Origin of the sequence: Streptomyces sp. NPDC005808 (assembly GCF_042871385.1) — a bacterium.
Taxonomy (GTDB): Bacteria; Actinomycetota; Actinomycetes; order Streptomycetales; family Streptomycetaceae; genus Streptomyces.
In genome coordinates this window covers 57,069-114,739 of sequence record NZ_JBIAIK010000006.1, presented here as the reverse complement: position 1 = coordinate 114,739, position 57,671 = coordinate 57,069, and the positions used below count along the sequence as shown (strand labels likewise).

Below are 57,671 nucleotides of genomic sequence, written 5' to 3'. Positions count from 1 at the left end.
GGTCAGCTACGTCAACCACTGGGACACCGCCTGGGACGGCAGCGGAGTCACCGTCTCCTCCGCGTCCCTGCACCTCTTCGACACCTGGGCCGCCACCTGCACCGCCGAGCGCTTCGACGTCGCCCTGGTCACCAAGGCGTGGACACCCGAGGCCGTCACCAGCTACCCGGGCCCGACGTACGGCTCCTCGATCGGCAACGCCACGCCGAGCGTGCCCAACGCCTGCGCCAACTCCGGCGCCGACCGCAGCGTCGGCGACTGGGTGAGCGTCCCCCTGACCACCTCCGCCATCCAGGGCTGGATGAGCGGCACCACCGCCGACCACGGCCTCGCCGTGTACGCCTCGACCGCGGACACCCTGCACTGGAAGCAGTTCGGCTCCTTCAACGACCCCTCGCTCGGCCCGTACATCACCGTCACCTACACGGGCAACACCGCGCCGCAGATGTACGAGCAGTTCCCCGCCGACAACGCGGTCGCGAACACCACCACGCCGGAGCTGACCGCCTGGGCGGGCGGCGCCAACTCCACCAGCGGCAGCAGCAACCAGTACGTCTTCAAGGTCCTCGACGCGAACAACACCCAGGTCGCCACCTCTGGCCTGATCTCCACCGGCGACTGGACCGTCCCGGCGGGCAAACTGGCGTGGGGCAAGTCCTATACGTGGACCGTGCAGGCGTACGACTCCACCACCGCGCTCTATTCGACCGCGGATCCCTACGCGCTCTCCGTCCAGGTGCCGCAGCCCGTGATCACCTCGGGGCTTTCGCAGAACAGCAGTGACCACGGTTTCGACGCGTCCATCGGGAACTACACCACCTCCGACACCGACGCCTCGATCTCCACCGTCGGCCCCTCGCTCGACGTGGAGCGCGACTACAACTCCCGTGACCCGCGCTGGACCGGCGGGTTCGGCTCCGGCTGGTCGAGCATCGTCGACTCCCGCGCCACCGAGCAGTACACGGCGTCCGGCGCGGTGTCCAGCGTCAACGTCACCTACCCGGACGGCTCCCAGGTCGGCTACGGCAAGAACAGCGACGGCACGTTCACACCCGGTAACGGCCGGTTCGCCACGTTCAAGACGGTCACCGGCGGCTACTCGCTCACCGACAAGGACGACACGGCCTACACGTTCACCCAGTCCCTGGGCTCGGGCGGCTACGGACTGACCTCGGTGACGGACGCCAACGGCCGCACCCTCACCCTCACCTGGACCGGCGTCCACATCACGAAGATGACGTCCGCGGTCTCCACGCGCTCCCTCACCCTCAGCTGGTCGACGCCGAGCGGCGCGTCCGCCGCGCATGTCGCGACCGTCGTCACCGACCCCGTCACCGCCGGCGACTCGTCGACCGCGCAGACCTGGACGTACGGCTACACCGGCGACCAACTGACGAAGGTGTGCACGCCGCTGTCGCCCACCAAGTGCACGACGTACGGCTACACGACCGGTTCCCAGTACCAGAACGCCTCTCTCGACCTCGACCCGCACGGCATGTGGCCGCTGTCGGAGGCCGCGGGCGCGACGACCGCCAAGGACGCGGTTCTCGCCAACGAGGGCACCGACAACGCCACCTACGAGAACGTGACGACAGGCCAGAGCGGTGGCCCGCTGATCGGTTCCGCCACCACCGTCGCCGGCTTCAACGGCACCTCCTCCGACATCGCGCTGCCCAAGAACCTCGGCAACGACACCGACTCGGGCGCGCTGTCCCTGTGGTTCAAGACCTCGGCGGGCCCCGGCGTCCTCTACTCCTACGCCTCCCAGCCCATCGGCTCCGGACAGGCCGCCGGCTTCTACACCCCCTCCATCTACGTCGGCACCGACGGCAAGCTGAACGCCGAGTTCTGGTACAGCGGCGGCATCAACCCGATCGTCACGTCCGCGTCGGTCGCCGACGGCAAGTGGCACCACGTGGTCATGTCCGCCGCGGGCAACTCGCAGACGCTGTACGTCGACAACGCCAAGATCGGCTCGCGCACCGGCACCGTCTCCATCCAGAGCGCGGTCGCCTTCGGCAAGAACCAGTCGTTCAACTACCTCGGCACCGGCTTCCTCGGCGGCAACTGGCCCGACGAGCCGCACCAGAGCTCCACCGAGAAGGACGGCTACGCCACCTACTTCAAGGGCTCCATCGCCGACGCGGCCTGGTACGGCCGCCCGCTGGTCGCCGCCGACGTCAACTCCCTCTACCAGTACGGCACTCACGCCACGAGCCTGCTCACCTCGATCACCCGGCCGTCCGGCAAGACGTACGCGGCCATGACGTACGACCCGGCGACCACCACCCTCACCCAGCTCACCGACGAGAACGGCGGCGTCTGGAAGCTCGCCGCGCCCACGGTGACCGGCTCCAGCCAGACCTACCGCGGCGCGGTCCTCGGCGCCGCGCCCTCCGGTTACTTCCGGCTCGGGGAAGCGGCGGGCGCGACCACTGCCGTCGACGAGGTGCGCGGCGGCAACGGCACATACAGCGCGGTCACCCTCGGCGCCACCGGTCCCTTCAGCGACCAGAAGGCCGCGACGTTCAACGGCAGTACGTCGTACGTCGAACTGCCCGCCGCCACCCTGCACGCCACCAGCGACCGAAGCCTCGAACTCTGGTTCAAGACCGCCGCGCAGGGCGTCATCGTCGGCGACCAGTCGGTGCCCGTCTCCGGCGCGAGCGCCGCGTCGGGCACGTACGCCCCGCTGCTGTACGTCGGCACGGACAACAAACTGCACGGCCACTTCTGGTCCGTCAGCGGATCCGGCACCGCCGTCTTCGGCTCCACCGGCACGGTCACCGACAGCGCCTGGCACCAGGTGGCGCTCACCGTGTCCGGCGCCACCCAGACGCTCTACCTGGACGGCATCCAACAGGCCACCTTCTCCGGGACGCCCAACGATCAGTCCGACACACACCTCTACCTGGGCGCCGGTTTCGCGAAGGGCTGGGTGAGTTCGCCCGCCGACGTCAGCCACTTCACCGGCTCCATCGCCGACGTCGCCCTCTACCATTCGGGGCTCTTGGCGCAGGACGTCGCGGCCCATGTGGAGGCGGCGAAGAACTCCACCGGCCTCCTCCCGGTCGAGACCGTCAAGGTGACCTCACCGGCGAACGCCACGCTCACCTACACGTACGACGTCACCAACGGCAACCGGGCGCTGACCGAGACCGACGGCCTCGGCAACAGGACCAGCTTCGGCTACGACACCGCCGGGTTCGAGCACACCGTCACCGACCCCAACGGCTCCATGGCCGTCACCGGCCATGACGTGCGCGGCAACGTCGTCTCCTCGACGGCCTGCCAGGACCAGTCCGCGAACCACTGCTCGACCGAGTACTACACGTACTACCCCGACGACACCACGGCCCAGCTGACCACCACCGACCCGCGCAACGACCAGCTGATGACCGAGCGGGACGGCCGCTCGGCATCCGCGACCGACAGCACGTACCTGACCTCGTACGCCTACGACGCACAGGGCGATCAGACCGGCATCACCGGCCCCGCGGTCGCCGGCTTCCCGAACGGCCGCACCACCACGACCACTTACAGCGACGGCACCAGCACCTACCCGTCCGCCGACGGCGGGGTGGTGCCCAAGGGCCTGCCGGTGAAGACCACCAGCCCCGGCGGCGCGGTCAACTCGGTGTCGTACTTCAAGAACGGTGACGTCGCCTCGACCACCGACGCCGTCGGCCTGGTGACGACGTACGCCTACGACGGTCTGGGCCAGGTGCTCAGCCAGAAGGTCGTCTCCGACACCTACCCGAACGGCCTGACCACCACCTACAAGTACGACCTGAACGGCCAGGTCACCGAGGAGCACGACCCGCAACTCACCGACCGCGTCACCGGTGCCACGCACGCCGCCGTCTCCACGACCCTGTACGACGAGGACGGCAATGTCACCTCGCAGACCGTCTCCGACGCGAGCGGCGGCGACGCCTCACGCACCGAGACGCAGACCTACGACGCCTACGACCGCGTACTGACCGACTCGGACGCCAACGCGGCCGCGGGTGCGAGCAACGGCAACACCACGACGTACACCTACGACACGCAGGGCAACAAGACCAAGGAGGTCACCTCGGCGGGCGACGAGACCCGCTACACCTACGACGACAACGGCAACCTGCTCACCCAGGCCCTGATGTCCACGGGCGACCCGGTCAGTCCGGGCACCGCGACCCTGCTCACGGAGTCCTCGCGCGCCTACGACCCGGCCGGACGCCTCGCGTCCGTGACCGACGCGATGGGCAACACCACGTCCTACACCTACCTCGACGACGGTCTGACCGCCTCGGTGAAGCGGACCAGCGCCGACGGCACCAGCAGCTACGTCCTGGAGTCGGACACCTACGACGCCGCCGGGAACCTGCTCACCTCGACCTCCGACAACGGCGAGACCGTCACGGAGTACAAGGTCGACGCGGCCTCCCGCACCACCTCCACCACGGTCGACCCGACCGGCGTGGACCGCGTCAGCACGGTCGCGTACACCCCGGACGACGAGATCGCCTCCGAGACCGACCACGACGCCACGGGCTACGACCGCACCACCACCAGTACGTACGACGACATGGGCAACGTGCTCAGCGAGACGCTGTACGGGGACGCGTCCGGTCACCCGGCGGGCTGGTGGAAGCTCAACCAGACCTCCGGCACGAACGTCACCGACGCCTCCGGCACCGGCAACACCGCCACCGCCGGACCGGGCGTGACCTGGTCGGACAGTGCCGCGAAGTTCGCCGGCACGACCACCGGCACCGGCAACGTCATCGCCACCAACAGCCCCGCCCTGGACACCACCGCCTCCTACACGGTGTCCGCCTGGGTCAACCTGTCCGACACCTCCACCTACCGCACCTTCGTCGCCCAGGGCGGCACCAGCCGGGCCTCCTTCAACCTGCAGTACTCGAAGGCGGACAACGCGTACCGCTTCCACGTGGCAAGCTCCGACGCCGCCTCCCCGTCCGCGTTCTACGACGCCACGGCCACCGCGGCGCCGACACTGAACACCTGGACGCACCTGGTCGGCGTCTTCGACGCCACCACCGGCTCGATGAAGCTGTACGTCAACGGCGCCCAGGCGGCCTCGGCCACCGACCCCTCGCCGTGGACCGGCACAGGCCCGCTGTCGATCGGCGGCACCGAAAAGGCGGACGGCTCCACGAGCGACGTCGTCGCCGGCTCGGTCGGCGACGTACAGGTCTACCAGCGGGCCCTGAGCGCCGCCGAGGTCACCTCGCTGTACGGCAGGACCCGCACCGGCGGCACGGTCGGCTCCTCCACCGAACAGACCACCAAGTACGCCTACGACAAGCGCGGCCTGCCCACGTCCACGACGGACGCCGAGCAGAACACCACGACGTACGCCTACGACGAGGCCGGCAACCTCGCGGTCTCCACCGCGCCCGCCGTCCAGGCCGAACCCGACGGCACCACCGCGGCGACCGTCCACCCCGTCACCACCAGCGGCTTCAACACCTTCGGCGAGGGCGTCGAGGAAGAGGACCCGAACGGCCTGGTGACGACCACGGCGTACGACGCCGACGGCAACAAGGTCTCCGAGACCCTGCCGTCGTACACCCCGTCGGGCGCTTCCACACCCGAAGCGGGCACCACCGTGTGGACGTACGACAGCGAGGGCAACCAGACCTCCGAGATCAGCCCGGGCGGAAAGACGACCGCCTACCTCTACGACCAGACGGGCAACCTCGCCCAGATCACGGCGCCGGACGGCACGAAGACGCACGCCACGTACGACACGGCCGGCGACCAGCTGTCGGCGACCGACGGCACCGGCGCGCAGACCCAGGCGACGTACGACTTCCTGGGCCGCCAACTGACCTCGACGACGCTGGAGCGCTACCCGTCGACGAAAACGCTGACGACGACCAACTCGTACGCGGTTACGACCGGCAACCCGTACGGCGCGCACACCGCGTCGACCACCTCGCCGGGCGGAGTGACGTCCTCGTACGGCTACAACCGGGCCGGTGACGTCACCTCCGTGACGGACGGCGCGGGCAACACCACCCGCTACGGCTACGACTTCGAGGGCAACACGACGAAGACGACGCTGGCGGACGGCACCTGGACCGAGACCGACTACAACGCCTCGGACGACCCGACGGCCACCCGCGAGTACGACGCGAGCGGTACCAAGCTGTCAGAGACGTCGCAACAGTACGACGGTGTCGGCGACATGACCGCGGCGACCGACGCGAACCAGCACACCACGCGCTGGACGTACGACGCGGCGGGGACGATCACCCAGCAGGTGGAGCCGGTGGACGCCTCGACGTCGATCACCACCACCTTCGGCTACGACGCGGCGGGGAACCGCACCCGCTTCACCGACGGCCGCGGCAACTCCTGGCGCTACACGTACACCCCGTGGGGCCAGCAGGAGAAGGTGATCGAACCGACCACCGCCAAGTACACCTCGGCCGCCGACTCGACGACGACCTTCGCCTACGACGCGGACGGCCAGGTCACCAGGGCCACGCTGCCGGGCGGCGTCACGACGTCGATGACGTACGACGACAACGGACAGCTGACGACGATGTCCGGGTCCGGCGCGGACGCGGCGACGGCGAAGCGCAGTTTCGCCTACGACGCGGACGGCCGGGTCCTGTCCGCGGACACGGACGAGGCGGGGATCGCGGGCGCGGCCGACCACCAGGCCGCCACGCACGACGCGTTCACCTACGACGACCGCGGCGACATCCTCACGGCGTCCGGCTCGGCGGGCTCGTCGAGCTTCACGTACAACAACGACGCGTCGACGCTGTCGCGCACGGACGTGGCGGGGACGACTTCGTACGGCTACGACACGGCGGGCCGCCTGTCGACACTGAACGACGCGGCCACGGGCAACCAACTCACCTACACCTACGACCAGTTGAATGACCCGAAGACGGTCAAGTACGGCTCGACGGGCCAGACCCGCACCTTCACCTACAACAGCTCGCACGAGCTGACGAACGACGTGCTGGTGCAGGGCGCGTCGACCGTGGCGAGCTTCGGATACGGCTACGACGCCGACGGCAACCTGACGTCGAAGACGACGACGGGTGTGTCGGGCGCCTCGGCGAACACCTACACCTACGACTGGTCGGACCGCCTGACCTCGTGGAACAACGGTTCTACGACGACGAGTTACGCCTACGACGCGTCGGGCAACCGCATCCGCAACGGCTCGGACGTGTACACCTACGACGCCCGTGACGAGCTGACCTCGGACGGCAAGTCCGCCTACGACTACTCCGCGCGCGGCACGATGACGCAGGAGTCGGGGACGTCGGGCACGGTGGCGTACAGGACGGACGCCTTCGGCGACCAGGTCGTGGCCGGCACCCAGTCGTACGTCCTGGACGCCCTCGGCCGGAACATCACCGACGCGGACACGTCGGTGCCCTCCTCGCGCACCTTCGCTTACTCGGGCGCGGACAACACGATCGCGTCGGACGGCGACAACACGTACACGTACGACCCGGCGGGCGGTGTGGTCGGCGTCAAGCCGGCGGGTGGCAGCGGGGTCCTGGCCTTGGCGGACCAGCACAGCGATGTGGTGGGCACGTTCACGTCGGGCGCGACCTCGCTGGCGGGTTCGGTGTCGTACGACCCGCTGGGCAAGGTGGTCTCCCCGACGAACACGGTGACGGGCCACCTGGGCTTCCAGTCGGGCTGGACGGAGCCGGGCTCGGGTGATGTGGGCACGGCGTCGCGCTGGTACGACCCGGGCACGGGCCAGTTCCTGAACAAGGACAGTGTGTCGCTCAACGCGATCCCGAACTCGGTGTCGGCGAACCCCTTCTCCTACGTCGACGACAATCCGATGGCCGGCACCGACGAGTCGGGCAACTGCTCCTGGTACGACGCGGTCTGCGGCGCGAAGAAGGCCGTCCACAAGGTCACGCACGTGGCCAAGCACGTGGCTCACAAGGTCTACCACGCGGCCAAGCACGTGGCCCGGAAGGTCGTCCACGCGGTCAAGCACGCGGCCCACAAGGTCGTGCACCACGTGCGAGACGTGTACCACGCGACGGTGCGGGCGACGCGACGCGTCTACCACTACGCGTCACGGCATGTCAGACGCGTCTATCACGCAGCCGTACATGCGGTGCATACCGCCTACCACAAGGCCTCGCATGCGGCCCATCGCGTGGTGCACGCGGTGAAGAAGGCGGCTCACAAGGTCGCCCACGCGGCGAAGAAGGCCGCACACGCGGTGGCCCATGCGACTCTGACCGCCTACCACGCCACGGTCAAGGCGGCGAAGTCGACGGCGACGTTCGTGAAGCACCACGCGGCGGCGATCACCTCGTTCGTGGTGTCGACGGCGGTGTTCGCGGGCTGCGAGGCGCTGACGGCCGGCGTCGGCACCATCGGGTGCGCGGCAGCCGCGGGTGCGGCGGGGTCGCTGGTGGAGCAGGGCTTCAAGTGCGCGGAGAACGGCGGCGGGGACTGCTCCGCGGGCGCGTTCGGCGAGTCCGCAGTCGAGGGCGCCGTCGCCGGTGCGCTCGGCGGGGCGCTCGGCAGCCTGGGCGGCAAGCTGCTGGCGAAGGCGGCGCCCAAGGCGATGAAGGTCGTGGGCGGGCTCTTCGGCAAGGGGGCCACCGAGGCCGAGGAGACGGCGGCCACGGATGCCACGGAGGCGGCGGCTTCGCGAGCGGAATCCGAAGGTGCGGGGACACGCAGTCAGTCGGGCGGCGGCTGCCCGGTACACAGTTTCACGGGTTCGACCCGGGTACTGATGGCCGACGGTACGACGAAGACGATCGACCACGTCCGGGTGGGCGACACGATCGCCAACTCGGTGCCGGGCCAGTCGGGTACGGAGGCGCACAAGGTCACCGCGGTGATCGTGACGCACACGGACCATGACTTCGTGGACCTCACCATCAAGGAGACGGCGACGGCCAAGGAGAGCTCCAAGGTTGGGGTGAAGTCCCTGGCCCGGAAGGTGGCCCGCAAGGCGGCCTTCGGCCTGGCGGCGTCGGCGGCGGTGCTGGGTGCGCTGGCGGCGAGCCACGGGCACCACGGTCAGGAGCCGGCGACGGTTCCGATGGCGGCGGTCAGCAGCGCGATGTCCGCGCAGGACACCAAGGCCGCTGGAACGACCGAGGCCGCACCGACCGGTGACGACGCCAAGAGCGCGCACCTCACGACCACGTTCCACCACCCGTTCTACGACGAGACCCAGTCGGCGTTCGTCGAGGCCAAGGACCTCCACACCGGAGACGTCCTCCAGACCCCGACCGGCACCGCCGAGGTCACCGGCGTCCGCCTCTACCACGCGAACACCACCACCTACGACCTCACTGTTGGCAGCCTTCATACCTACTATGTGGAGGCCGGAGACACCCCCGTCCTCGTCCACAACTGTGGCGAGGGCGATGTAGCGGACAACGCGCGCTTCGAAGTCGATTCCGACGGTGTGGCCACTGACCGGCAGGGGCCCGAGATACCCGAAGAGCGGTACAACCGTCAGCAGCATTACGGTGGTTCGCAGACCAACGGGCCCGCCGGCCAGGCGGCTCGCGCAGCGGGAGAAGGCCAGCGCTGCATCTCGTGTGGTGAGGTGCAGGTCACTGGGACGCGTACGCAGCCGGTACCTGAGCACGATCCGGAACTTGCCATCCACTACTATTTCAAGGGCGGATGGGAAATGACGGATGAAGAACGTCGTGCCTATGCTCAGCAAGGCATCAATGGGACGCAATGTCTTACATGTCAGCGCAAGCAAGGTGCGGTGCTCTCAAGGTATACGCGTTACTTGGCCAGAGCGTTCGGCATGAGAAGGCCGGGGCGAGGGTGACGACTCGAGGTGGCAGAATGCAAGAACGTGAAATCGATGCGCACCTTCGCGGAATGTGGCCCGACCGGCAGCATGAGGATTTTCAATGGACGGCAGGGCCTGTCCAAGAAAGACTTCCGGGGTTTCACGTTCGCCGTATTGCCCCGCTTCGGCCCCGAGAGAGCTGGGTCTATGTATCAATCGGCGGCTATCAGGCGGGTGTGCCTCGACGTGAATTCGTGATTCTCTCCCCAGTGGAGTCCGTGCGGCACGTGGAGAGTCTGGCCATGGTCGCGTATTTCCACTCACTGCCCGGTCACAGAGTGGAAATTGGCTCCATCGTGAACCTTGGTCACCCATGGCTCGAAGGCTCCGAGGCCGATCGTTTCTTGGCGTCGCCTCCCTATTCCCTGGAGCATGAATTCTGGCGGACGGGGGACTCCGGTGAGGATGTGGAATTCACGTGGCTGGTTCCCATCTATTCCGAAGAGTCCGAATATGCTAAGCGTCGAGGTATTGAGGCGTTGGAAGAGAGGCTGGAGAAGCGTGGGGTCAACCTCGTGGATCCGCGCAGAACCTCTGTCGTCGGTCGCTGGTAGGCCAGACGCTGATCAGTTCCCTCGAAGACTCAGCGGCTCCTTCGCCTCGCCGCGCTGGAGGTTTTCCCTCGGTCCGTCATGACGCCACTTGGCTAAGGGCGGTCAAGGCCGTCCTGCCTCGGGGGTCGACGTTGACGGTGTGGTTCAGGGGTGCGGCAAGAGTCATGCGCAGGGTTCCTTTGGAGGGCCTCGCACAGCCCTAAGGCCTGTCCCGTAATGATCGAACGGCTGAGTCGGGCTGCTCTGGCGTGGCCTCCTCGTCTATCCAGCAACAGTGAGGTTGTGGAGGTGGGCGATGCCGAGCATGGCGTGATGGACGCCGTCGCCCTTGAGGCGGCAGTCGCGGAGGATCTTCCAGCCCTTCATGCGGGCGAAGGTGTGCTCCACGCGGGCACGAACCTTGCGGTGGGAGGTGTTGTGTTCCTCCTTCCAGGCTGGGAGTTCGGTCTGGCCGCGTTCACGGCGGTGTGGGATGACCACGCCGGTGCCGCGGTAGCCGCCATCGGCAATCACGGTAGTACGGCCGACGGCGGCCTTCGCGCCGGAGAGCTCCCATGCCTTGCAGTCGTTACGGTTGCCGGGTAGAGGTCTGCCGATCACGACGACGAGTCGGGTTTCGGCGTCAATGACGACTTGGTGGTTGGTGGAGTAGCGGTAGTTCTTCGACTGCTCGGCCACTGTGTGGTCGCGTGTGGGCACCAGGGTTCCGTCCACAATGAGGACAGTGTCCGGACGGAACCGTTGGCGTGGCTGGAACGCGAGAAGGGGTCCGAGGTGGTCGATGATGCGGTCGGCCGCGGACTTCGAGATCCCGAACAGCGGCCCGAGCTGGCGCAACGTCAGGTTGGTACGCCAATATGCCGCGACCAGCAGGACCCGGTCCTCCAGCGGCAGGCTCCAAGGCCGGCCGCGTCGGACGGCATCTGCTCCCTCACGGCGCAGCTTGGTTACTAACTTGCGAAAGTAGCGCGGGCTCAGCCCGGCGAACGGCGTTATCCAAGACGGGTTGGACGCCGTGATCACACCAGCCATGCGGCAGATCATTTCAGTTGCTGATCTCCCTCCGTCCAGTTGAGCATGGGTGCCAACGAAGCAAGGAGGCCGATGGATGGGGCTCATGCTCTGCCCTGCAGACGACGACGTGGCCAGCCCGGACATCTCGTGGTCGCACTACGGGTTCAATCTGTTCAGGGAGTGGCTGGCTCAAATCGAGGGATTCGCTCTTCCCGAGATGGTCGGCTTCGGTGGGAAGCGCGCGTGGAGCAGCATCGCCACCACGCTGGCGCCGCTGCTCAACCATCCAGACGACGACGGCGACCTTGCCCCCGCTCAGTGCGCGGCCGTGCTGCCACGGCTAGAAGCGATCGTCGGCGAGCGGCCACAAGTCGCCGACGATCCCGTCCTCCAACGGCGCATCGATGACACCCGCCAGCTGATCGATGTCTTGAAGTACTGCGTGGATAAGGGCGTCCCGCTCGACTTCTGCTGACTACCGGACCCAGCAGTTTCCCGCCCTGGCCGGCCGGTAGTTACGGGACAACCCTTAGGGTGAGTGGTAGCAGTGGTACTGAGCGCTTTCTTCAACGGGGACTGGCTTTATGGCGAGATCAACGGGAAGCGTTCGGATCTAGGCATATAGCGAATTGAATGGTCCTCGTTTGCGCTATCTAGTGGCTCTGAAGATGGGGCTGAATAGGCCCCACTGGACTTGCTTCCGGTGGGGCCTTTCGTGCCATCTTGGAGCTCGGTTCATGGAGTGCGCAAAGGTATCCACGATTATCGTGAGGCGAGCTAGTTAGATGAACTCTGAACCCTTGGTTAAGGTAATCGGCGCTGCGATTATGTTGCTTGAGGATTCTGGTTCCGACGAAGTCGATGCGGACACGGCGGTTCGGGGGGTTGAAGGTATCGGTTATGAGCTCCTACAGCTGAACGGGAAACGATCGATTGGACTTCCTTGAAATGGTCGATCGAGTTCGTGGTGGAGCTTTTGCGACTGGGCGCGGTCGGCAGGGCGATGCGGCGTTCGGATGCCCGGGTCTTGGTGGGGAGCGTGGTGAGCCCGCCGACGCTGGTGCGCTGGAGGGTGCGGCGGGCGGCGGCGGTGCCGACGTCGAGGTCTTCCCTATGGAGGCCGAGGAGTCTCCCTTGCGGAGTTCCGATGTGGAGGGCGAGTTCGAACAGCGCGTGCAACCAGTGGCCGCGCGTGGCCACGAGGAGTTGTCGGGCTTCGTCGGGAGCCACGCCGGTCTTGGTGCACAATTGCGCGGCACCTAACATTCGGATTTCTCCGGCGGCATCGGACTGGGCCACGAAGGGTGCGCACATGCACGTTGGAAGTTCCGAAATACGAGTCTTCCCGAATGGTGATGGAGGAGTCGGTTTCGAAGGGATTCGCCTCAGTAACGGAATGGCTAGCACGCGTGATGTGGCGACTGCCCGAAGTGCCACCATGAACAATCCAGAGCTTAAGGCCGACCTTATCGGGCAAGGCGCGATCTGCTATGGCCGATATGAATGACCACAACTGGGGAAATTCGCTCAACCGGGCGCCTGAAATGCACTTCCTGATCAAGGCGCTGGAGAAGATCGAGTGACGGCCATCAGCTTCCTTGCGCGTGCGGCAGAGACGGGAACCGTCGCAGGTCTGGGCCTCGGTAGCTCGGCTGAACAGGTCCGCGATGTCCTCGGAGACCAGTGCGTCGCAGACCGCAGGAAGAAGTCTCTCCGTCTGGACTACGGTCTTCTGGAATTCAGCTTGTTCGCTGGATCCTGCGAGGGTATCGCTCTCCAGGTTCATCGGCTAACGGGCCGGCCTGAGCAGGTTATTCCGGATGTCTTGAGGCCCTCCCTTTCTGAGCTCTCGCGAACGGTCTCGTTCGAAGCTCTGCGTAGAGAAATCGAAAGAGATGGCTCCTATTCCCTGGAGGAGTTCCGGAGGCAACCTGGATATCGGTGCTATCGCATCGCGAAATCTCACGTGATTCTCTTCGTCGTTGATGAATTTGCGAGCGAAGGTGAGTCGCTCGCGCCTGGCGACCTGTGGTCGATCATGATCTCTGGGCGCAGTTGACGGCAACGCTGACGGCAACGCGGGCGGACGGGTCAGCGGGGTGCTGCGGCGAGGGGCGCATCGCTATCACCCGGGCTGACGTCCTGGCGGAGTGCGCTGCCGAGGGCGTCGATGGCTTGGCGTTGGAGGCGGAGGCGTACGTGGGCGTAGACGCCGGCGGTGACGCCGATGTGGGCGTGGCCGAGGAGTTCCACGGCGCCTCTCGGGCCCGGTGACACCACCCCCCGGGTCATGCCTTCGACAGGGGGGAACAGTCATGCCGGGCACGGAGGCCAGCGGTCCCGATGCGGAACCGCGAAGAAGATAACGGGGGGCTTGCTGCTGCGGTCCAGGACCGGGTGGTGGCGCTCCAATTGGGCGGGGGACTCGATGAGTTCGGCGCAGTGGTCGGGTGGACGGTTCCTCGTATGCCACTGCGCGGACGCGTGGGGCGGGTACCCCGCTGGGTGACGATCTCTTCGGGCGGGGCGGGAAGCTGCTGTGGTGCGAGCTCGGCGCGGCCGGCCGGGGCGTCGCCGCGTGATCGCCGGACCTGGGCTGCCGTACGTGTGCTGCGGGCACCCGGCCGGCGTGAGCCGCACTACTTTGCCGTGCCTTGAGGGAATCTTGTGGCGATCAAGATCCTGTGTTTTCCATGTGCAGCCGTGGGGTCGGTTACGGTTCGATTCGCCCCGGGCGCCGGGGGTCGCGCGCCTTTCGCCGGTGCGTCGGATGGGCGCCGTCTCAGGGGCTCAATTGTCTTCGGTATGCACGTCCGGCATGCGCGTTCCGCGTGCCGTGACGCGCGCGTGTCATGAATGGGGTGGGGATGTCCGAGCACCGGATGTCGAAGAAGCGTCGCTACATCGCCTGGGCCACGGCAGGCGCAGCCGTCGTCGCCGGAGCCGGGATCGCCGCGCAGACCTCGATGGCCGCCACGACCTGGCCCGCGCAGAAGACGTACACCGGCCGCGCCTTCGACACCTGCGCCGCGCCCTCGCTCAACGCGATGAAGGCCTGGCACGGCGGGCTCTACGGAGCCGCCGCCGTCTACATCGGCGGCAAGAACCGCGGCTGCAGCCAGCCCAACCTCACCGCGTCCTGGGTGAAGTCGGTCAGCACGGTCGGCTGGAAGCTCATCCCGCTGTACGTCGGTGCCCAGCCGTCCTGCCAGACCGGTTCCAGCCCCGAGAAGCTCACCGCCTCCACAGCCGCCTCGCTGGGCACCACCGACGGTGCGGACGCGGTGGCCAAGGCGGCGGCCCTCGGCATGAAGGCCGGCAGCCCGATCTACCTGGACATGGAGTCGTACGACATCACGAACACGGCGTGCAACAACGCGGTGTTGACGTACGTACGCGCCTTCGACAAAGAGCTGCACGCCAAGACGTACCGCACCGGGTACTACGGCTTCAGCAGCTCCAGCGCGAAGGCCATCGCCCAGGCGACCGACCGCACGGACCTGCCGGGCAACCTCTGGTACGCCCTGTGGGACAAGCAGAACACCACGACCACCGACTGGCCGTTCGCCGCCACCCAGTGGACCAACCACAGCCGAGCCCACCAGTACCTCGTCAACAGCAAGGAAACGCGGGGCGGTTACACCATCACCGTGGACCGCGACGCGTGGGACGCGCCGGTCGCCATCACCGGCTGAGCCCGAGCCATCAGTCTGATCGGCCGATGTCTTGAGTGAGGGAGTGGGAGCGGGACATGAGGGTTGAGCGCGTGCCCGTGATCGGGCGGCCGTTCGTCGTCCGGGCAGGGCTGGCGGCGATTCCCGTCGCCAGCCTCGGGCTGTTGTGTCCCGTTCCCTCCCTCGTCATCGCCCTTCGGCGGGGGAGCCGCGCCGACTGGACCGCCTTCGGGGTGTTCTGCGCGGTGCTGGTGGCGTGGCTGATGGAGCTCGCGTTCACGCCCGAGACCACCCACGGGCTGGAGTTCGCGGACGACCTGCTCCTGATCCTGCTGTCGATGGCGGGCGCCGCGGTGCACGCCTGGACGGTCTGGCCCCGGCGTGCGGGACGCGTCGGGCACCCGTAGCCCCGTAGCCCCAGCAACGCCCCGTAGCGCAAGGAAAGTACGAGAACCAAGTGGTCAAGCGGGTCAGACAGGTGCCGCCGGCACGGCGTGCGAAAGCGGCGCGCGATGCCATGCGGGAGTCACGGCTCACAGCGGGCGCGAAGTCCGTCGTCCTGTGGCTGCGGGTGTTGAGCGGTCGGCAGATCGTGCTGGTGACGGGCGCTGTGGTCGTGACGGCGGCCGTCGTCGTCAGCGGGTACGTCCTCTCGCGCGGCGACGGGAAACGGCAGTTGCCCGACACCCAGGCCCGCAACTACCAGGATGTCGACGCCTGTCTGCTGACCGGGCAGACGGGTATCACAGCTGGGACCACCGACGCCGAGGTCTGGCAGGGCATGCAGGACGCCTCCCTCAAGACGCACGCACGCGTCAGTTACGTAGCCGTGGCCGGTGAGCAGTCCACGGCCAACGCGCGGCCGTACCTCAACGGCCTGCTGCAGCGCTCGTGCGACGTGGTGCTGGCAGCCGGAAAGCCCGAGGTGACCGCCGCCGCGCAGACCGCTCCGCAGTACCAGAAGGTCGGCTTCGTACTGGTGGGGGACGGTGGGACAAGCTCGAAGAGCGCCACGAAGGCCACGAACGTCACTGTCGCGCACGCCGGTGGCGGGCTGCGCGCCGAGGTCGCCGGGGCCGTCGAGCGTGAAGTGCGGGAACCGAACGCGCGCGGCTAGCGGACGGACGTCCGGGACGAGAGCCTCCCGGGGGAGCACGGCAGTACCCCAACTCTCGACGAATCGTTGGTCGAATGGCTGGCCGAGAGACGAGCCACTGCCTACCATCGATCACCGCAAGACTTTGTGCACCGCCGCACAATCTCCTCGGGAGGCTTCCTTGCACCGCCGCCGCACCGCGCTCGTCCTGTCCGCCGCGATCGTCGCCGCGGCCCCCCTTCTCACCGCCTGCGGCAGCGAGGCGCATCCCGGTGCCGCGGCCGTCGTCGGCGGGCAGCGGATCACCGTCGCGCAACTGGAGAGCCGTGTGAACGAGGTGCGCACGGCACAGCGCGCCGCCTCCACGGACGAGGCCCAGTACAAGCAGGCCGTCTCCCAGACCAGCAGCCTCACCCGCGACACCCTGCACACCCTGGTCCTCGACCGGGTCCTTGACGAGGCCGCCAAGAGCGCGGGCGTGAGCGTCACCCGCAAGGACACCCAGCAGCTGCGCACGTCCCTGGAGGAGCAGGCGGGCGGCTCGAAGGCGCTGGAGTCGGCCTGGCTGCAGCAGTACGGGGTGGCGCCCAAGCGTCTCGACGACAGCCTCCGCACCGAGATCGAGGCCCAGAAGCTGGCCGCCGCGATCGGCGCCGACATGAACACCACCGAGGGCCAGGCCACCTTCTGGAAGGCGATGTCCGAGGCCTCCAAGAAACTGGACGTCGACCTGAACCCGCGCTACGGCGCCTGGGACGTCCAGAAGAGCAGCCGCGTGGATGTGAAGACTCCGTGGCTGCGGGAGGTCACGGCGGCCCAGACGCCGGAGACGGCGTGACGGACAGCCGCGGGCACCGGGCCGGGGCTGTGGATAAAAGGTTCCGCGTCCGAGCCCGTTGCCGACGTCGCACGGCCGTCCGACCGGGGAACGGGCGGGGTGGCCGCCTGGCCTGTGGATAACCGGCGGGGCGGTCGGCGGCGTGGGTTACGTTCGGGGGGTGAACGCAACCAGCTTCGACGGCGGCCCGGACGCGACCGGCACCGATGCCCCTGTGCCCGGCACCGACACCCCTGTGCCTGACGCCGCTGCCCCCGCCCCCGGCACCCCCGCCCCCGGCCGTATCGTCCTGCTCACCACCAGCCACCGCGTTGCCCCCGGCCTGCTGTCCTGGCCCGCCTGGCAGGCGCTGCGCGGCGCCGATCAGGTGCTGTGCGCGGACGGCGCCCACCCGCAGCTGCCCTACCTCCGCGAGGCGGGCATCACCGTCGACGAGACAGCGCCGAACGCGCAGGAGCTGATCGACGCCTGTGCCGGCGGCCGCACAGTGGTCGTCGTCGCCACCGGTGAGGGCGAGCCCCGGCTGACCGACGGGCTGTCCCGGCTCGCGGGCTCCGGCCGCATACAGATGCCGGACCTGGAGCTGCTCCCCGCCTCGTACGACCTGCCGGGAGCCCGCTTCCTCGACCTCGTCCAGGTCATGGACCGCATCCGCGTCGAATGCCCCTGGTCGTCCCAGCAGACCCACGAGGGCCTGGCGAAGTACGGCATCGAGGAGGCGTACGAACTCGTCGAGGCGATCGAGGAGGGCGACCGGGACGAGCTGCGGGAGGAACTCGGCGACGTCCTGCTCCAGGTCGTCTTCCACGCCAGGATCGCCGAGGAAGGCGGTCCGGAAGACGAGGACGCCCCCTTCTCCATCGACGACGTCGTCGGCGGCATCGTCACGAAGCTGATCCACCGCCACCCGCACGTCTTCGGCGACGAGACCGCCACGACCCCCGAGGAGGTCAAGGAGCACTGGCTGCGCACCAAGGCCGAGGAGAAGCGCCGGACGTCCGTGACGGAGGGCATCCCGCTTGGCCAGCCGGGCCTGGCACTGGCGGCGAAGCTGGCATCCCGGGTGCGTACGGCGGGACTTGAGGTCGAACTCCCCCGGGGCGAGGGCGTCGGCTACGAGCTCCTTGCCATTGCCGCCCGCGCCGAGGCCGAGGGCGTCGACCCGGAGACGGCACTGCGATCGGCGGCACGCGCGTACCGCGACGCGATCCGCGCGACGGAGCGAGCCGGGGAGGTATGAGGCCCACCCGGCACCGGGGTCACGCGCTCGGTGCGCGGCCCGATGGGTTGTGCCAGCTCGGTTGCGGACGGTCGAGCAGCCATTCCGCCGTGCCCAGCGGACGGGTGCGGTCTTCGGCGGTCGGCGCCAGGACGTCGTGGAAGATCCGCTCGGCCGGAGTGCCAAGACCGGGAAGCTCGGCGCCGATCTCCTCGACCAGCCCGGGCGGACCGGCCAGATAGACCTCGTGTCGCTCCCAGCCCGCGCGGTTGCCCAGCGCGGTCAGCAACCGCTCGGTCGCCTCCGCTCTGGGCCGGCCGGGCGCGGGGGTGATGAACGTGACGGAGAGCAGCGGGAGTCGGGCCTGAAGGCGTTCGACGGCGGACCGGTCGTACAGATAGGAGGTGTCCCGGGCGACGAGGAAGAGCCGGGCCTCGTGCGTGGCGTCCAGTTGTTGCAGCAGTGCCTTGACGGGTGCCCACCCCGTACCGGCCGCGATGAAGGTCAGCGGCCGCTCGACGGGCGTTCGCAGGGTCATCCCGCCGCCGGGCGCGCCGAGCCGCAGGATGTCTCCCTCCCGGGTCCGCCGGACCAGAGCGGTGGAGAGCACGCCGCCCTCGACCTGGCTGATGTGCAGGTCGAGGGTGTGGTCGGCGCGGGGCGCGTTGCCCAGCGAGTACGGGCGCCAGATGCCGGGCAGATGCGGGGCGTTGACGCTTACGTACTGGCCGGGGGAGAAGCGCAGCCGTCGGTCGGGCCGCAGGGTCAGCACGGCGAGATCGTCACCGTGCCGGGTGCGGGACACGACTTCGGCGTCCCACCAGGGCGGTTCACCCTGCTGCTGCGATTCCCAGGCGCCCTGGAGCATGACGTTGGCGATCGCCCCGTACGCCTCGGCCCACGCCTTCTCGACGTCCGCGTTCCACGCCGAACCCGCGACGAAGGTGAACGCGGCGATCAGGCTCGCCCCCACGGCGGCGTAGTGGTCCGGCTCCGCCAGATACTTCCGGTGATCCCGCCCCAACTCCCGCAGGTACCCCGGCAGCGCGGGATCCCCCAGCCGCTCCATCACATACGTCAGCGCCGCGAACAGCCGGTCCCGCTGCCGCTCCATGTCCTCCGGAAAGTCCAGCGGAAACAGCCCGCGTACGCCCGGGTTGTGCCGGAACAGATGCGAGTAGAAGTACTTGACCGCGAACTCGGCCCGTCTCTCGACGACCGCGAAGCTGGATCTGAGTATTTCGGGGTCCACTTCGCGACTGTAGGGACTTGTCGAGCCGCGAAGTCAAACAGCAGGTGATTTACGGACAGCTCGGGGTGAAGAGGGCGAGGGGTGGAGAAAGGCCCGCTGAGTACCGCTGGTAGGCGGCCGGCACCGGTTCAACACCGGTCGGCGACTGGCCGGACAAGGCATCCCCGTCTCCCCGGATACCGTCAGGGAGTGACCGAGCACCTCAGCCCCGCAGGCCCCGCACCCGAACTCTTCACCTGGGAGTTCGCCACCGACCCCTATCCGGCGTACGCCTGGCTTCGTGAGCACGCGCCCGTGCACAGGACCCGGCTGCCCAGCGGGGTGGAGGCCTGGCTGGTCACCCGGTACGTCGATGCCAAGCAGGCGCTCGCGGACGGACGGCTCAGCAAGAATCCGGTGCATCACGTCGAACCCGCCCACGCGAAAGGGAAGACGGGCATCCCGGGTGAACGCAAGGCCGAGTTGATGACGCATCTGCTGAACATCGACCCGCCGGACCACACCCGGCTGCGCCGGTTCGTCAGCAAGGCGTTCACGCCCCGCCGGGTGGCCGAGTTCGCGCCCCGTGTGCAGGAGCTCGCCGATCAGCTCATCGACCAGTTCGTGGAGAAGGGGTCCGCCGACCTGATCCACGAGTTCGCCTTCCCGCTCCCCATCTACGCCATCTGCGACTTGCTCGGCGTCCCCCGTGAGGACCAGGACGACTTCCGGGACTGGGCGGGGATGATGATCCGGCACGGCGGAGGGCCGAGGGGCGGTGTCGCGCGGTCCGTGAAGAAGATGCGCGGGTATCTGGCCGAGCTGATCCACCGCAAGCGCGAGGCGCTGCCCGAACACCCCGCCCCCGGGGAGGACCTCATCTCCGCCCTCATCCGCGCCTCCGACGACGGCGAGCACCTCACGGAGAACGAGGTGGCAGCAATGGGGTTTATCCTACTATTTGCCGGTTTTGAAACTACCGTGAATTTGATCGGTAATGGCATGTACGCGCTCCTTACCCACCCCGAGCAGCGGCAGCGGCTGCAGAAGTCGCTTGCCGCCGGGGAGAGCGGACTGCTGGAGACCGGCGTCGAGGAACTTCTGCGCTACGACGGCCCTGTGGAGCTGGCCACTTGGCGGTACGCGACCGAGGCCGTGCGGCTCGGCGGGCAGGACATCGCTCCCGGCGACCCCGTCCTCGTCGTACTGGCGGCTGCGGACCGTGACCCCGGGCGTTTCGAGCAGCCGGACACGCTCGACCTCTCCCGCCGTGACAACCAGCACCTCGGCTATGGGCACGGCATCCACTACTGCCTCGGTGCGCCCCTCGCCCGGCTGGAGGGCCAGACCGCGCTCGCCACCCTTCTCACCCGCCTCCCCGACCTCCAACTCGCAGGGGATTCCGCCGATTTGCGCTGGCGCGGCGGGCTCATTATGCGTGGATTGCGCACGCTTCCAGTGGAGTTCACGGCTCCGCTCCAGTTGTCCGCCGGGCGGGCTTGAGGGACTTCGGGGTTCGCGAAAAGCTGACGATCAATCAACATTGTGATCTTCACGTGATCTACGCTGCATCGACTTGTGACAAGCGTTCGAGTGCGGATACGTTCAACGAACAGCGCGGATCATGCGTCGCAGACGTCGGCTGACGTCGCCGCATGTCGCTGTAGTCACCTGCTGTCACATGAAAGGGCTTCCGCATGCTCACCGGGAACGGCCGTCATCGTCGCCCCCGTCAGGCCCCGGCTCTCATTGTCGCGGCAGGAGTGACCGGATCGGCCATCGCGATCCCGTTGCTCGGTGCCACGAGTGCGAGCGCGGCCGACACCACCACCTGGGACCGCGTCGCGGAGTGCGAGACGGGTGAGTCCTGGAGCGAGAACACCGGCGACGGGTACTACGGCGGCCTGCATGTGACCCAGTGGGACTGGGAGAACTACGGCGGTCTTGAGTACGCCCCGAGCGCCGACCAGGCCAGCCGCTCGCAGCAGATAGCCGTCGCCGAGAAGATCCTGGACGGCCGGGGACTCGTCGCCTGGCCCACCTGCGGACCCCTCTCCGGGCTCAGCAAAAACTCCGCCTCGGTGGAGGTCGACACGGGCGTGGCGGGCGACTCGTCGTCCGGCGCGTCCGGTTCCGCGGACCCGTCCGCATCGTCCACCCCCTCTCCGACCGCCTCGCCCTCCACGGACGCGACCGAGGGCACCGGAAGCTCCACCAAGTCCGACACTCCGGACGCGGAGGCGAGTGCGGCAGCGAGCCCGGACACGAGCGCGGACACGAGCACGGACTCAAGTGCCACGAACGGTGATGAATCGGATAAGTCCACTCCGGCCGACGAGTCTTCGAGTGCGCCCGAAGATGAGGCGACCGGCGCCGGGCGTCACCGCGGTGACACCGCCGCCGAGGGCGCGACCGACGGCCGTACGGATGATGCCGCTTCGGGACGGCATGCCTCACGTGACTCCGACGCGGCTCGCGCTGTCGTCGACGGCTCGTACGTCGTTCAGGCCGGCGACAGTCTCTCGGCCATCGCCGACGCCCTTGGTCTCGACGGCGGATGGACCGAGCTGTACGCCGAGAACAAGGAAACGGTCGGCGCTGACGCGAACCTCATCCTGCCCGGTCAGAGCCTTGCAGTTGGTGCTGAATAGGGCGAAAAGCGGCGGGAGTTCACGTCATGTTTCGCCATGGAATGTCCACTTTGGCGAGAATGAGAGATGGATCTCAGACCCCCTGATCGTCTTTGATATTCCGCCGATCGCCTGTCTACGGTCGTGACCGCTCGCCACCGCGGGCCCCGACGGTCGCAACGCCGAATCCTGCCAACGGCCGTACGGGAACAGTCGTCGCGTCAAGCGCCGTAGGCAGGAGCGGGGGACCCAAGGTAAGCGCCGCGCCCGGTAGTTGACCGGGAGTGGCTTGGGGTGAAGCCGTGCACCGAAGCGTGCGCGACCGGGCACTCACCCGCCCGAACCCGACAGCTCACCTCGTAGGCGTCGGTGAGGGGATCACTTCATGCTGCGTTCGTGCAAGGGCAAGCACCGTCGCCCGACCGTTTCCAATCGGGTCACCCGTCTCGCCACGCTCGCCGGGGTGACCGGAGTCGCCGTTGCCGCCCCGCTGATGGCGGCCGGCACCGCCTCCGCCGCCACCACCTCCGAGTGGGACACCGTCGCCCAGTGCGAGTCCGGTGGCAACTGGTCCATCAACACCGGCAACGGGTACTACGGCGGCCTGCAGTTCTCCGCCTCCACCTGGTCCGCGTACGGCGGCGGCTCGTACGCCTCCACCGCCGACCAGGCCTCCAAGTCCCAGCAGATAGCCGTTGCCGAGAAGGTTCTGGCCGCGCAGGGCAAGGGTGCCTGGCCGAACTGCGGCACGGGCCTGTCGAACGCCGCGAACGACGCGGGCAGCACCACGCCTGCGCAGCCGAGCTCGCAGAGCACGCCGAGCTCGCAGAGCACGCCGAGCTCGGGGACCGACGAGCAGCGCGCCTCGCGTTCCACGGAGCGTGAGACCGCCAAGAAGGAGACCGTCGAGACCCCGACCGGTAAGACGGTCGAGAAGGGCGACGGCGAGTACAAGGTGAAGAAGGACGACACCCTCAGCGAGATCGCCGAGGCGAAGAACGTCAAGGGCGGCTGGCAGAAGCTGTTCGAGCTGAACAAGGACATCGTCGACGACGCGGACTTCATCTACCCGGGTCAGCAGCTCCACCTGAGCTGACGGCCGGGGTCGCCGGCCGACGGCGGTCGGCCGGCGACTTACAGCCGGTTCGTGCTTGAACCGCAGCTCGCCGGCTTACGGCTGGTTCGTGCTTGAACCGCAGCTCGCCGGCTTACAGCCGGTTCGCAGTTGAACCACAGCTCGCTCCTATACGTGGTCTCCATACTGAAGGCCTCGTGTGGGTCACCCCCGTCCCCCACGGGCTCCCCGCTCCGGTGCGTGTTCCCCCGTACGCACCGGGGCGGGGCTTTCTGCGTTTCCGGCAGCAGTCCCTCTCTCGCCGCCCCTCTTTCGTCACCTTTTTGTTCCGTTCGGGAACAATATTTACTCTCAGTTCTGCCCAAGAGGGGGTAGACCGGCTGGCCGATCCCTCGGAGCCGGTTAGGCTCATCCCGCGGGGCTGCCAGTCCCGCGTACCCGCGTCACATCCCAGAAGGAGATGCTCGTGCCGTCCATCGACGTCGTCGTAGCCCGGGAAATCCTCGACTCGCGAGGCAACCCCACCGTCGAGGTCGAGGTCGGCCTCGATGACGGCAGCACCGGTCGTGCCGCCGTCCCGTCCGGTGCCTCCACCGGCGCCTTCGAAGCCATCGAGCTGCGCGACGGTGACCCCAACCGCTACGGCGGCAAGGGTGTCGAGAAGGCCGTCCTCGCCGTCATCGAGCAGATCGGCCCGGAGCTCGTCGGCTACGACGCCACCGAGCAGCGCCTGATCGACCAGGCGATGTTCGACCTGGACGCCACCGACAACAAGGGCTCGCTCGGCGCCAACGCCATCCTCGGCGTCTCCCTCGCCGTCGCCCACGCCGCCTCCGAGGCCAGCGACCTGCCCCTCTTCCGGTACCTGGGCGGCCCGAACGCGCACCTGCTGCCCGTTCCGATGATGAACATCCTGAACGGCGGGTCGCACGCCGACTCGAACGTCGACATCCAGGAGTTCATGATCGCCCCGATCGGCGCGGAGTCCTTCTCCGAGGCGCTGCGCTGGGGCGCCGAGGTCTACCACACCCTCAAGAAGGTGCTGAAGACCAAGGGCCTGTCCACCGGCCTCGGCGACGAGGGCGGCTTCGCCCCGAACCTGGAGTCCAACCGCGCCGCGCTCGACCTCATCATCGAGGCCATCAAGCAGGCCGGTTACGTCCCCGGCGAGCAGATCGGGCTCGCGCTCGACGTCGCCGCGTCGGAGTTCTACAAGGACGGCAAGTACGAGTTCGAGGGCAAGTCCCGCTCGGCCGCCGAGATGACCGAGTACTACGAGGAGCTCGTCTCCGCGTACCCGCTGGTCTCCATCGAGGACCCGCTGTACGAGGACGACTGGGCCGGCTGGAAGGTCATCACCGACAAGCTGGGCGACAAGGTCCAGATCGTCGGCGACGACCTCTTCGTCACCAACCCGGAGCGCCTGGCCCGCGGCATCGAGGAGGGCTCCGCGAACGCCCTGCTCGTCAAGGTCAACCAGATCGGCTCGCTGACCGAGACGCTGGACGCCGTCGAGATGGCGCAGCGCAACGGCTTCAAGTGCATGATGTCCCACCGCTCCGGCGAGACCGAGGACGTCACCATCGCCGACCTCGCCGTCGCGGTGAACTGCGGTCAGATCAAGACCGGCGCCCCGGCCCGCTCGGACCGCGTCGCCAAGTACAACCAGCTGCTGCGCATCGAGGAGATCCTCGACGACGCCGCCGTGTACGCCGGCCGCAGCGCGTTCCCCCGTTTCAAGGGCTGAGCCCGGGCTTCGTAGGAAGCGTCGTACGTACGTCCCCGTACTCGGTCCCGTACCGTGTGCGGGGACGTACGCACGTGCAGGCAGGGACGGATCGGGGAGGCGGGACTCATGGCCGTGAAGGACCGGGACCGGTTCTCCACCGCGACCAGGCTGAAGCTGCTCGGCGAGCAGACGGCGGCCCGGGTCTACCGCTCCCAGACCAAACGGCAGGCCCGCCGCTCCCGCCTCACCGGCCGGGCGGCCCTGCTCGCCCTGGTCCTCTGCTCCCTCGTGGTGGCCCTCGCGTACCCGATAAGGCAGTACGTGTCCCAGCGCGCCGAGATGTCCGACCTGGTGCGGGAGCGGGAGCAGGCCCGCGCGCGGGTCGAACAACTGCGTGACCTCAAGGCGCGCTGGCAGGACGACGCGTACGCGGAGCAGCAGATCCGGGATCGGCTGCACTATGTGATGCCGGGGGAGACCGGCTACATCGTGATCGATCCGGAGGCCGCGAAGCAGTCCCGCGTCGACCAGGGGGCGGCCGACCGTCCCTGGTACGCGAACGTGTGGGACGGCGTGGACAGGGCCGACGCCGCCGACCGGTGAACGAACCGATCGATCGACCGACTGAGCCGGCGGACGGACCGGGGCGACCGATCGACTGAGTGGATCGGCAGACCGCCAGACCGCCAGACCGCCAGACCGCCAGACCGCCAGACCGCGAGACCGCCAGACCCGTTTGACCGACTGACCAGAAAGACATGTGACTCACGGCATGGAAACGCCACCGCCGCCCACCCCGCGCACCGAGCCGACCGACGCGGACGTCGAGGCCTTCAAGCAGCAGCTGGGGCGACCGCCGCGCGGGTTGCGCGCGATCGCGCACCGCTGTCCCTGCGGGCAGCCGGACGTGGTGGAGACGGCGCCCCGCCTTCCCGACGGGACGCCGTTCCCGACGACGTACTACCTCACGTGCCCGCGTGCCGCCTCCGCGATCGGCACGCTGGAGGCCAACGGGGTCATGAAGGAGATGACGGACCGGCTGGCGAGCGATCCCGAGCTGGCCGCCGCGTATCGCGCCGCTCACGAGGACTACATCGCCCGGCGTGACTCCATCGAGGTCCTTGAGGGCTTCCCCAGCGCGGGCGGCATGCCGGACCGGGTGAAGTGCCTCCATGTGCTGGTGGGCCACTCCCTGGCGGCGGGCCCTGGCGTGAACCCGCTGGGCGACGAGGCCATCGCGATGCTGCCGGAGTGGTGGCGCAAGGGGGCCTGTGTGGTTCCGTCACCCGAGACCGCGCACCAGCCCGGCGCCCACCCCTCCCGCGCCGAAGAGGAGGCCGCCAAGTGACCCGTGTCGCCGCCGTCGACTGCGGTACGAACTCCATCCGCCTGCTGGTCGCCGACGCGGACCCGGCGACGGGGGAACTCGTCGACCTGGACCGGCGTATGACGATCGTCCGGCTCGGCCAGGGCGTCGACCGGACCGGGCGGCTCGCCCCCGAGGCGCTGGAGCGCACCTTCGCCGCCTGCCGCGAGTATGCGGCGGCCATCAAGGAGCACGGCGCCCAGCGGGTGCGGTTCGTGGCGACCTCGGCCACCCGTGACGCCGAGAACCGGGACGAGTTCGTGCGCGGGGTGCTCGACATCCTGGGCGTCGAGCCCGAGGTCGTCACCGGTGGCCAGGAGGCGGAGTTCTCCTTCACCGGCGCGACCAAGGAGCTGACCGGGCGGGACGACCTCCCCAAGCCCTACCTGGTCGTGGACATCGGCGGCGGGTCCACCGAGCTCGTCGTGGGAGACGAGCAGGTGCAGGCCGCGTCCTCCGTGGACATCGGCTGTGTACGGATGACCGAGCGCCACCTCGTGCACGACGGCAAGGTCAGTGACCCGCCGACACCCACCGAGGTCGAGGCGATCCGTGCCGACATCGAGGCGGCCCTGGATCTGGCCGAGCGGACGGTGCCGCTCCGCGAGGCGCGCACGCTGGTCGGGCTGGCGGGCTCGGTCACCACGGTCTCGGCGATCGCGCAGAACCTTCCCGCGTACGACTCAGCCGCCATTCACCACTCCCGGGTCTCCTACGACCGGGTCCGCGAGATCACCGAGTCCCTGCTGGCCTCGACGCACGCCGAGCGCGCCGCGATCCCCTCGATGCATCCGGGCCGCGTCGACGTCATCGCCGCCGGTGCCCTCGTACTGCTCGCGATCATGGAGCGGATCGGCGCGGCGGAGGTCGTGGTCAGCGAGCACGACATCCTGGACGGCATTGCGTGGAAAGCGGCAGAAGAGCTCGAGTAGCACTTCACCTGCGATGCCCGACGGGTCGCCCGGGTCGCCCGGGTCGCCTGGGTCGCCCGGGTCGCCTGGGTCGCCGGGTCGCCCGGGTCGGCGCGGAGCCGTCGGGTGGCCTCTCCTGAGCAGGTCGAACAACGTATGAGCGCACTTGAGGGGTCTGGAAAACGCGTCCGCGACACGCCGCCGGAAAAGTTCGTGAAGTTCTTCACAAGGAAAAGGGCCCTGTTGGACGAGGATTTCGATCCGTCGGCCCCTCCGGGCGGCTCACCCGGCGGGGGAGGGTGCTCACGGGAGCGTCCGGGGCGTGTTTCGGGCGTGTGAAACGGGGGTCGCTCCGGCCCGTTCGCCGGACCCTCACGGAGGCGGAGCGGCAGCTCACGCGGTGTTGACAACGGTCCGAACCGCACGCGGGTTCCCTCGTGGCAACATGACCTCGGTCACGTGGGCCGCGCAGTGTAGCAGAGGGTCCGACCATGCTTGTGAAGGGGCTCACGAGCGACCCCCCTGGGGCAGGTGGATACTCGATGGCATGAGCACCACGGAGCGTCCCAGGATCCTCGTAGTAGGCGGTGGGTACGTAGGCCTGTACGCAGCTCGGCGCATTCTCAAGAAGATGCGCTACGGAGAGGCGACCGTCACGGTCGTCGACCCCCGGTCGTACATGACCTACCAGCCCTTCCTCCCCGAAGCCGCCGCCGGCAGCATCTCCCCGCGGCATGTCGTCGTCCCGTTGCGACGCGTGCTCCCCAAGGCGGAGGTCCTCACCGGTCGGGTCACCACCATCGATCAGGACCGCAAGGTCGCGACGGTCGCCCCCCTCGTGGGTGAGGCGTACGAGCTGCCCTTCGACTACCTCGTCATCGCGATGGGCGCGGTCTCGCGTACCTTCCCGATCCCCGGCCTCGCCGAGCAGGGCATCGGTATGAAGGGCATCGAGGAGGCCATCGGCCTGCGCAACCACGTCCTTGAGCAGCTCGACAAGGCTGACTCGACCACGGACGAGGACGTCCGCCGCAAGGCGCTCACCTTCGTCTTCGTCGGCGGTGGCTTCGCGGGTGCGGAGACCATCGGCGAGGTCGAGGACATGGCCCGCGACGCGGCGAAGTACTACACCAGCGTGTCCCGTGAGGACATGCGCTTCATCCTCGTCGACGCGGCGGACAAGATCCTTCCCGAGGTGGGCCCCAAGCTCGGCCTGTACGGCAAGGAGCACCTGGAGAGCCGTGGTGTGGAGGTCTACCTCTCCACTTCCATGGACTCCTGCGTCGACGGTCACGTCGTGCTCAAGAACGGCCTCGAGGTCGACTCCAGCACCCTCGTCTGGACGGCCGGCGTCAAGCCGAACCCCGTCCTGGCCCGTTTCGGTCTGCCGCTCGGCCCGCGCGGTCACGTGGACACCCAGACCACCCTTCAGGTGCAGGGCACGGACTACATCTGGGCCGCGGGCGACAACGCCCAGGTGCCGGACGTCGCCGCCCGCAACGCCGGTGTCGAGAACGCCTGGTGCCCGCCGAACGCGCAGCACGCGCTGCGGCAGGCGAAGGTGCTCGGCGACAACGTGATCTCCGGTATGCGGGGCTTCCCGCAGAAGGAGTACGCGCACGCGAACAAGGGCGCGGTGGCAGGCCTCGGCCTCCACAAGGGCGTCGCGATGATCGTCATGGGCAAGGTGAAGATCAAGGTCAAGGGCCGTCTCGCCTGGTACATGCACCGCGGCTACCACGGTCTCGCCATGCCGACGTGGAACCGCAAGATCCGCGTCTTCGCCGACTGGACGCTCGCGATGTTCCTCAAGCGTGAGGTCGTCTCGCTCGGTGCCATGGAGACTCCTCGCGAGGAGTTCTACGAGGCCGCCAAGCCGGCGCCCGCCCGTGCGGCCGCGGTGGCGCCCGCCAAGGCCGAGGAGCAGGCCAAGACCGAGCAGAAGGCCAAGGCCTCCTGACTTCAGGCTGGTCTGCTGATCTCGGACAGGCTTCCTGATCTCGGACAGGCCTCCTGACTTCTTCAGGCCGGCCTTCTGACCTCAGGCCTTCTGTCACCGAACGCCCCGAAGGGGCCTCCCGCCATCCGTGGTGCGGGAGGCCCCTTCGGCGTTTCCGCGCCTGCCGTAACGGCGATAAAAGCACCGCCCCTTCGACGTCGAAAGCATGGCCCATGCACCCATTTTGCGAAGCCGTGACGTGGAAGGGGGACTGCGCGAAGAGCATGTTGGTGTTTACGTGGTTGTTGGAGCGTTCGGGAGTGTCGTCACGGAGGTGTGCGCCATGCAGGACGCCGCGCTGCGGCTGAAGAGCCTTGTCGAACAGTTGCTGGGAGCCCCGCTACCGCTGCGCATCCGCGCCTGGGACGGCTCGGAAGCAGGGCCGCCCGCCGCACCCGTACTCGTCGTACGGAATCGACGGGCTGTGCGCCGGCTGCTGTGGAAGCCGGGGGAACTGGGCCTCGCGAGGGCGTGGGTCGCCGGGGACCTCGGCGTGGAGGGTGATCTCTACACCGCCCTCGGCCTGATGTCCGGGCTCCTGTGGGAGCGGGGAGAGGACGCGAGGGGGGCCGGGGAGGCCCTGCGGGATCCCGAGGTGCGTGCCGCCCTGCGCGGACTGGTGAAGCTGGCCGGGCCGCTGCCGCCCGCCCCGCCCGGGGAGGAGGTGCGCAGACGCCGTCATCTGCACACCAAGCGCAGCGACCGACGGGCCATCAGCCACCACTACGACGTGGGGAACGACTTCTACGAGATCGTCCTCGGCCCGTCGATGGTCTACTCGTGCGCCTACTGGGAGTCCGGGGAAGCCACCCTTGAGGATGCCCAGCGCGACAAGCTCGACCTCATCGCCCGCAAGCTGGACCTGAAGGCGGGGCAGCGGCTCCTCGACGTCGGCTGCGGCTGGGGTTCCATGGCCATTCACGCCGCCCGTGAGTACGGCGTCAGCGTGGTCGGCGTGACCCTGTCGCAGGAGCAGGCCGCGTACGCCCGTAAGCGGGTCGCTGGCGAGGGGCTGACCGACCGGGTGGAGATCCGGGTGCAGGACTACCGGGATGTCCCGGACGGGCCGTTCGACGCCATCTCCTCGATCGGCATGGCCGAACACGTGGGCGCGGAGCGGTACTTGGAGTACGCCGAGGTGCTGCACCAGCTGCTGAGGCCCGGCGGGCGGCTGCTCAACCACCAGATCGCGCGCCCACCGCGCCGGGACGAATCGGCGTACTCCGTCGACGAGTTCATCGACGCGTACGTCTTCCCGGACGGCGAACTCGCCCCTGTCGGGACGACGGTGACCCAGTTGGAGCGGGCGGGCTTCGAGGTCCGCGACATCGAGTCGATCCGCGAGCACTACGCCCTCACCCTGCGCCGCTGGGTCGCCAACCTGGAAGCGCAGTGGGGGCGCGCCGTGCGGCTCACCAGCCCCGGCCGGGCCCGCGTCTGGCGGCTGTACATGGCCGCCTCCGCACTGGCCTTCGAGCGCAACCGCATCGGCGTCAACCAGGTACTGGCGGTCAGGACACCACAGGCTTCGGGGGCATCCGGGATGCCGTTGCGGTCGCGCACCTGGAACTGATCCCGTACGAGAATGCCGGGTCTCCGTACAGGCACGCCGGGTCCCGTACAGCGCGCCGGGTCCCGTCCAGGAGAGGCTGATCCCGTAAGAGAAAGGGGCCCCGTCCGGTTGCCGGACGGGGCCCCAACTCGCGTACCGCTATTCGGACTTGATGGCCGACAGCATGTTCAGTCGAGCCGCGCGCCGGGCCGGCCACAGTGCGGCCAGTACACCGACCGTCGCCGCGAGGAGCAGGAAGAGGCCCATCCTGCCCCAGGGCAGGACCAGTTCGTACGTCGCCATGCTGCTGCCGAGGAGTTCACCGGCGGCCCAGCCGAAGAACACGCCCAGGCCGATGCCCAGGACGCCGCCGAAGAGCGAGATGACCAGGGACTCCAGCCGGACCATCTGCTTGATGCCCTTGCGGTCGAGGCCGATCGCGCGGAGCATCCCGATCTCCTGCGAGCGCTCGAAGACCGACATGGCCAGGGTGTTGATGACGCCGAGGACGGCGACGATGACCGCCATCGCGAGCAGGCCGTAGAGCATGTACAGCATCAGGGTGAAGATGCTCGCGATGCCGTCGGAGATGTCCTGCTTGTCCTGGACCTGGATGGCCGGGTTGTCGCCGAGGGCCTTCTCGATCCTGTCCTTGGTGGCGTCCGACGCGCCGCTCGCCGTCTTCAGCATGACCTGCATGTCGAAGGCGTCCGTGGTGTGCGGGGTGAGCGTCGAGTTGTCGAGCATGATGCCCGAGATCATCTCGTTGCCCTGGTAGACGCCGGCCACCGTCAACTGCTGCTTCTTGCCGTCCTCGTAGGAGACGGTGAACTTCGAGCCGGCCTTCCAGCCGTGCGACTCGGCGGTGCGGTCGTCGACCACGACCTGCGTGCCGCCGACCGTGAAAGAGCCCTCGTCCAGGGTGAGTTCGGTGAGCTTGGCGATGGACGCGCCGTTCACGCCCGTCAGGTACTCGGTCTCCTGGTCGATGCGCGAGGGCGAGTTGCGCAGCGCGCTGGTGTCCGTGACCCCGTCGAGGCCGGCGAGCGTCTTCTCGACGTCCGGCGAGAGGGACCGGCCGTTCGCCATCGAGACGACGTAGTCCGCCTTGATCGCGGAGCTGGCCATCTTGTCGATCGACTTCTGCAGGCTGCCCGCCATCACCGTCATGCCGGTGATCAGGGTCAGGCCGATCATCAGCGCCGAGGCGGTCGCGGCGGTGCGGCGCGGGTTGCGCACCGAGTTCTGGCGGGCGAGCTTGCCGGAGACCCCGAAGATGCGGAGAACCGGGGCTGCGGCCGCGATCAGCGGGCGGGACAGCAGCGGCGTGAGGATGAAGACGCCGAGGATGAGCAGGACCGCGCCGAGACCCATCGGGGCCTGGCCGTCCGAGCCGCTCATGGTCGTCGCGAACAGGACGACGGCGACGCCCGCCCCCGCGAAGAGGGCGCCGATCGTGTTCCGCAGGACCAGGGACTTGGTGGTCGCCTGCGCGTGCACGCTGCTCATCGCGGCCACCGGCGGGATCTTCGCCGCGCGGCGGCCCGGCAGCCAGGCGGCGAGCATCGTGATGAGGATGCCGACGACCAGGGCCGTGCCGACGGTGCCGGGCGAGATCACCAGCGGCCCGTCCGGTACGGGTGCGCCGAGCGTGCCGACCAGCGAGCGCATCCCGGCGCCGATGCCGATGCCCGCGACCAGACCCGAGACCGCGGCGACCGCGCCGACGAAGAACGCCTCGACGAGCACGGACCGGGTGACCTGCCTGCGCGAGGCGCCGACGGCGCGCAGCAGCGCGAGTTCCTTGGTGCGCTGGGCGACCAGCATGGTGAAGGTGTTGGCGATGATGAACGTACCGACGAACAGCGCGATGCCGGCGAAGACCAGCAGGCCCGTCTTCAGACCGCTCATCGATGAGGAGATCCGCTCCGCCTGGTCGGCGGCGGCCTTCTCACCCGTCGTGGTGGAGGCGATGGCCTTCGGTATCACCTTGTCGAGCTGGTTCTGCAGGGCGGTCTGGCTGGTGCCGGCCGCGGCCTTCACATCGATCTCGTCGTAGGTGCCGACCGAGTCGAAGAGTTTCTGCGCGGTGGCCGTGTCGAAGAGGGCCAGGCTGCCGCCGGCCGCGACATTGCCGTCGTCGGTGGTGAAGATGCCGGTGACGGTGGGCGTGAGGACGGGCCCGTCGACGGACAGCCGTACGGTGTCGCCGACCTTGTACCCGGTCCGCTTCGCTGTCTCGGAGTCGATCGCGACCTCGTTCGGGCCGCGCGGGGCGCTGCCGCCGGTCAGCGGATACCGGGGGTCCTTGTCCTCCCAGTAGTTCCCGCCGCGGGACTGGAAGCCGCTGCCGACGAGCTTGCCGTCCTTGTCGGCGATGGCGGTGAAGCCGTTGACGACGCCGACGGCGGAGGCGGCACCGGGGACGTCGGCGGCCTTGTCGAGCAGCGGCTGCGTGAGCTTCTGCTCCTTGCCGACCGTGTCGCCGGTGTCGTCCTGGTGCTCCGGTTCGATGACGACGTCGATCTGGTCGAAGCCCTTGGCCGAGCTCTTCTGGTACGCGTCCGAAATGGTGTTGGTGAAGACCAGGGTGCCGGACACGAACGCCACGCCGAGCATCACGGCGAGCACGGTCATCAGGAGCCTGGCCTTGTGCGCGAGTACGTTGCGCAAGGCGGTACGGAACATGGGGTTGTCTCAGTCCAGGGAGGTAGGAGGTCTTCGGGACGGCGCGACGGGTGCCCGGCGCCTTGCCTTGGGGCGGTGCGACGAGTGCTGGGCCTTGTCTCGGGGACGGCAACGACGGTCGCTCGGCCCTGTTTTGGGGGACGGCGCGGCGAGTGCTCGGCCCGACGGCTGGGGGAGCGTCAGCTCGTGCGGCCCTTCGCGTCGAACTGCTTCATCCGGTCGAGGACGGCGTCCGCGGTCGGCTTGAGCACCTCGTCGACGATCCGGCCGTCGGCCAGGAAGATGACGCGGTCGGCGTACGCGGCGGCCACCGGGTCGTGGGTGACCATGACGACGGTCTGCCCCAACTCCCGTACCGAGTTGCGCAGGAAGCCCAGTACCTCCGCTCCCGCGCGGGAGTCGAGGTTTCCGGTCGGCTCGTCGCCGAAGATGATGTCGGGCCGGGAGGCGAGCGCGCGGGCGACGGCGACGCGCTGCTGCTGGCCGCCGGAGAGCTGGGAGGGCCGGTGGCTCAGGCGGTCGGCGAGGCCGATCATCTCGATGACCGTGTTCAGCCACTCCTTGTCGGGCTTGCGGCCCGCTATGTCCATCGGGAGGGTGATGTTCTCCAGGGCGGTCAGGGTCGGCAGCAGGTTGAACGCCTGGAAGATGAAGCCGATCTTGTCCCGGCGCAACTTGGTGAGCTGCTTGTCCTTGAGGGAACCGAGCTCCGTCTCGCCGATGCGCACGGAGCCGGAGGAGAACGAGTCCAGTCCGGCCACGCAGTGCATCAGCGTGGACTTGCCGGACCCGGAGGGACCCATGATCGCGGTGAACTCGGCCTGCCGGAAGTCGACGGTGACCCGGTCGAGGGCGACCACCTGGGTCTCGCCCTGTCCGTAGACCTTGGAGAGTTCCGTGGCACGGGCGGCCACCGAGGTGGCCGGGTCGGCAGTGCGAGTGGCGGTCACGGGAGTGGTGGTCACGGGAGGGTGCTCCTGTCGGGACGACGACGACGATTTCCGGGGACGTGTGTCCATCGTCGCGGCCGTTTCGGGCCGTGTAGTCAGCCGCTGTTCCGGTTCCGGGGGGCGACTTCGGTCGGACCGGGCGCGCTTGTGTCATCCCTGGGGATGAGGGCGCCCCTGAGAGCGCAGGTGACGGATGCCGGGCGGGCCGCATGTTCGGACGGTGAAATTACGTCATTCCGTATGCACAGCCGAAAGTCGCCCGAAAGGCTATCTGGCATGTGCGGATGGTCCGTACCGGGTCCTGATGGACCCTCAGACATCAATAAAATAAGACAACATCGGTACGCCCGACCGAAGTTCGGGGGGTGAGCCCCGATAGGCTCGGACCTTCGACGCGGAGCCCATGGCCTGCCCGGATGGTGGAATGCAGACACGGCGAGCTTAAACCTCGCTGCCCCTCGCGGGCGTACCGGTTCAAGTCCGGTTCCGGGCACTTCCCGCACTGTGGCGTCACAGGCGCGGGTCTCTACGGGCGCGGAGCCCCCCGTAGAGCCTTTGATCGAATCTGTTGACATAGGACGTACGCAGCCGGAGACTCAGTGGCAGCGGATGGTGAAGTAAATTTCACTGAACGAACTAAGCGAACTGAACGAACTGAACGAACTCGAGTGATCTGAGGAACGCGAAGGGGCGTGCCGATGCGTACCACCGTCGGGGTCATCGGGGCCGGGCCGGCCGGGCTGTTGCTGGCGCGGCTGCTGCACAACGCGGGGATCGAGTCCGTGGTCCTGGAGAGCCGGGACCGGGCCTATGTGGAGCATCGACAGCGCGCCGGGATCCTGGAGCAGGGGACCGTCGACGTGTTGCGGGCCGCCGGGGCCGGGGAGCGGATGGACCGCGAAGGGCTGCGCCACGACGGGATCGAGTTGCGGTTCCAGGGCAAGCGGCATCGCGTCGACTTCCCCGGGCTCACCGGGGGGAGCTCCGTGATGGTGTACGCGCAGACCGAGGTCTGCAAGGACCTCATCGCCCTGCAGCTGAAAGAGGGCGGGCCGCTGCTGTTCGAGGCCGAGGCGCTGGCGGTGGAGGGGGCCGAAGGAGATCGGCCGCGGATCCGGTTCACACAGGAGGGGCGCGAAGATGTGCTCGAGTGTGACTACGTGGTGGGGTGTGACGGGTTCTGGGGGATCGCGCGGAACGCCGTGCCCGCCGATCTATCCCGCGTCTTCGAGCGGACGTACCCCTTCGGCTGGCTCGGGATCCTCGCCGATGTGCCGCCCTCGCACGACGAGCTCGTCTACGCCCGCCACGACCGCGGCTTCGCCCTGTTGAGCATGCGCTCGCCCACCGTCTCCCGCCTCTACCTCCAGGTGCCCGAGGGCACGGACGCCGAGGCCTGGGGCGACGAGGAGATCTGGGACGAACTGGAGCGGCGGTTCGAGACCGAGGACGGCTGGGAGCTCCGGCGAGGGCCCATCACCTCCAAGTCCGTCACCCCGATGCGCAGCTACGTCCACGAGCCGATGCGGCACGGGCGGCTCTTCCTCGCCGGTGACGCCGCGCACATCGTGCCGCCCACCGGCGCCAAGGGACTCAACCTCGCGGTCGGCGACGTCGTCACATTCGCCCGCGCCCTGGTCCAGCTTCGGGACACCGGATCGGCCGAACTGCTCGACACCTATTCGGCGAGCTGCCTGCGCCGGGTCTGGCAGGCCGAGCGGTTCTCGTACGACATGACGACCATGCTGCACCGTGCCCCCGACGCGACCCCCTTCGAGGACCGACTCCAGCTCGCCCGCCTCGAGCGGGTCGCCGGCTCGCGGGCGGCCGAGACCGACCTCGCGGAGGGGTACACCGGGTTTCCACTGGACTGACCCCGACCGTTCCGACCGTTCCCTCTGATCATCGGCTGGTCTCGGCTGTGTCCCAGGTCGGTCATGGATTGGGTGCTCCGTCGCAGGGAATGAGGCCGGCACGTAGCGTGTTTGGCGTCACGACAAGGGAAAGATCCTCCCCAAGCACTAGGCGCTTTCCTTTGCCCACCTATTACTCTTGAGCCAACGCCACGCACCGTGGCCATGGAGGAGTGAAATGAGGAGCAGCAACCCGGTCTTCTCGCGACGGGGGTTCAGCCGCGACAACGGCTACGCGGGGTTCAACGCGGCGCCGCAGGCCGGGGGACCCGCTGTCGGCACGCAGGCCAACCCGTACGCCCAGCAGGGCGGCGGCAACCCTTACGCGCAGAACCCTTACGCGCAGCAGGACCTGCAGCACGGCGCTCCGCCGCAGGCTCCGGTCACCACCGGCCGTATGACGATGGACGACGTCGTCATGCGCTCGGGCATGACGCTCGGCACCGTCGCAGTCGGCGCCATCCTGGCCTGGGCGGTTCTGCCGGTCACCAGCAGCAGCTTCGGGCTGGCCATCGGCTCCGCCCTCATCGCCTTCGTGCTGGCGATGGTGCAGTCCTTCAAGCGCACCGCCTCACCCGCGCTGATCCTCGGTTACGCCGCCTTCGAGGGCGTCTTCCTCGGGGTCATCAGCGAGATGTACAACAGCCAGTGGTCGGGCGCGCCCTTCCAGGCGGTGCTCGGCACCATGGCGGTGTCGGGCGCGACCCTGCTGATCTACAAGGCGGGCTGGATCCGCGTGACCGCGCGGTACGCGCGCATCGGCATGGCCATCGCCATCGCCTTCATCCTGGTCATGGCGGTCAACCTGCTGCTGGTCGCCTTCGGCGTCGCCGAGGACGGCGGACTGCGCAGCATGGGCCCGCTGGGCGCGATCGTCGGCATCCTCGCGATCGTCCTGGGCGCGTTCTTCCTGACCCTCGACTTCAAGCAGATCGAGGACGGCATCGCGTACGGCGCGCCCCGCGAGGAATCCTGGCTGGCCGCGTTCGGCCTGACCATGTCCATCGTGTGGATCTACGTCGAGATGCTGCGGCTGGTCGCCATCTTCAGCGGTAACGACTAGTCGGGCACCGGCGACAGCAGCCGGTGGTGACTGACTGACTGAAGGGCCCGCGAACCCACTGGTTCGCGGGCCCTTTTGTCATGCGGATGCCTGTCGTCTCGGTGGTGCGCGCTCAGAGCAGTTTGCGCGCGGCCCTCCTCAGGTCGTACTCGTGAATGATCGCTTTGGCATGGCCGTACGCGAGGTCGTGCTCGGCGCGGAGCCAGCTGACCTTCTCCTCGAAGCGGAAGAGCGCGGGGCCTTCGTCGACGGTGCGCAGCCAGTCGGAGATCTCACGACCGGTGCAATGGGGGATGCGGGCGAGCAGGTTGCGATGGGTCTCCTGGGAGAACACTTGGGACATCGGCGCCTCCGGACGCAATGGGGATGTAAGCCGGTCCTTCACGCCACCGTGCCTGAGGGTTGGGTTGTTGGCAACAGTCCTGCTGCGGCGCGTACGCTCGCCGCGTGCTTGATACGACGCCTTTGACCCGTGCCGTGGATCACTTCGCCGACCGGCTGCGGGCGGCCCCACAGAGCCGGCTGCAGCGGGGGGCCGCCGCCGAGGCACTGGGTCTGGCCAGGGAGTTGGCGCGGTGGGCGCAGCGTCTGGAGGACGCTTCCGGGTCGCCTCGGGAGATGCCTGACGCGGGAATGTTCGCTGCCGCCGACCAGATCACGGTGGCTGCGCATGATTTGGCGCTCGTACTGAAAGACGAGCGGGAGCTCGCGGAAGCAGTGGGGCTCGTTGCGGACGCGCAGAAACGCGCCGGAGTCTGATCAACCCCGGCGCGTCGAGAGTTCGTACGGCTCCTGGCTCCTACTTTTCCTACGGCTCGCGGCTCGCGGCTCTGGCTCTTGGCGGCGACCGGCTCTGGGCTCTCGCAGCGACCGGCTCTCACTGTGGCCGACTCGGGGTTCTACAGCGACGCTATGACCCGGTCCGCCAGGATGTAGATGTTCTCGTCTCCGCACGCGAACGTCAGCGCGTACGCGCCCGAGATGCCGGAGCCGCCGAGGAGGACCGGCGCGGCGCCCGCCTGGAGGGCCGCGGCCAGCTGCTCCGCCGTCTCGCGGTGGCCCGGCGTCATGCACAGGGTCGTACCGTCGGCGAAGACGTAGACGTCGAGGGTGCCGAGCGGGCCGGGGCGGACGTCGGCCAGTTCCGTGCCGGACTCGGCGAGTTCCTCCAGACAGGCCACCGTACGTTCATGGTCGTTCACCACGGGTGACTGCACCGGAATGAAGTCCGGGTGGGAGGGGTGCCGGCGGCGGGCCGCGGCGAGTTCGGGGGAGTCGCCGGCGAAGTCGTCGGCGTCCGGGCCCGGCTCGGGCACCGGCTCCAGGTATTCGAGGCCGACGAAGTCCGAGTGGCGCGGCAGGAACGGTTCGCCGTCGGGCAGGCCGAGCAGCGAGGGCAGATCGGAGGCGTCACGCGCCTCCTGGGCGGCCCAGAACGCCCGTGCCTCGGCAAGCTCCCGCTCCCGCTCCTCGGCGAGCGCCTCGGCCACGGCAGCGCGTATCTCGTCCGTGTCCGCGGCTGCCCGGGCGGCGGGCACGAGGCCTCTCGCGGCGGCGGCGTGGCTCGCGGCCAGTTCGGTGTGCAGGGCTGCGACCTGCCGGCGCAGCCCCTGAAGGGTGCGCAGGGCGGCGACGCCCACGGCCGCGGTGGCGGCCGTGGTGAGCAGCAAAGCAATCGGCATGGCGCTCACTGACGTACTCCCGGTTCAAAGTCGACCCCCGACTTCCTACATCAGCTTGAAGGGCGGACTATCCCGCTGTCAGTGCGTAACGTCACGAAAGGGACAGGACTTTGGGCCCGGCGTTTAGTCGTGCATTGGCTCTGACCTGCGCAAATCCCTCTCCGGAGGGAGATAGGTCACATCTTGGGGGGGATTGAATCACAAATCGGCCCAGATCCCTGCGGGCGCAGGGGTCCGGGCCGTTTCGGTCACGCTGGGTTCAACTCCCGTGACGGGAGCGGTACTAGTCGTGCCCGGCGGTACTAGCTGTAGTGCTCGGCGGTACTAGCTGAGGCGCTCGATGACCATCGCCATGCCCTGGCCGCCGCCGACGCACATCGTCTCCAGGCCGAACTGCTTGTCGTGGAACTGGAGGCTGTTGATGAGCGTGCCGGTGATGCGGGCGCCGGTCATGCCGAAGGGGTGGCCGACGGCGATGGCCCCGCCGTTCACGTTCAGCTTGTCCAGCGGGATGTTCAGATCGCGGTAGCTCGGGATCACCTGGGCGGCGAACGCCTCGTTGATCTCGAACAGGTCGATGTCGTCCACGGTCAGGCCGGCGCGCTTCAGGGCCTGCTTCGACGCCTCGACCGGGCCCAGGCCCATGATCTCGGGGGAGAGGCCGGTGACGCCCGTCGAGACGATGCGGGCGAGCGGGGTCAGGCCGAGCTCGCGGGCCTTCGTGTCGGACATGATCACGAGGGCGGCGGCGCCGTCGTTCAGGGGGCAGCAGTTGCCGGCCGTGACGAGTCCGTCCGGGCGGAAGACCGGCTTCAGCCCCTGGACGCCCTCCAGCGTCACGCCCGCACGCGGGCCGTCGTCCTTGGCGACGACCGTGCCGTCCGGCGTCGTGACCGGGGTGATCTCCCGCTCCCAGAAGCCGTTCTTGATGGCTTCCTCGGCGAGGTTCTGCGAGCGGACGCCGAACTCGTCCATGTCCTGACGGGTGACGCCCTTGAGGCGGGCCAGGTTCTCGGCGGTCTGGCCCATCGCGATGTACGCGTCCGGGACGAGGCCGTCCTCGCGGGGGTCGTGCCAGCTCGCACCCTCGCTGGCGGCCACGGCGGCGGTACGGTCCACGGCCTCGGCGAAGAAGGGGTTCTGGGTGTCGGGGAGGCCGTCGCTGGAGCCCTTGATGCTGCGCGACACCATCTCGACGCCGGCCGAGATGAAGACGTCGCCCTCGCCCGCCTTGATGGCGTGCAGGGCCATGCGGCTGGTCTGGAGCGAGGAGGAACAGTAGCGGGTGATGGTGCAGCCCGGGAGGTGGTCCATGCCCATCTGTACGGCGACGATGCGGCCCAGGTTGTAGCCCTGCTCGCCGCCGGGGAGGCCGCAGCCGAGCATGAGGTCGTCGATGTCCTTCGGGTCCAGCTCGGGGACCTTGGCGAGGGCGGCCTCGATGATCGTGGCGGTCAGGTCGTCGGGTCGCACCTCTTTCAGGGAGCCCTTGAAGGCGCGGCCGATCGGGGAGCGGGTGGCTGAGACGATCACGGCTTCGGGCATCGACGGCTCCATGGCGTACGGGAAGGGCGGGCATGGCTCCTTGCGAAGTTACCCGTACGTACCGTTCAGGTCACGGGGGCGGGAGTGTGACTCCGGCCGCACTTTTCTAAGCGCTTGCTTTTTCCTGGCGGGGGCGCCCTGTGCGTCCGGTGGTGCGGTCGGCTTTCTTCGCCCCCTCCGCCCCTGCCCGTCCCTTGTTCCTGGGGGCTGCGCCCCCAGACCCCCGCTTCGGCCTGAACGGCCTCGTCCTCAAACGCCGGACGGGCTGAAACGCGGCGTCGCCCCGGAAGTACGGGAGCCCCGTTCACGCCGACGGTGCCGGTGTCGGGTCGGTTTCCGGTACGCGGCGCCGGCGGCGGCGCTTCAGGAGGGCCCAGGGGCCGCGAGGGCCGGTGGGCATCGCGGCCGTCACCTCGGTGCCGGGCTCGGAGGCCGCCTCCGCCGCCGCACGGGCGACCGGCAGGAAGCCCTCGCGGCGGGAGGCGTCCGGCCGCTCCTCCTCCGCCGGCCAGAGGTTGAGGGCCGCGCAGACCGTGGGAAGGAGGGCCATCGCGGCGGTGGCGTACCCCTCCACCGAGGGGTGGTAGTTGTCGGGCCCGAACAGCTCCCGCGGGTTCGCCTCGAACTCGGGGCCCAGCAGGTCGCCCAGCGACACCGTACGGCCCCCCTGCTCGACCGTACCGATCGTCTGCGCGGCGGCGAGCTGTCGCGAGGCCCGGCGGGCCAGCCAGCGCAGCGGCTGCTGGACCTGCTCGACCGTGCCCAGGTCGGGACAGGTGCCCACGACGACCTCCGCACCAGCCGTACGCAGCCGCCGTACCGCCGAGGACAGATGGCGCACGGAACGCGTCGGTGGCATCCGATGCGTCACATCGTTCGCGCCAATCATGATGACGCAGATATCGGGTACCCGGGAGGCGTCCGCGAGGGCGAGCGCTACCTGGCGGTCCAGGTCGTCCGACTGGGCCCCGGGCAGCGCCACGTTGCACAGCTCCACCGGACGCTCGGCCACCGCCGCGAGCCCGGACGCGATGAGCGCCCCCGGTGTCTGCCGGGCCCGGTGCACACCCTGGCCGGCGGCCGTGGAGTCCCCGAGCATGGTCAGCCGCAGCGGCGGACCGTCCTGCCCGGCGTATCCGTACCCGTACAGGCCCTCACCGCGCGGCGCGTGCGGGGTGTGTCCGTTGCCCACCACACGCTTCGCCATCTGAACCTCGGCCAGCAGCACGCCGACCGCGGCCGCGCCCACCAAGCCGATCCCGCCACCGCCGTACGCAGCGCCCGCCGCGATCCGCCGGGCAACCCTCGCCCTCGACATACCCGCCATGCGTCGCCGTCACCTCCTCATAGCCGTACATCCAGTGCTTGCCCCGTGAAGGCCGTCCTCCAATCTCAACGGTGCGTGAACGGCCATCCGACGCCTTACGCTGACGGGACCATCCCATTTGAAACAAAGCTCCGGAGACAACGGTGCAATTCCACGACTCGATGATCAGTCTCGTCGGCAACACCCCGCTGGTGAGGCTCAACAACGTGACCGCGGGCATCCAGGCGACAGTCCTCGCGAAGGTCGAGTACTTCAACCCCGGCGGGTCAGTGAAGGACCGCATCGCCCTGCGCATGATCGAGGCCGCGGAGGAGAGCGGAGCCCTTCAGCCGGGGGGCACCATCGTCGAGCCGACCAGCGGAAACACCGGAGTCGGGCTCGCCATCGTGGCGCAGACGAAGGGCTACAAGTGCATCTTCGTCTGCCCCGACAAGGTGAGCACCGACAAGATCAATGTGCTCCGGGCGTACGGGGCCGAGGTCGTCGTCTGCCCCACCGCCGTCGACCCCGAGCACCCGGACTCGTACTACAACGTCTCCGACCGGCTGGTGCGCGAGACGCCCGGCGCGTGGAAGCCCGACCAGTACTCCAACCCCGACAATCCCCTCTCGCACTATCACTCCACCGGCCCCGAGCTGTGGGAGCAGACGGAGGGGAAGATCACCCACTTCGTGACGGGCGTGGGCACCGGCGGCACCATCTCCGGGACCGGGCGGTACCTGAAGGACGCCAGTGACGGCAAGGTGCAGGTCGTCGGCGCCGACCCCGAGGGGTCCGTGTACTCCGGCGGGTCCGGGCGACCGTATCTGGTCGAGGGCGTGGGCGAGGACTTCTGGCCCACCGCGTACGACCGGACCGTCGCCGACGAGATCGTCGCCGTGTCCGACAAGGACTCCTTCCAGATGACCCGTCGGCTCGCCAAGGAAGAGGGGCTGCTCGTCGGCGGTTCCTGCGGCATGGCCGTCGTCGCCGCGCTGCGGGTGGCCGAGCGGCTCGGGCCCGACGACGTCGTGGTCGTCCTGCTGCCGGACAGCGGGCGCGGCTACCTCAGCAAGATCTTCAACGACGAGTGGATGGCCGACTACGGGTTCCTGGAGGACACCGGGCCGAGCGCGCGCGTCGCCGACGTCCTCGACGACAAGGAGCACGGCCGCATCCCCACGCTCGTCCACATGCACCCGGAGGAGACGGTCGGCGAGGCGATCGAGGTGCTGCGCGAGTACGGCGTCTCGCAGATGCCGATCGTCAAGCCGGGCGCCGGACACCCGGACGTGATGGCCGCCGAGGTCATCGGGTCCGTCGTCGAACGCGAGCTGCTGGACGCGCTGTTCACCAAGCGGGCCTCCCTGGAGGACCCGCTGGAGAAGCACATGTCGGCGCCGCTGCCGCAGGTCGGTTCCGGTGAGCCGGTCGGCGACCTGATGTCCGTGCTCGGCGCCGCCGACGCCGCGATGGTCCTCGTCGAGGGCAAGCCCACCGGGGTCGTCAGCCGTCAGGATCTGCTGTCCTTCCTCGCCAAGGGCGGGTCGAAGCACTGACAGTTCGGCGGGGCGCCCGGGCCGAGCTGCGGGAATGCTTCTGAGCGGCGCTTTCGGGAGGGAACTTCGCGGAAGTGGTACGAGCGCGTCACGTCCGCGCAGCACCGGCTTAACACGGATCGGGCACATTGGTGGATGTCGGCAAGGGCGGGAGCGGCTCCCCGTCCCGGCCGACACCAAAACGGCGTCAAGGACCTCCGGAGCGGCTCCCGGACCTCCATGGACGCCACGGACGCGGAGCCTGGCCCTGACCCGGCTCGCGTCCCTCGCGGGGACCGCCGTCGTCCCGCCCCCCGGTATCGGGGGTGCGGCGGTCCCCGCGCAAGCTTCGAAGGGCCCGGCACCTGTAGACAGGTGCCGGGCCCTTTTTGCGCCTGAGTCGGCGCCGCTCTCGCGGACCTGGTTGCTCGCCGTGGTGGTCCTCAATTGAGGGTTGCCGGCCGCGGTGTTCCTCAATTGAGGGTTGCGGCCGTCGTTGCTTCACAGACGGTTCAGTTCTCCCAGTCGCTGTCCTGGGAGGACTTGCGGCGCCTGCCGAAGAAGTTCGGGTGGAGACGCGCGGCCTGGACGATGTTGACCCCCACGATGCCGCCCCAGGCGACCAGCAGGCCGGGAAGCTCCGCGACGCCGCCGCCGATCCCGGACAGCGGGACGGCGAGGACGAGGGAGACGATCCCGAAGCCGAAGCGCTCGCCGAAGGAGTCGCTGTTGTGGGGGGTGCGCTCTCCGCGGGCCACCACCATCTGCTGTTCCGCGAGCTGGCGCCGCACCCGGCGGTCGACCACGCCGTCAAAGCGCTGTTCGACCTTCTCCAGGAACGAGTCGACCAACGCGGACTCGTACTCTTCGCCCAGTTCCTTGCGTGCGTGCAAGGTGGCGTCGAGTTCCTTCTTCAGTTCGGCGTCGCCGCGGGCTTCCATACCGGTCATGGTGCCTAGGTTAGGGAGCCGCTGGCCCCGTGGCACTGGGGTTAACCCCCCTGTTGGGAGCGGGTTGAGCCCCCGTCGGCCCCCCATCGGAGCCGAATCCATGACCCATCCGAACCGCCGGGCTGGATCATGGGGTGTCCCTTGCCCGGGTTGCATATCGTCATGCAGAGTTCTCCTTACCTGAATAGGTTGTCGAGTCAATGGTCCGGCGTCGATCGCTGATGACCTATGGCCTATGACGTATCGCCTATGACGTATGGCCTATGTCTATGGCCACCAAGCGAGATTCAGTGTCCGGATTGAGGGGAGTCTGCGCTCTATGTCGTCTCGGAATGTGGACTCTTCGAGTGGGGTGAACACGGCTCTCGTGGTGCTGGACGGCTGCAGCACCGGTGTTGCCGACATCGTCCGGCTGGCCGACGGGGCCGCGCGGCCGGTTCCCGGCACGGAAGCGATGAAGCACGTCGAGGAATCCTGGGACGCGGCCCGGCAGATCGCCGCGAGCGGGCGCGTGTACGGGCGGTCCACCGGCGTGGGCGCCAACCGGAACGAGGACGTGCCGACGGCGTCCGCCGCGGGGCACGGTCTGCGTCTCCTGCGCAGCCACGCCGGGGCCATCGGAGACGAGCTGCCCGCCCGGCAGGTCCGCGCGATGCTCGCCGTACGGGCCAACCAGCTGCTCGCGGGCGGGGCGGGGCTCCGGCCCACCGTCGTCACGGCGCTGTGCGAGGCGCTGGAGGCCGGGGTGTACCCGGCGGTGAACGAGTTCGGATCCGTGGGCACGGGAGACATCGCTGCGCTGGCGCAGCTGGGGCTGGCGCTGGTGGGGGAGCATCCTTGGCGGTCTGCCGGGGCGGGTGCCGGGCGATCCCCCGAGGGGCGGTCTTCCGAAGGGTGGTCTTCCGAGGGGCGGACCTCGGCGGGACGCCCCGCCGAGGGGCTGGGTCCCGCGCCCCAGCCCCTCGACAACAACGACGCCCTCGCGCTCATCAGCAGCAACGCACTCACCCTCGGGCAGGCCGCGCTGGCACTGGACGAGTTGCGGGGGCTCATCGGGGCCACGCAGGTGGTCGCCGCGCTCTCGCTCATCGCGGTCGACGGCTCGCACGAGGCGTACGCGGCACCCGTGCACGCCGCGCGGCCGCACCGCGGGTCGGTCGAAGTGGCGCGGCGGATGCGGGAGTTGATCGGGGCGGCGGACCGGCCGGTGCCGCCGCTCGGACGGATCCAGGACCCGTACGGCTTCCGGTGCGTGCCGCAGATACACGGGCCCGCGCAGGACGCGGCGGACGCGCTGGAGGACGTCCTCACCGTCGACATCAACGCCGCCGCCGAGAATCCCCTGATCTCCCCCGAGGACATGGCCGCCTACCACCACGGCGGCTTCTACCAGGCTCAACTCGCCCTCGCCCTGGATCACTTCAGGCTGGCCGTCACCCAAGTGGCCCGCCTGTCGACCTCCCGGCTCTCCACCCTCAACGAACCGGCCTACACCCGCCTGCGCCCCTTCCTCGCCGACAGCGAACCCGCGTCCTCCGGGGTCATGATCCTGGAGTACGCCGCTGCAGCCGCCCTCGGTGACCTGCGGGCCTTCTCCGCGCCCGCCTCGCTCGGCCACGCTGTACTCTCCCGGGGCGTCGAGGAACAGGCCAGCTTCGCCTCGCTCGCCGCACGGCAGACCCTGCGGGCGTGCGGTGCCTACCGTCTCGTCGTCGGCTGCGAACTGGTCGCCGCTGTACGGGCCTTGCGCCAGCGCGAACTGCGGCCGGACCCGGAGCTGCCGGCCGGGCAGGCGCTGGCGCTCGCCGAGTCGGTGCTCGACCCGGAACAGGCCGACCGGCCACTCACCGACGACGTGGCCGCGGCGGCCGCACTGCTCGACGGGTTCACGGACATCTGGAGGGGGAGCGCGTCATGAGCGGCGTGGACACCGGTGCGGACGCAGGCGTGGACGCAGGTGCGGGCACCAGCGCGGACGCAGGTGCGGGCACCAGCGCGGGCACCAGCGCGGGCATCGGCGCGGACGTAAGTGTGGACGGGACTACGGGTGTGGACGGGACTACGGGTGTTGACGGGAGTATGGGTATGACGACGGACAGTCCCGCCGCGCGGCTTCAGGCGCTCTTCGAGGGGCACCGGCTGACGCCGACCCAGCGGCGGATCGCGCACAGCATGGTGCGGCGCGCCGCCGATGTGCCGTTCCTGTCGAGCGTCGAGCTCGCCGAACTGGCCGGGGTCAGCCAGCCGTCCGTCACCCGCTTCGCGGTCGCGCTCGGCTTCGACGGCTACCCCGCGCTGCGCAAGCACCTGCGGGAGGTCGCGCCCGCCGAGCCGAGCGCGGGCTGCGCCCCGTACAACGAGTACCAGCAGGCCGTCGAGGCCGAGATCGAGAACCTTAAGCACCTTGCGGCGGTGCTGGCGGACCCGCGCCCGGTGGCGCGCGCCGGGCGCCTGCTCGCCGCGAGCAGACCGCTGCCTGTGCTGGGTCTGCGCGCCGCCGCCTCCCAGGCATACGGCTTCGCGTACTTCGCCGCCAAGGTTCACCCCGACGTACGGCTGCTGCACGAGGGCGGCACGATGCTCCATGACCGCATCGACGCGGCCGTACACGCCGGGGCCACGGCACTGCTCTGCTTCGCGCTGCCCCGGCATCCGCGCGAGGTCGTGGACTCGCTGGCGTACGCGAAGGCGGCCGGGCTGACGGTGGTGACGGTCGCGGACTCGGCGTTCGCGCCGGTGGCGAAGGTGTCGGACCTGCTGCTTCCGGCCGCCGTGGGTACCGGTCTCGCCTTCGACACGGCCTGCGCCCCGATGCTGCTCGGCCGCGTTCTGCTGGAGGCGATGTGCGACGACCTGCCGGACGCGCAGGCGCGCCTTGAGGAGTTCGACGCTCGGGCCGCCGCCCGGGGACTGTTTGTGGAGTAGCCACCAGCCGACCGACCGCCGGCACCGCCAGTCGACGGCACCCCCAGCCGACGGTACTGCCAGCCGCTGCTCGTCGGTCGCAAGCCGCCATCGCAGGCCGCCATCGCAAGCCGCCACAGCAGGCCGCCAATCACTGGCCGCTGGCCGCTGGCCGCTGGTCACCGGTCACCGGGCACTAGTCACGGTTTGGTTGAGCCGCCGTACTTCTCAGCTTCGTCTCACCTTTGCTCGCTAGCGTGCTCGCCCGGAGAACTGGGACGCACAAGGAGGCGGAACGTGGGGCGCGGAGGGCAGGGACTGGCCCGGGTGGCTGTCGTCGTGAGAGCGGGCGCCGCACCGCTGTGGTGGTGCGGGGTGTCCGCGGCAGCCATCGGGGTGGTGTTGCCGGGTATCACCGGACGCCGGATCGGGGTCATGACCGGGGCGGTGCTGTTCATCGTCGCGGCCGTCGTGGTGGCGTACAGGCGCAGGAAGCGGTACGCCGAACTGGCCCGCTCCGCCGCTCGCGCCAGCAAGCACGATGTGCTCCAGGACCGCGCGGTGACGGTACGGAACTGGCGCCGGGGTCACCGCTGGTGGCTGCTGCTCGCCTTCGTGGCCGCGCTGGGCAGCTCGTTGGCCGTGCCCGCCGCGGGCGGCATGCTGCTCGCCGGCGTGGGCGTCGGCCTGTGGCTGAAAGCCGGCTGGCTCGGGCGCCGCGAACGCGCCGAGCAGGAGCTGATCTGGGTGCGCGTCGACTGGCTCGGCAGGGGCGCGGGTGCCCCGGCGGGCAAGCCGGTCAAGGCCTGCCGGGCCACCGGTGTGGCGGCCGGGGACGCCGCGCCCGGCGGAGCACGGCGCCACTGACGTCCGTGGCCGCACCGGCCGTTGCTGCACGGTCCGTTGCTGCACCGGCCGTTGGCCAACATTCGTTGGCCCGCATCCGTTGGCCAACATCCGTGGGCAAACCTCGGTGGGCAAACCTCGGTGGGCAAACCTAGGTGGTCAACGGATGTTGGCCAACACTGGTGGTCAACATCCGTTTGCCAATGATTGTTGGCCAATGGCTGTTGGTCAATGACTGTTGGCCCAGCTCAGAGCCCCGTGAGGGACGACCTGTGTGTCCCGCCCGACTCCGCGACGATCTGGTCGAGGGACTGCGGCTCGCGTACGACGGCGAAGCGGACGCCGCCCTCGTCGGCCGGCGCGAAACCGTAGACGCCCGGCCGGGCCAGGGAGTTGTACGCGTAATGGTGAGCGAAGTAGTACGCGCCCGTGTCCAACGCGGCCGCGTAGTCGCCCTGTTCGAGCAGTGGCAGCGCACGCCCCTCGGCGAGGAGGTCACCCGCGAAGCAGGCGGGGCCCGCGATGTCCTGGACGACGTCCGGGCCCCCCTTGGGGCGCCCCTTCGCGTCGTACGCGGCGATCCTCAGTGGCCAGGACGCGGGTGCGTACACCGTGCGGGCGGCGATCTGCACGCCCGCGTGGGTGACCGCGACAGCCCGGCCTCCGGCGGACTTCGTGTACTCGACCCGCGCGAGAACCGTCCCATGCTTCGCGAGGAGTGACCGCCCGAACTCGGTGACCAGCCCGTACCGCCCGTCGAACAGCCCCGGCACCGCCCCGGCGAGCAGCCGCGCGTACTGCGCGTACGTCGGGGCGGTCGCATCGGAACCGAAGTTGACCGGCAGGCCGCCGCCGATGTCGACCGTGTCGATCTGCCGCCGCCCGAGGTGCTGGTTGATCTCCTCGGCCAGCGCGTACGTCTCCGCCACCCCCTGTGCCATCAGCGACAGCGGGATGCCCTGCGACCCGGTGTGCGCGTGCAGCCGGGTCAGCCAGGGGCGGTCGGTGTACGCCCGGACGATCCACTCCCGCGCCCCCTCGTCCCGCAGCGCGACCCCGAACTTGGAAGTGGCCGTGGCCGTCGACAGCGCCTCGATGGAGCCCCCGCCGACCTGCGGGTTCACCCGGATTCCGAGGGGAGATCGGGTCGGTCCTGACCGGACCAGGGCGTCGATGCGGTCCAGTTCCTGCGGGTTGTCCGCGTTGACGGCGATGCCCAGCGCCAGCGCCTCCCTCAGCTCGGCGGGTGTCTTGGCGGGGGAGTCGAGGACCGTCTGCGCCGGTGCCACTCCGGCCGCCCGGGCGAGGGCGAGCTCTCCGGGGCTCGCCACTTCCACGCCGATGCCCTGCTCACGCAGCAGCCGCAGTACGGGCACGAGAGGGGTCGCCTTCACGGCGAAGGCGTGCAGCACGGGCGTGCCGGGAGCGGTCACCGCGTCGAAGGCGGCCCGCAGGGCGGCGGCCGAGGCCCGGATGCCGGGGACGTCGAGGAGCGCGACGATGGGGGTTCCCGGCGTGAGGAGACCTTGTTCCACCGCGGCCCGGACGGCGTCGTCGCGTCGCAGAACGCGGTCACCGTCCGTATCGCCCCTGCGGTCCACGAGGACCGCCGCACCGTCCGTCTCTGCGTCCGCATTGCGCCTACGGCCCGAGGAGCCCGACGCACCGTGCGTGCCCCCGCCCGTATCCCCGCCCGTATCCCCGTCCGTATCGCCCCTGCGACCCGAGGGGCGCGCCGCACCGTCCGTATCGCCCGCCTCGTCGTTCACCGGGTTCCCCGCCCTGTCCCTGTCTGCGCCCATACGTACCAGCCAAACATCCACGGCCCGCCCGCGCTGGCCCATAGGGCTATTGACTAGTCCTATTCAAGAAGCCAGGATGTGAATATCTACTGCAACAGTCCGCCGAGGAGGCCGACCATGTCAGGACCCCGCCCCGTACGAGCGCCGCGCGGTACGGAACTGAGTGCCCTGGGATGGCAGCAGGAAGCCGCCCTGCGGATGTTGCAGAACAACCTCGACCCCGAGGTCGCCGAGCACCCCGACAAGCTCGTCGTCTACGGCGGCACAGGCAAGGCCGCCCGCGACTGGCGCTCCTTCGACGCGATGGTGCGCACTCTGCGAACCCTGAAGCGGGACGAGACGATGCTCGTCCAGTCCGGCCGTCCCGTCGGCGTCATGCAGACCCACGAATGGGCCCCGCGCGTCCTCATCGCCAACTCCAACCTGGTCGGCGACTGGGCCAACTGGGAGGAGTTCCGGCGCCTGGAGGCCCTCGGCCTGACCATGTACGGGCAGATGACCGCCGGTTCGTGGATCTACATCGGCACGCAGGGCATCCTCCAGGGCACGTACGAGACGTTCGCCGCCGTCGCCGCGAAGAAGTTCAACGGCACGCTCGCGGGGACGATCACGCTGACCGCAGGCCTCGGTGGCATGGGAGGCGCCCAGCCGCTCGCCGTGACGATGAACGACGGCGTCGCGATCTGTGTCGACGTCGACCCGCGTGCCATCGAGCGCCGCATCGAGCACCGTTACCTCGATGTGAAGGCCGACTCCTTGGAGCACGCCCTCCAGCTCGCCGTCGAGGCCCGCGACGCCCGCCGTCCGCTGTCGATCGGCCTGCTCGGCAACGCCGCCGACCTGCTTCCCCGCATGCTCGCCGAGGGCGCCCCCATCGACATCGTGACCGACCAGACCTCGGCCCACGACCCGCTGGCCTACCTGCCCATCGGCGTCGACTTCGACGACATGGCCTCGTACGCGGCGAAGGACCCGGCCGGGTTCACCACGCGTGCCCGTGAGTCCATGGCGCGTCACGTCGAAGCGATGGTCGGCTTCATGGACGCCGGTGCCGAGGTCTTCGACTACGGCAACTCGATCCGCGGCGAGGCCCAACTCGCCGGGTACGAGCGGGCGTTCGCCTTCCCCGGCTTCGTCCCCGCCTACATCCGGCCGCTCTTCTCCGAGGGCAAGGGTCCCTTCCGCTGGGCGGCGCTCTCCGGTGAGGCCTCGGACATCCACAAGACGGACAAGGCGATCCTCGACCTCTTCCCGGAGGCTGAATCCATTCAAAACGCGTCCCTGCACCGCTGGATCAAGCTGGCCGGCGAGCGCGTGCACTTCCAGGGCCTGCCCGCCCGTATCTGCTGGCTCGGCTACGGCGAGCGGGACAAGGCCGGCGAGCGCTTCAACGACATGGTCGCCTCCGGTGAGCTCGCGGCTCCCCTCGTCATCGGCCGCGACCACCTCGACTGCGGTTCCGTCGCCTCGCCCTACCGCGAGACCGAGGCCATGCTCGACGGCTCCGACGCGATCGCCGACTGGCCGCTGTTGAACGCCATGGTGAACGTCGCCTCCGGGGCGTCCTGGGTGTCCATCCACCACGGCGGCGGCGTCGGCATGGGTCGCTCCATCCACGCCGGCCAGGTCACCGTCGCCGACGGCACCGAACTCGCCGGCGAGAAGATCCGCCGGGTGCTGACCAATGACCCCGGGATGGGAGTCATTCGGCACGTGGACGCCGGCTACGACATCGCCGAGTCCGTGGCGGACGAGCGTGGTGTGCGGATCCCCATGCGAGAAGGCGAGTCCGCGTGACCCAGAGAGAAGGCGCGCCTGCGGCGCGAGGCGGCACCCCCGCGGTGGGGGCTGGTGCTTCGTCGCCGCCCGCGGGTCCGGCTGTGCCCACCCGTTCCGCCCAGCGGAACGATTGCCCACAGCCTGCTGCGGCTGCGGCTGCGGCCGGCAGGCGTCCGGAGCCGGCAGCGGCTGCCGCAGCGGCGGAGGTCGCCGCCGGCGATCGCCCGCAGCCCGCGACGGCCCCTGCCGACGCTCCACTCCTCGGGCGCCCACCGCAGCCCGCCACTGCCGCCCCCGGGGCCCCGCAACCCGCGCGCCCCGCGCCGGGCGCTACTTCCTTCCACCAGATGTGGGATGACCTGAAGCCCATCGGCCGGCACCCCGATTCCGGGGGATACCGCCGCTTCGCGTGGACCGGTGCCGACCTCGAGTGCCGGGCCTGGTTCCGGGCGCAGGCCGAGGCTCGGGGACTCGCCCATGAAATCGACCGGAACGGGAATCAGTGGGCCTGGCTCGGCGCCCCGGCGGCAGGGGACGCCGTCGTCACTGGGTCCCATCTGGACTCCGTGCCGGACGGCGGGGCCTTCGACGGGCCCCTCGGAGTCGTGTCGTCCTTCGCCGCGCTGGACGAACTCCGCGCACGCCACGTGGAGTTCACCCGGCCCCTCGCCATCGTGAACTTCGGTGACGAGGAGGGCGCCCGGTTCGGGCTCGCCTGCGTCGGGTCGCGGCTCGCCGCCGGGCAGCTCACCGTCGAGCAGGCGCACCGGCTGACGGACGCCGAGGGCATCACGCTGCCGCAGGCCATGGAGCGGGCCGGGTACGACCCGGACACCATCGGCCCGGACCCCGAGCGGCTCGCCCGCATCGGCGCCTTCGTCGAGCTGCACGTCGAACAGGGCCGCGCTCTCGACCTCTCGGGCCACCGGGTGGGCGTCGCGAGCGCCATCTGGCCGCACGGCCGCTGGCGGTTCGACTTCCGGGGCGAGGCCAACCACGCCGGCACCACCCGGCTGGTGGACCGGCGGGACCCGATGCTGCCGTACGCGGAGACCGTCCTGGCGGCCCGCCGTGAGGCCCGACTCGCCGGCGCCGTCGCCACCTTCGGCAAGATCGCCGTCGAGCCGAACGGTGTGAACGCCATCCCCTCTCTCGTCCGCGGCTGGCTCGACTCCCGCGCCGCCGACCAGGCGAGCCTGGACACCGTCGTCACCGGCATCGAGAAGGCGGCCCGCGAGTACGCGGAGGCACAGGGTGTCGAACTCGACATCGTCCGTGAGTCGTTCACCCCCGTCGTCGAGTTCGAACACGCCCTGCGTGACGAGCTCGCCCGCATCCTGGGCACGGAGGCGGACCTGAGGGTCCCCGTCCTGGGCACCGGCGCCGGACACGACGCCGGAATCCTCTCCGGGACCGTCCCGACCGCCATGCTGTTCGTACGCAACCCCACGGGCGTCTCGCACTCCCCGGCCGAGTACGCCGCCGAGGACGACTGCGTGGCCGGGGTGACCGCACTCGCCGACGTACTCGAAGGGCTGGTCCGCAGGTGACGCAGACGTACTGGCTGGAACACGCCTGGCTCGACACCAACGTCGAGCCGGGCGTGGCCCTGGACGTGTCGACCACCGGCAGTGCGGCGGGGAGCGACGACGGCCGGATCACCGCCGTCCGCACCGGCGTCGACACCCCGCCCCCCGGCGCCGAGATCCTCCGCGGCCTCACCCTCCCCGGGCTCGCGAACGCCCACAGCCATGCCTTCCACCGCGCCCTGCGCGGCACCGTCCAGGTCGGCTCCGGCACCTTCTGGACCTGGCGCGAGCTCATGTACTCCTTCGCGGACCGGCTGACCCCGGACACCTACCACGCCCTGGCCCGCGCCGTGTACGCGGAGATGGCGCTCGCCGGGGTCACGGCCGTCGGCGAGTTCCACTACGTGCACCACGCCCCGGGCGGCACCCCGTACGCCGACCCCAACGCGATGGGTGAGGCGCTCATCGAGGCGGCGGGCGAGGCCGGCATCAGGATCACCCTCCTCGACACCGCGTACCTCTCCGCGGGCTTCGGACAGCCCCCGAACCGGCACCAGCTCCGCTTCTCCGACGGCAGCGCGGACGCCTGGGCGGAACGCTCTTCACTTCTCAAGGACCGTGATCACGCGCGGATCGGTGCGGCCATCCACTCCGTACGGGCCGTGCCGGCCGGACAGTTGGCGACGGTGGCGCGGTGGGCCGAGGAACGGCGGGCCCCGCTCCATGTGCATCTGTCCGAGCAGGCGGTGGAGAACGACGCCTGCCAGGCCGCGCACGGCCGCACCCCCACCCAGCTGCTCGCCGACCACGGCGTCCTCGGCCCGCGCACGACCGGTGTCCACAACACCCACCTGACCCGTCAGGACATCGCCCTGATCGGCGGATCCGGGACCGGGACCTGTATGTGCCCGACCACCGAACGGGACCTGGCCGACGGCATCGGCCCCGCGGTCGCCCTGCGGAACGCGGGCTCGCCGCTCTCCCTCGGCTCCGACAGCCACGCTGTCATCGACCTCCTCGAAGAGGCCCGCGCCATGGAGCTGAACGAGCGCCTGCGCACCCGCACCCGCGGCCACTGGACGGCGGCCGCACTCCTGCGCGCCGCCTCCGCCGACGGCCACGCGGCCCTGGGCTGGAACGGCGCGGGCAGCCTGGAGGCGGGCGCGCTCGCCGACTTCACGACGATCGCCCTCGACTCGGTCAGAACAGCGGGACCGGTGCCGCGCCTCGGCGCCGAGACGGCCGTATTCGCCGCGACGGCGGCTGACGTACGCCACACGATCGTCGGCGGGCGGCACGTCGTACGGGACGGCGCGCACACCCTCGTACCCGATGTGCCGAAAGCTCTCGCGGACGCTGTGGACGCCCTGCGCGCCTGACCCCCGCCCACCGCAGCCCGAGCCCCCACGAGGACGTCATGAGCAGCACCAACGACACCGACGCCGCCAAAGCCACGACCGGCACCGGCACCAACGCCACAACTGGCAGCGGCACCAGCACTGTCATCACCAACATCGCCAGTCTGGTCACCAACGATCCCTCCCTCGGTGACGGTTCCCCTCTTGGTCTGATCCAGGACGCGGCGCTCGTCATCGACGGCGACCGCATCGCGTGGACCGGTGATTCAAGAAAAGCACCCGCCACTGACAACCGGGTCGACGCCGGGGGCCGGGCGGTGATCCCGGGCTTCGTGGACTCCCACTCGCACCTCGTCTTCGCGGGCGACCGCACGCAGGAGTTCAACGCGCGTATGTCGGGCCGCAGCTACACGGCCGGCGGCATCCGCACCACCGTCGCCGCCACCCGCGCCGCCTCCGACGAGGACCTGGAACGCAACCTCACGCGCCACCTCCGTGAGGCCCTGCGCCAGGGCACCACCACCTTCGAGACGAAGTCGGGCTACGGCCTCACCGTCGCGGACGAGGTACGGGCGCTGCGCATCGCGGCGGCGCACACCGACGAGGTCACCTACCTCGGCGCGCACATCGTCCCGCCCGACTACGCCGACGACCCGGCCGCGTATGTGGCCCTGGTGACCGGCGAGATGCTCGACGCCTGTGCCCCGTACGCCCGTTGGATCGACGTCTTCTGCGAGAAGGGTGCCTTCGACGGCGACCAGGCCCGTGCGATCCTCATGGCGGGCAGGGCGAAGGGCCTGCACCCGCGCATCCACGCCAACCAGCTCTCCTACGGCCCCGGAGTCCAGCTCGCGGTCGAACTGGACGCGGCGAGCGCGGACCACTGCACGCACCTCACGGACGCCGACGTGGACGCCCTGGCCGGCGGGAACACCGTCGCGACCCTTCTCCCCGGCGCCGAGTTCTCCACCCGCGCCCAGTGGCCGAACGCCCGCCGCCTGCTCGACGCGGGCGTCACCGTGGCCCTCTCCACCGACTGCAACCCGGGTTCGTCCTACACCTCCTCCGTTCCGTTCTGTATCGCGCTGGCGGTACGGGACATGGGGATGACCCCCGACGAGGCCCTCTGGTCGGCAACGGCGGGCGGAGCCCGGGCCCTGCGGCGCACGGACATCGGCGCGCTGACCCCTGGCGCCCGCGCCGACCTCGCGTTCCTCGACGCCCCGAGCCATGTCCACCTCGCCTACCGGCCGGGCGTGCCCCTGGTGTCGGAGGTCTGGCGGCGCGGGGTTCCGGTCACCTGAGCGATGGAGTCAGCCACTCGGGGGCGGAGTCGGCCACCCGGCGGTGGAGTCAGCCACTCGGCGGTGAGTCAGTCACCCGGCGGTGGCGCCGGCCTGCCACCGCTGTTCGTCGGTGTCCACGTCCACGTCCCCGTCCACGTCCCCGTCCACGTCCCTGATCAGCATGAGCCGGTCGCCGAACGGCGTGACCGCAAAGCCCGGGAAGATGTCCGCGCTGATCCTGCCGCGGGAGTCCACCGTGAAGTGCAGGTTCTTGCCGTTGGGCTCGTAGTCGTCGGCGGCCGTGCACTCCCAGATGCCGACGCCCTTGTCCGTGCCACCGCGGCTGTCCAGGCAGAAGCGGCTGTCGGCGTACGACTGGAGGACGCCGCGCCCGGCGACGACACGCCACAACTGCGTGCGGGACGAGGTACAGCCGGCCGTGACGACGTCCGTGCCCAGGCTCATGGAGCCGTCGCGGACATCCATGCAGAGCCCGGAGCCGACGTTCACGACCTGGGCGTAGGTGCCGTTCGGGGGGTGTGGGGTGGGTGACGGCGTCGGCTTCTTGGAGGGCGTGGCTGTCTTCGAGGGCGTCGAAGTGGGCGTCGGGGACGGGGATTTGGTCCTGGAGGTGGGGGACGGCGACGGAGTCACCGAGACCGTCGCGGTCACCGTCACCGGGGGTGGCGCCGCCGGCGTGCTCACCGCACTCACCGACTGCTCTGTGTCCGATCCGCCCGACGTCAGCAGATACAGCAGCAGCGGCGCCAGCGCGACGCCGAGCGCGGCCGAGGCGAGGACGAAGCGCCGGGAGGGCGGCCAGGACGGGGAAGCCGCGCCGCGGGCGGCCGGGGCCCGGCCACCCGCCGCCCCCAGGACGTACGCGGCGCCGCCCCACGGCAGCAGTCCCTCGGCCAGTGCGGTGCGCGGGGTGTCGCGCAGGGCGCCCAACTCCTCGTACGCGGCGGCGCAGTGCCCGCAGTGCGCCATGTGGGCGTTCAAGTCCGGGCTGTGGCGCGGGTTCTCAGGGTGCGCCGCTTCCTCGATCAGCCGCCGGAAGTCCTGGCAGCGGGGGTTGCCGGAGCGGGCGAGGCGGGTCTTCAGGCAGGCCTGGCGCAGGGCCTGGAAAGCGGGCTGCTTGCCGTAGGTCACGTCCTGCGGCACGGCTCCGATGAGAGCCGCGGTCCTGGCGTCCGGCTCCTCGTCCACGATGCCGTACCAGATGAGGCCCTGGACGCGGGTCGGGAGCGGCTGGAAGGCGTCGAGCATCGGCGGAACGGGTCCCTCGGGGCAGCCCGACTCGCGGAGCCCGGCGAGCAGCCCCGGATCGAGGCGGCTCGCGCGATGGTCCAGGGGAGCGGCCCAGGAGGCGGCCACCCGGCCGGTCAGGAGCAGCAGTCGGTGGCGCCAGGGCCCTCGGGGGTCGAGGCCGAGCGCCGTCTCGCGGGCGGCGAGCGCGAACGCCTGAGCCGTCAACTGCCGTGCGGCGGTCTCGCCGACGGTGCACAGACGGGCGTACGAGAGGACCGCGGGCCGGTGGCGCAGGCGCAGTTCGCGCAGTGCCGGGTACGCGGTCGGGGTGTCGGCGCGCAGCAGTTCGGTGAGCCGAGCGTCGGAGGCCCCGGAGTACATGCCACCACTCCCGGCATTAGGCCCGTCGGATCCGACGTACGCACCGTCTCCGTCGGTCCGGCCGGCCCCAGCCATCCCCGTGCCTCCTCGCACTCGCGCCCCGCGCTCGGGCCCGTCGGCGATGTGGCATACCGGCGGTATGAGGATGCTCATAGTGGTGGAAGGCAACCG

Annotated in this window: 40 protein-coding genes, 1 tRNA gene, 1 pseudogene and 1 riboswitch (1 of these 43 only partly in view); of the genes and pseudogenes, 29 read left to right on the top strand and 13 right to left on the bottom strand. The window is 69.4% G+C overall.

Features of this window, described 5'->3' with window-relative positions:
* Nucleotides 1-9,817, top strand: the 3' portion of a protein-coding gene (locus tag ACFYPC_RS15460) for a LamG-like jellyroll fold domain-containing protein (protein ID WP_388675481.1). Its footprint begins 1,136 nt before the window's first position; only the last 9,817 of its 10,953 coding nucleotides appear in the window; the start codon falls outside the window, past its left edge; its stop codon occupies nt 9,815-9,817.
* Between the two features lie 17 nt (nt 9,818-9,834).
* On the top strand, nt 9,835-10,395 hold the full coding sequence (locus ACFYPC_RS15455; protein WP_388675478.1) for a suppressor of fused domain protein: 561 nt from the start codon (nt 9,835-9,837) through the stop codon (nt 10,393-10,395).
* Between the two features lie 261 nt (nt 10,396-10,656).
* Here ACFYPC_RS15455 and ACFYPC_RS15450 read toward each other — a convergent pair whose 3' ends face one another.
* Nucleotides 10,657-11,427, bottom strand: coding sequence for a transposase (locus ACFYPC_RS15450; RefSeq protein ID WP_388675475.1), 771 nt, complete (start codon nt 11,425-11,427; stop codon nt 10,657-10,659).
* Between the two features lie 76 nt (nt 11,428-11,503).
* Here ACFYPC_RS15450 and ACFYPC_RS15445 point away from each other — a divergent pair, with 76 nt between their 5' ends.
* Nucleotides 11,504-11,884, top strand: a complete 381-nt coding sequence (locus ACFYPC_RS15445) for a hypothetical protein (protein WP_388675473.1) — start codon at nt 11,504-11,506, stop codon at nt 11,882-11,884.
* Between the two features lie 515 nt (nt 11,885-12,399).
* On the opposite strand, the pseudogene ACFYPC_RS15440 reads toward ACFYPC_RS15445, so the two are convergent.
* Nucleotides 12,400-12,630: pseudogene (locus tag ACFYPC_RS15440) on the bottom strand (site-specific integrase); the annotation flags it as partial.
* Nucleotides 12,631-13,500: 870 nt separating this feature from the next.
* Nucleotides 13,501-13,662, bottom strand: a complete 162-nt coding sequence (locus ACFYPC_RS15435) for an integrase (RefSeq protein WP_388675470.1) — start codon at nt 13,660-13,662, stop codon at nt 13,501-13,503.
* Nucleotides 13,663-14,276: 614 nt separating this feature from the next.
* Between ACFYPC_RS15435 and ACFYPC_RS15430 the strand changes: the two genes are divergently transcribed.
* The 5 genes from ACFYPC_RS15430 (at nt 14,277) to ACFYPC_RS15410 (ending at nt 18,257) form a co-directional block, all read left to right on the top strand.
* Entirely contained in the window at nt 14,277-15,104 is an 828-nt protein-coding gene (locus tag ACFYPC_RS15430) for a glycoside hydrolase domain-containing protein (RefSeq protein ID WP_388675467.1), read from the top strand.
* A gap of 56 nt (nt 15,105-15,160) precedes the next feature.
* Nucleotides 15,161-15,490, top strand: a complete 330-nt coding sequence (locus ACFYPC_RS15425) for a hypothetical protein (RefSeq protein WP_388675464.1) — start codon at nt 15,161-15,163, stop codon at nt 15,488-15,490.
* 110 nt (nt 15,491-15,600) lie between these two features.
* The gene (locus tag ACFYPC_RS15420) at nt 15,601-16,200 is read left to right on the top strand and encodes a hypothetical protein (protein ID WP_388675461.1); all 600 of its coding nucleotides are present in this window, start codon (nt 15,601-15,603) and stop codon (nt 16,198-16,200) included.
* Nucleotides 16,201-16,360: 160 nt separating this feature from the next.
* Nucleotides 16,361-17,017: a SurA N-terminal domain-containing protein gene (locus tag ACFYPC_RS15415; RefSeq protein ID WP_388675458.1), complete on the top strand. Its 657-nt coding sequence runs from the start codon at nt 16,361-16,363 to the stop codon at nt 17,015-17,017.
* 214 nt (nt 17,018-17,231) lie between these two features.
* Nucleotides 17,232-18,257 (top strand): nucleoside triphosphate pyrophosphohydrolase, encoded by a 1,026-nt coding sequence (locus ACFYPC_RS15410; protein WP_388676203.1) that lies wholly within the window; start codon nt 17,232-17,234, stop codon nt 18,255-18,257.
* Between the two features lie 19 nt (nt 18,258-18,276).
* On the opposite strand, the gene ACFYPC_RS15405 is transcribed toward ACFYPC_RS15410, so the two are convergent.
* Nucleotides 18,277-19,488 carry a globin domain-containing protein gene (locus ACFYPC_RS15405; protein ID WP_388675455.1) on the bottom strand — a complete coding sequence of 404 codons (1,212 nt, stop codon included), beginning with the start codon at nt 19,486-19,488 and terminating at the stop codon, nt 18,277-18,279.
* 189 nt (nt 19,489-19,677) lie between these two features.
* Between ACFYPC_RS15405 and ACFYPC_RS15400 the strand changes: the two genes are divergently transcribed.
* From ACFYPC_RS15400 to ACFYPC_RS15360, 9 genes are all read left to right on the top strand, one after another.
* Entirely contained in the window at nt 19,678-20,970 is a 1,293-nt protein-coding gene (locus ACFYPC_RS15400) for a cytochrome P450 (RefSeq protein WP_388675453.1), read from the top strand.
* Nucleotides 20,971-21,230: 260 nt separating this feature from the next.
* The gene (locus tag ACFYPC_RS15395; RefSeq protein ID WP_388675450.1) at nt 21,231-22,118 is read left to right on the top strand and encodes a transglycosylase family protein; all 888 of its coding nucleotides are present in this window, start codon (nt 21,231-21,233) and stop codon (nt 22,116-22,118) included.
* Between the two features lie 195 nt (nt 22,119-22,313).
* Nucleotides 22,314-22,478: riboswitch (cyclic di-AMP (ydaO/yuaA leader) on the top strand.
* A gap of 4 nt (nt 22,479-22,482) precedes the next feature.
* A complete protein-coding gene (locus ACFYPC_RS15390; RefSeq protein WP_388675447.1) occupies nt 22,483-23,193 on the top strand; it encodes a transglycosylase family protein in 711 nt (236 codons plus the stop codon).
* 439 nt (nt 23,194-23,632) lie between these two features.
* On the top strand, nt 23,633-24,919 hold the full coding sequence (gene eno, locus ACFYPC_RS15385; RefSeq protein WP_388675445.1) for a phosphopyruvate hydratase: 1,287 nt from the start codon (nt 23,633-23,635) through the stop codon (nt 24,917-24,919).
* Between the two features lie 108 nt (nt 24,920-25,027).
* The gene (locus tag ACFYPC_RS15380) at nt 25,028-25,504 is read left to right on the top strand and encodes a septum formation initiator family protein (RefSeq protein ID WP_388675443.1); all 477 of its coding nucleotides are present in this window, start codon (nt 25,028-25,030) and stop codon (nt 25,502-25,504) included.
* A 169-nt stretch (nt 25,505-25,673) separates the two neighbouring features.
* A complete protein-coding gene (locus ACFYPC_RS15375) occupies nt 25,674-26,249 on the top strand; it encodes a DUF501 domain-containing protein (RefSeq protein ID WP_388675440.1) in 576 nt (191 codons plus the stop codon).
* Nucleotides 26,246-27,199, top strand: a complete 954-nt coding sequence (locus ACFYPC_RS15370) for an exopolyphosphatase (RefSeq protein WP_388675437.1) — start codon at nt 26,246-26,248, stop codon at nt 27,197-27,199. The genes ACFYPC_RS15375 and ACFYPC_RS15370 overlap by 4 nt, the downstream gene beginning before the upstream one ends.
* Before the next feature lie 526 nt (nt 27,200-27,725).
* Nucleotides 27,726-29,138 carry an NAD(P)/FAD-dependent oxidoreductase gene (locus ACFYPC_RS15365; RefSeq protein WP_388675435.1) on the top strand — a complete coding sequence of 471 codons (1,413 nt, stop codon included), beginning with the start codon at nt 27,726-27,728 and terminating at the stop codon, nt 29,136-29,138.
* A 322-nt stretch (nt 29,139-29,460) separates the two neighbouring features.
* A complete protein-coding gene (locus ACFYPC_RS15360; RefSeq protein ID WP_388675433.1) occupies nt 29,461-30,750 on the top strand; it encodes a class I SAM-dependent methyltransferase in 1,290 nt (429 codons plus the stop codon).
* Between the two features lie 138 nt (nt 30,751-30,888).
* On the opposite strand, the gene ACFYPC_RS15355 is transcribed toward ACFYPC_RS15360, so the two are convergent.
* Nucleotides 30,889-33,417, bottom strand: coding sequence for an ABC transporter permease (locus ACFYPC_RS15355; protein ID WP_388675430.1), 2,529 nt, complete (start codon nt 33,415-33,417; stop codon nt 30,889-30,891).
* Nucleotides 33,418-33,596: 179 nt separating this feature from the next.
* A complete protein-coding gene (locus ACFYPC_RS15350) occupies nt 33,597-34,367 on the bottom strand; it encodes an ABC transporter ATP-binding protein (RefSeq protein ID WP_388676201.1) in 771 nt (256 codons plus the stop codon).
* Between the two features lie 410 nt (nt 34,368-34,777).
* On the opposite strand from ACFYPC_RS15350, the gene ACFYPC_RS15345 reads away from it, so the two are divergent.
* From ACFYPC_RS15345 to ACFYPC_RS15335, 3 genes are all read left to right on the top strand, one after another.
* Nucleotides 34,778-34,860, top strand: a tRNA-Leu gene (locus ACFYPC_RS15345).
* 205 nt (nt 34,861-35,065) lie between these two features.
* Nucleotides 35,066-36,241: a 4-hydroxybenzoate 3-monooxygenase gene (locus ACFYPC_RS15340; RefSeq protein WP_388675428.1), complete on the top strand. Its 1,176-nt coding sequence runs from the start codon at nt 35,066-35,068 to the stop codon at nt 36,239-36,241.
* Nucleotides 36,242-36,458: 217 nt separating this feature from the next.
* Complete coding sequence (locus ACFYPC_RS15335) at nt 36,459-37,343, top strand: Bax inhibitor-1/YccA family protein (protein WP_388675426.1); 885 nt, start codon at nt 36,459-36,461, stop codon at nt 37,341-37,343.
* A gap of 112 nt (nt 37,344-37,455) precedes the next feature.
* On the opposite strand, the gene ACFYPC_RS15330 is transcribed toward ACFYPC_RS15335, so the two are convergent.
* On the bottom strand, nt 37,456-37,686 hold the full coding sequence (locus ACFYPC_RS15330; RefSeq protein WP_148008763.1) for a DUF4287 domain-containing protein: 231 nt from the start codon (nt 37,684-37,686) through the stop codon (nt 37,456-37,458).
* Between the two features lie 104 nt (nt 37,687-37,790).
* Here ACFYPC_RS15330 and ACFYPC_RS15325 point away from each other — a divergent pair, with 104 nt between their 5' ends.
* Nucleotides 37,791-38,102, top strand: a complete 312-nt coding sequence (locus ACFYPC_RS15325) for a hypothetical protein (protein ID WP_388675423.1) — start codon at nt 37,791-37,793, stop codon at nt 38,100-38,102.
* A gap of 140 nt (nt 38,103-38,242) precedes the next feature.
* On the opposite strand, the gene ACFYPC_RS15320 is transcribed toward ACFYPC_RS15325, so the two are convergent.
* From ACFYPC_RS15320 to ACFYPC_RS15310, 3 genes are all read right to left on the bottom strand, one after another.
* On the bottom strand, nt 38,243-39,025 hold the full coding sequence (locus ACFYPC_RS15320) for a hypothetical protein (RefSeq protein WP_388676198.1): 783 nt from the start codon (nt 39,023-39,025) through the stop codon (nt 38,243-38,245).
* Nucleotides 39,026-39,349: 324 nt separating this feature from the next.
* On the bottom strand, nt 39,350-40,570 hold the full coding sequence (locus ACFYPC_RS15315; RefSeq protein ID WP_388675421.1) for an acetyl-CoA C-acetyltransferase: 1,221 nt from the start codon (nt 40,568-40,570) through the stop codon (nt 39,350-39,352).
* 304 nt (nt 40,571-40,874) lie between these two features.
* Nucleotides 40,875-41,897: an SGNH/GDSL hydrolase family protein gene (locus ACFYPC_RS15310; RefSeq protein ID WP_388675418.1), complete on the bottom strand. Its 1,023-nt coding sequence runs from the start codon at nt 41,895-41,897 to the stop codon at nt 40,875-40,877.
* Between the two features lie 143 nt (nt 41,898-42,040).
* Between ACFYPC_RS15310 and ACFYPC_RS15305 the strand changes: the two genes are divergently transcribed.
* On the top strand, nt 42,041-43,435 hold the full coding sequence (locus ACFYPC_RS15305) for a cystathionine beta-synthase (protein ID WP_388675415.1): 1,395 nt from the start codon (nt 42,041-42,043) through the stop codon (nt 43,433-43,435).
* Between the two features lie 491 nt (nt 43,436-43,926).
* On the opposite strand, the gene ACFYPC_RS15300 is transcribed toward ACFYPC_RS15305, so the two are convergent.
* Nucleotides 43,927-44,364, bottom strand: a complete 438-nt coding sequence (locus tag ACFYPC_RS15300) for a hypothetical protein (RefSeq protein WP_388675412.1) — start codon at nt 44,362-44,364, stop codon at nt 43,927-43,929.
* A 319-nt stretch (nt 44,365-44,683) separates the two neighbouring features.
* Here ACFYPC_RS15300 and ACFYPC_RS15295 point away from each other — a divergent pair, with 319 nt between their 5' ends.
* The 3 genes from ACFYPC_RS15295 to ACFYPC_RS15285 all read left to right on the top strand — a co-directional run bounded on the left by ACFYPC_RS15295 (nt 44,684) and on the right by ACFYPC_RS15285 (nt 48,135).
* Complete coding sequence (locus ACFYPC_RS15295) at nt 44,684-46,282, top strand: aromatic amino acid ammonia-lyase (protein WP_388675409.1); 1,599 nt, start codon at nt 44,684-44,686, stop codon at nt 46,280-46,282.
* 161 nt (nt 46,283-46,443) lie between these two features.
* Nucleotides 46,444-47,289: a MurR/RpiR family transcriptional regulator gene (locus ACFYPC_RS15290; protein ID WP_388676196.1), complete on the top strand. Its 846-nt coding sequence runs from the start codon at nt 46,444-46,446 to the stop codon at nt 47,287-47,289.
* A 276-nt stretch (nt 47,290-47,565) separates the two neighbouring features.
* Nucleotides 47,566-48,135, top strand: a complete 570-nt coding sequence (locus tag ACFYPC_RS15285) for a hypothetical protein (RefSeq protein WP_388675406.1) — start codon at nt 47,566-47,568, stop codon at nt 48,133-48,135.
* Nucleotides 48,136-48,362: 227 nt separating this feature from the next.
* Here ACFYPC_RS15285 and ACFYPC_RS15280 read toward each other — a convergent pair whose 3' ends face one another.
* Nucleotides 48,363-49,715 carry a diaminopimelate decarboxylase gene (locus ACFYPC_RS15280; RefSeq protein WP_388675404.1) on the bottom strand — a complete coding sequence of 451 codons (1,353 nt, stop codon included), beginning with the start codon at nt 49,713-49,715 and terminating at the stop codon, nt 48,363-48,365.
* Nucleotides 49,716-50,033: 318 nt separating this feature from the next.
* Here ACFYPC_RS15280 and hutU point away from each other — a divergent pair, with 318 nt between their 5' ends.
* The 4 genes from hutU to hutI all read left to right on the top strand — a co-directional run bounded on the left by hutU (nt 50,034) and on the right by hutI (nt 55,886).
* A complete protein-coding gene (hutU, locus tag ACFYPC_RS15275) occupies nt 50,034-51,713 on the top strand; it encodes a urocanate hydratase (RefSeq protein ID WP_388675401.1) in 1,680 nt (559 codons plus the stop codon).
* Nucleotides 51,714-52,042: 329 nt separating this feature from the next.
* Nucleotides 52,043-53,245 (top strand): allantoate amidohydrolase, encoded by a 1,203-nt coding sequence (locus ACFYPC_RS15270; RefSeq protein WP_388675399.1) that lies wholly within the window; start codon nt 52,043-52,045, stop codon nt 53,243-53,245.
* Nucleotides 53,242-54,603 (top strand): formimidoylglutamate deiminase, encoded by a 1,362-nt coding sequence (locus tag ACFYPC_RS15265; RefSeq protein ID WP_388675397.1) that lies wholly within the window; start codon nt 53,242-53,244, stop codon nt 54,601-54,603. The genes ACFYPC_RS15270 and ACFYPC_RS15265 overlap by 4 nt, the downstream gene beginning before the upstream one ends.
* A 38-nt stretch (nt 54,604-54,641) precedes the next feature.
* Entirely contained in the window at nt 54,642-55,886 is a 1,245-nt protein-coding gene (hutI, locus tag ACFYPC_RS15260; protein ID WP_388675394.1) for an imidazolonepropionase, read from the top strand.
* A 72-nt stretch (nt 55,887-55,958) separates the two neighbouring features.
* Here hutI and ACFYPC_RS15255 read toward each other — a convergent pair whose 3' ends face one another.
* Nucleotides 55,959-57,500, bottom strand: coding sequence for an RICIN domain-containing protein (locus ACFYPC_RS15255; RefSeq protein ID WP_388675391.1), 1,542 nt, complete (start codon nt 57,498-57,500; stop codon nt 55,959-55,961).
* Nucleotides 57,501-57,671: the final 171 nt, after the last annotated feature.

Coding starts and splice junctions, on each gene's coding strand:
- ACFYPC_RS15375 (WP_388675440.1), top strand. CDS start 25,674: ATGGAAACGCCACCGCCGCCCACCCCGCGCACCGAGCCGACCGACGCG.
- ACFYPC_RS15430 (WP_388675467.1), top strand. CDS start 14,277: ATGTCCGAGCACCGGATGTCGAAGAAGCGTCGCTACATCGCCTGGGCC.
- ACFYPC_RS15270 (WP_388675399.1), top strand. CDS start 52,043: ATGTGGGATGACCTGAAGCCCATCGGCCGGCACCCCGATTCCGGGGGA.
- ACFYPC_RS15365 (WP_388675435.1), top strand. CDS start 27,726: ATGAGCACCACGGAGCGTCCCAGGATCCTCGTAGTAGGCGGTGGGTAC.
- ACFYPC_RS15420 (WP_388675461.1), top strand. CDS start 15,601: ATGCGGGAGTCACGGCTCACAGCGGGCGCGAAGTCCGTCGTCCTGTGG.
- ACFYPC_RS15450 (WP_388675475.1), bottom strand. CDS start 11,427: ATGGCTGGTGTGATCACGGCGTCCAACCCGTCTTGGATAACGCCGTTC.
- ACFYPC_RS15380 (WP_388675443.1), top strand. CDS start 25,028: ATGGCCGTGAAGGACCGGGACCGGTTCTCCACCGCGACCAGGCTGAAG.
- ACFYPC_RS15310 (WP_388675418.1), bottom strand. CDS start 41,897: ATGGCGGGTATGTCGAGGGCGAGGGTTGCCCGGCGGATCGCGGCGGGC.
- ACFYPC_RS15360 (WP_388675433.1), top strand. CDS start 29,461: ATGCAGGACGCCGCGCTGCGGCTGAAGAGCCTTGTCGAACAGTTGCTG.
- hutI (WP_388675394.1), top strand. CDS start 54,642: ATGAGCAGCACCAACGACACCGACGCCGCCAAAGCCACGACCGGCACC.
- ACFYPC_RS15330 (WP_148008763.1), bottom strand. CDS start 37,686: ATGTCCCAAGTGTTCTCCCAGGAGACCCATCGCAACCTGCTCGCCCGC.
- ACFYPC_RS15425 (WP_388675464.1), top strand. CDS start 15,161: ATGAGGGTTGAGCGCGTGCCCGTGATCGGGCGGCCGTTCGTCGTCCGG.
- ACFYPC_RS15445 (WP_388675473.1), top strand. CDS start 11,504: ATGGGGCTCATGCTCTGCCCTGCAGACGACGACGTGGCCAGCCCGGAC.
- ACFYPC_RS15315 (WP_388675421.1), bottom strand. CDS start 40,570: ATGCCCGAAGCCGTGATCGTCTCAGCCACCCGCTCCCCGATCGGCCGC.
- ACFYPC_RS15290 (WP_388676196.1), top strand. CDS start 46,444: ATGGGTATGACGACGGACAGTCCCGCCGCGCGGCTTCAGGCGCTCTTC.
- ACFYPC_RS15295 (WP_388675409.1), top strand. CDS start 44,684: ATGTCGTCTCGGAATGTGGACTCTTCGAGTGGGGTGAACACGGCTCTC.
- ACFYPC_RS15300 (WP_388675412.1), bottom strand. CDS start 44,364: ATGACCGGTATGGAAGCCCGCGGCGACGCCGAACTGAAGAAGGAACTC.
- ACFYPC_RS15455 (WP_388675478.1), top strand. CDS start 9,835: ATGCAAGAACGTGAAATCGATGCGCACCTTCGCGGAATGTGGCCCGAC.
- ACFYPC_RS15390 (WP_388675447.1), top strand. CDS start 22,483: ATGCTGCGTTCGTGCAAGGGCAAGCACCGTCGCCCGACCGTTTCCAAT.
- ACFYPC_RS15320 (WP_388676198.1), bottom strand. CDS start 39,025: ATGCCGATTGCTTTGCTGCTCACCACGGCCGCCACCGCGGCCGTGGGC.
- ACFYPC_RS15255 (WP_388675391.1), bottom strand. CDS start 57,500: ATGTACTCCGGGGCCTCCGACGCTCGGCTCACCGAACTGCTGCGCGCC.
- ACFYPC_RS15355 (WP_388675430.1), bottom strand. CDS start 33,417: ATGTTCCGTACCGCCTTGCGCAACGTACTCGCGCACAAGGCCAGGCTC.
- eno (WP_388675445.1), top strand. CDS start 23,633: ATGCTCGTGCCGTCCATCGACGTCGTCGTAGCCCGGGAAATCCTCGAC.
- ACFYPC_RS15335 (WP_388675426.1), top strand. CDS start 36,459: ATGAGGAGCAGCAACCCGGTCTTCTCGCGACGGGGGTTCAGCCGCGAC.
- ACFYPC_RS15340 (WP_388675428.1), top strand. CDS start 35,066: ATGCGTACCACCGTCGGGGTCATCGGGGCCGGGCCGGCCGGGCTGTTG.
- hutU (WP_388675401.1), top strand. CDS start 50,034: ATGTCAGGACCCCGCCCCGTACGAGCGCCGCGCGGTACGGAACTGAGT.